We start from the raw sequence: 56365 nt of genomic DNA on the forward strand, positions 1-56365 counted from the left end.
GCGCGCGCATTCGCCTAGCACCTGAGGTGCCTGCACCACGTCGCCTCCGACAGTGCCGGACGTTCACTCGCAACACCCACCCCCCGTCGCACACGCGAGCGCAACGCGCAGACAAAGGGGATCGGTGATCCTCAACCGTGTCGGCCGCTGAAACGCCACCCCACCCCGTTCGCACACGCGAGCGCGTTTGCCACACGCGCGCAGAACAGCGACACCGGACTGCGCGTACCTGACAAACGCGCGCGCGTTCGCGTACACCGGGAAGGCCTACCGACCGATCGAATCGAAGTAGTCGGGCCACACTCCACCACTCATTCGAGTGCGCCCCTAAAAAGTCCAGCTGCACAACAATTCTCGAGCGCGGAATTTAATCAGTGGAGTCCGATGCCTCGGCAGTGCATGATCGTCGTACGGGTACATCGCATCGATCGTGGAGGTGGACAATGGCAGCAAATTTCGAGCTCGCAGGCCGGGACGTCGTCTACACGCGATCCGCGGCTATTGCCGATCACGCTCTCTGAGTAGAGCTTTCGCGCATCGAGGCCGATGAGCCTCGACAACGACGCGTCGACTATTTTGCGCCGCACGGCTGTGCTCCGTGTGAGGCGTCCATTCTTTCTGTAGGAGAACAGATGTACTACGAACATGTCTTGAGTGAACATCGACAACGGGTTGCCCGGGGTGTGGAGAACTACGAACGGCGTCGCGTAGCAGCCGAGCGGGCTGCGGAAAGCGTTGCGGCACAAGAACGAATCGAACCCGTTCAGGAATCGGTCGGGAAAACCACTGGGAACGACGAGGGAACACCCGGAAACGGTGACAGTTCTGAATCCGGTATCGGGTCCGGATTCGTCTCGGCAAATCGCTGACCGGTCATCGTTTGACCAGATGTGAATATCGATCGCCGGCTGCGTCGATGAAGTCGCGCACGAACCAGCACGCAGGGACCACTTGGAGGCCCTGCGTGCTGGTGTCGTCGAGGGCGTATTCGGTGAGCGCGGCGGCCAGCCCTCGGCCGCGGAACCGAGGCAGTGTCACGGTGTGGTGGAAGGTTCGGACGCCGTTCGACTCGAAGTACTCGGAGTACCCGGCCGGCTCTGAGTCGACGTGAATCTCGAATCGGTGGGCGGCGGTGTCATGGGTGATCGTCACCGGCATTGCGGTACCTCCTGGCAGTGTTCGATGTCTACACGGTAACCGGCAGCCGAACGGCGATCGTTCGGTAGTTACTCGAGCACGCATCGACGCAGTAGGCTGAGGGAAACCGAGTCGTGCGAGCGCCACCCGTCGCAACACCTCTCTTCATAAGTACGGGGCGCTCGAGGCTTAAGGCGGCAAACCGTGGAAGACACATCCGACCGGGGAATCAAGGCTTTCATCAGAACCGTCGCGCAGCGCGGTGGACGCGCGGAGCGTCTTACCACCTCGCGTCGCAATCCCGTTCAGGTCTGGTCGATGGACGGTAAGTCCTCGTGCATCGTGCGGGTGCGATCGAAGGTGACGGGCGACTGGAAGGCCCGCAGACAGGACGAGTCGCTCGAGAGCGACGACACGGGGTCGTCGTACTGGGTGTTCGTGGACCTGGCAACCGAGGAACCGCGGTTCTACATGGTGTCCTCCGAGGAGATGGCGTCGGATATTCGTGGAGAAGTGGATCTGTGGGTACAGGATTCGCCGCTGCGGACGCGAACCGGGCATCACGCCATTGCAGTCGACAGGGTGGCTCACGGCAGTGAGCGCTGGGAACTGCTGGGACTGAGCGCCACCCTGGACACGTCCGTCGACGTCGGACCCGAGCAGACGTGGGTTCGCACGCCCAGGGTCAAAGCAACGCGGAAGTCCAAGGTCGTCGTCGAAGAGGAAGTGATCGACAACCGGGTACGGGTGGTGGCCGATTGCGAGGGATACCGGCTCAGCGGGCGATTCGACCCGCACACTCAGCGCCTGGAAATCACGGCCGGGCCGATGGAGGGTCGACGGTTCGACAACCCGTCCGTCGCCGCCAGTGCCGTCGCCACGCATATCAGTGGAGATGTCGAGGAGCGGGACGGCTGGCAGTTCTGGCAGTTGGACACTCCCGATCGCGCCCCTCTCGGTTCCTTTCAGTAAGAACTAGCAGGTGAACGCCATGATTTTGTGAGCTTTCACCAACTTCGCGCAACGTGCGGAAACCGTCGAAGTGTCTGATTAACCTGGCGCTTGTACGACGAGCTCCCTGTTTCAATCGCTGGGTCGAATCGATGCTCGAGAGTTCGTCTGTGCATCGGGTTTCGGGTCTCAGCGAGCTCGACGGTCGACAGTGCGAGGGGTGCTGTCGACCGTGGGGAGAGGTATTCACCATGGAGCAGTCATACCGAGCGGCATCCGCTCATTCGTCCCGCTTCCTTTTTCTCATCGCACAGTTCGTCGACCGGAGAATTCCGGCGGAATTCTTCTCGACGCAGTTTCGAGAACTTCAGAACACGCGGGTGACATACCTGGATGCAGAGGTGTCGTCGGTGATCGGGATGCTGTCGGTCGACGTCGGGGCGTATCTGGGAGACGTCGACCTTCGCGGCGTGGACTACATCGATGCGGAACAGCTGTGGCGTGCAGCCGGCCACGCGTTTCGTGACCTCATGACATTGCAGTCCGAGCAGTTCGAGCGCGAGGCCGGCTGATCGGCCGCCGCAGCCCGTCAGCGAAATCGATCACGGTGTCGCAGAAGGTCTTCCAGCCGGAAGCGTCGGTGGGTGCCTCGCATTTCGATCGGTAGGTCTCCGGCGTCTGCCAAGCGCCGGACGTAGGTGTCGGAGACACCGAGTACCTCTGCCGCTTGCGAGGTCGTCAGCAGTTCTTCGACGGTTCCGATGGCCACAGCCCTGGCGGTGGCCAGCTGGGTGAGCAGTTCGAGCACCGCAGCGCGCGCGGGGTCGTCCAGGTCCACCGACACTCCGCCGAGACGGACATCGACGTCCGTGTCCGTGTTCTCGTGCAGTGCCGTCGTGATTCGTGCGGCGGAGCGCGAACTCAGCGCGCGGGTGACGAATCGGAAGTCCATCCGACCAGGATAGGAGCGTCCGGTTCGCCTAGGCTCGGGACACCCACCATCCGAGGAGTGTTTCAGTGCCGCAGTTGTTGCACCTGGATTCGTCTGCCGACCTGTCCCGTTCGATCAGCCGTCGGGTGACAGCCCACTTCTCGGACGCGTGGCACACCATCGGAACCGATCATTCGGTGATTCGCCGTGATCTGCACGTCAATGCATTGCCACATCTGCCGACCTCGGCACTGCATTGGGCACCGCACCTGCGGACTGCCGACGAGGCCGTGGACGCGGCAGCCGAGGCTCTTCAGGTCGAGCTGATCGAGGAACTGATCTCCGCGGACGTCGTACTGATCGGTGCGCCGATGTACAACTGGTCGATCCCGTCGACGCTGAAGGCGTGGATCGACTACGTGCACGTTCCCGGAATCACGGTGCCGTTCGACGGCGACACAGCACCACTCGTCGGCAAGCCTGCGGTTGTGATCACCAGTCGGGGGAACGAGTACACCCCGGGCTCGGAGGCAGCGTCGATCGACCACACCACGGGGCAGCTGCGGCAGGTTCTCGGTGCCGCACTGGGCATGGACGTGCATTTCGTCCCGATCGACCTGACCCTTGCCGAGCGGGTTGCCGGTCTGGCACCGAAGATTCCGCAGGCTCGGGCCAGCCTCGACGCGGCATTCTCGGCCGTCGACGAGCTCGCGCGGCGTCTGGGCACGATCTCGCCCGTGTGAGAGCCGAGTAGCCTGTCAGGGTGCAACCGAACGGCCCTGGTAGCGGCATCGAACGTGGACCAGGACGCCACCGGTTGGCACGTCCGTCCGGCGACCACGCTGTTGCGCTGCGGATCGGCCGAGTGCTCGTTGCGACGGCGGCGGTGGCGTCCGTTGCAGTCAGTGGCGTCGGATTCGCGGTGTACCGGGAGGCAACCACCGGACTGACCACCTCCGATGCGCTCGACGGTATCGCGAACAACGATCCGGATGTCAACGGTGCCGACACCAACATTCTGCTGATCGGGCTCGACAGTCGTAAGGACATGGACGGCAACGATCTGCCGGCCGCGTTCGTCACCGACACCCTGCATGCCGGTGACAGCGACGTCGGGGGATACAACACCAATACGCTTCTGCTGGTGCATCTTCCGGCCGGCGGTGGACGAGCGACAGCGCTGTCGATACCGCGCGACGACTACGTCGACGTTCCCGGGTACGGCAAGCGCAAGATCAAGGAGGCCTACGGGCTCGCCAAGGCCGATGCCGACACCCAATTGCTCGACGAGGGTGTCACCGACGCGGCCGAGCGTGAGCGTCGAGCACGCGAGGCGGGGCGCCGCTCGACGCTGACGGCCGTTCGCGATCTCCTCGATGTGCCGATCGATCATTTCGCGGAAGTCAATCTTCTGGGGTTCTACGACGTGGCGACGGCAGTCGGCCCGATCCAGGTCTGCCTGAACAACCCGGTGCACGATACGTACTCGGGCGCGGACTTCCCGGCGGGTGCGCAGGAATTGAGCGCGACTCAGGCGTTGTCCTTCGTGCGTCAACGGCACGGACTCGACAACGGTGACCTCGACAGAACCAAGCGGCAGCAGGCGTTCGTGGCCGGGGTGATGGCCAAGCTCAGCGCATCCGGCGTGCTGGCGAACATCAGCGAATTGCGTGCGCTGATCGCGGGTACCAAGAACGACATCGTCATCGACGCAGGCCTCGACCCGATCGGCCTGGCCGGGGGAGCCGGTGCCGTCATGAAGGGTGATATCGACTTCTACACGCTGCCGATCACGGGCTACGACACCGTCGACGGTCAGGACGTCAATCTCGTCGACGTCGACGCCATCAGAGCCGAGGCAGCGCGATTGATCGGTCCTGCGCAGCCGACGCCCGCAGCCCTCGATCCGACGTCGGATCCGGCACCACCACCGCTCGAGGTAGCCGTACCCGAGCCGTCCCAGGATCTACCGGCCGCCCCGGATCAGGGTGTGCACAGCAACGGCGGCATCCCCTGCGTCGACTGAGCCCTGCATCGACTCGGTCAATGGTTCGGCGTGCTCGACAGAACATCCATCAACTGCTTCTCGACGGCGGCGAACTGCGGCGTCGTGACGATCTCGAGCTCCCGGGGTCGAGGCAGCGGTACGTCGACCTGCCGTCGAACGTGGGCGGGTCGTGGCGAGAGGACCACCACCCGATCGGACAGGTAGACCGCCTCGCGGATGTCATGGGTGATCATCAGCACCGTCCACCTGAACTCCGACCAGACCTGCTGCAGCCAGGCCTGCATGTCACTACGGGTCAACGAGTCCAATGCCCCGAAGGGCTCGTCCAACAGCAACACCGACCGTCCCTGCACCACGGTGCGCAGCAGTGCTGCTCGTTGCCGCATGCCACCGGACAGTTCGGACGGGCGAGCGGACTCGTACCCGTCGAGACCGAACACCGGGAACAACTCGCGTGCCCGCGCTCGTGCCTCCTTCTTGGCGACGCCTTGTACTTCGAGGCCGAGCGAGGTGTTGTCGAGCACCGATCGCCACGGGAACAGCAGGTCCTTCTGCGGCATGTAGGCACACGGCGGGACGCGGACCGAGCCCGAATCGGGTGTATCGAGGCCGGCGAGCATGTTGAACACCGTGCTCTTGCCCGACCCGCTCGGACCGATGATCGACACGAATTCACCGGGCCGGACTCCGAACGACACGTCGTCGAGTACCGGTTTTCCGCCGAACGATTTTCTCAGAGCCGAGATGTCGATGCTGTGCTCGACGTCAGACATTGTGGGCTCGAGTTCAGACATTGTGGCCCGCCGACCCCTGACGTGCCCACGGGGCGACGACGCGTTCGACCACGAACGTCGAGACGAACAGGAGCACGCTGATCACCGCGGTGACGGCAACGGCTGCAAGTACCAAATCGGTACGGAACGAATTCTTCTGCTGACTCATGTAGATACCGAGTCCTGCGGTGGCTCCTGCGTATTCGGCAAAGATCGCACCGACGACGGCGTAGGTGATGCCGATGCGAAGCGAGGTGAAGAATCGAGGAAGTGCCGACGGCAGCCGTACGTAGCGGAACTGCTGCCAGCGGCCGGCCCCCATGGTGGCCAGGAGGGCTCGCGCGTCGCGATCTGCGGCGGCGAACCCCTCGATGAGCCCGATGGCCATGGGAAAGAACGTCGCCAGTGCGATCACGAGAATCTTCGGTAACAGTCCGAACCCGAACCAGATGATGAGCAGCGGTGCGATGGCGATGATCGGCAGTGTCTGCGAGACGACAAACAAGGGTACGAACGCACGGCGCAGCCACGGGGAGAAGTCCACGGCGATGGCGAGCAGCCAGGCCAGCACGAGCGAGACCGCGAACCCGACGAGTGTCACCTGCAGTGTCGCTGCGGCGTTCTCGGCAATCGCCTCGCGTTGGGCCCAGCCCTGCGTGAGAACGCGGCCGGGGGAGGGCAGTACCTGTGGCCTGATGCCGCTGACCTCGACATAGATCTGCCACACCGCGATCGACAGGACGACGACGGTCACCGCGGGCCATGCCCACCGCAACGAAGCTCGGACACCGCTGAGCGAGAACGTATCTCGCTCGGCGGTCACCGGCTCATCGATCGCCGAGGTAGTCATCGGTGAAATAGGTGGACCAGTCCGGTTCGGCGCTCAGCGGTGCACCGCTCTGATCGGTGAGTACCCCGCTGTCGTAGAGAAACTTCGAGTACGCGGTCCACGTGTCGATGCTCTGTCGTCCGACTTCGCCCGCGGAATCCTTCATGTACTTCTCTGCGAGCATCTTCTGACTCTCGAACACCAACGATTCGTCGGTGAACGTACCGGGATTGGCGTCGATCAGATCCTGAGCCGCCCTGTCCGGATCGTCCGCTGCGAGTTGGTAGCCACGCTGCAGCGCCTGCACGAACTTCTTCGCCTCGTCCGGATGCGCAGCCAGCCACGGCTCGTTCCCGTTGATGGTGATGGCGTAGGCGTCGGGGAACCCGTAATCGGTGTAATCGAAGTACTTCATCGGCGTTCCGCTGTGCTCTGCCTCGATGCCCTCCCATGCGAGGTAGGACACGGTGAAGTCCGCAGTGCCGGAGTACACCGCCTCGTAGGCCGATGTGCCGAGTACGACGGTCTCGTATTCGCCTGTGCCACCGTCGTTTTCGATGACCTGCCGGAGCCCGGCCTGCTCGCCGGATTCACCGAAACCGGCGTAGACCTTGCCGTCGAGTGCGCGTGGGCTCGCGATGTCGTCCCGATCCGCACGCACTCCGATGCCGGTGGCCCAGTGCTGCAGTGGTGCGAGGACGGACACGGTCCGGGCGCCGGCGGATCTCGCGAAGACCGTCGAACTCTGGGTGCTGATACCGAATTCGGCGTTGCCTGCATCGACGAGCGTGTCTGCGGCCGTGTTGTTGTACGGCAGTACTTCCACATCTAGCCCGGCGTCGGCGAAGTAGCCCTCCTGAAGGGCGACGTAGAGGCCGGTGTGATTGGTGTTGGGAGTCCAGTCGAGGGCGAAACGGATGGTGTCGGAATCCGTCGACTGCGAGCAGCCGGCCATCACCGTGGTTGCGAGGACTGTCGCCACCATCACCGTGAGCGATCGAGACGTTCTCATGCGTGCACCGCGCTCTCGGTCGATGGCCACGGAGTGGGGTGTAATGCGCTGTCCCAGAACATCAATTCGTACCTCGACGCAACGACGAAGGCGTCGATCATCTGCTCACGCTGCAGTTCCGTCGCAGAGTCGGCCGCGTCGTCGACGAAGCCCTTGGCGGCATCGACGATGGCATGGAATTCGGGTGCGTCGTAGTTGGCCACCCACTGTGCGTAGGGATGACCGGGATCGCGTGCCAGCACGGCTTTCGCCGCTCCGGCGAGCGAGCGGCCGACGTCGGCGTAGATCCAGAAGCACGGCAGAACAGCTGCCGCCGCAACGGGATACGGCTCGGTCGCGGCGACGGCCGTCAGATAGGAGGTGTAGCCGAGGCATGCCGGTGAAGGCGTCGGCGTCTCGGCGGAGGGCGGGAGAACGTCTCCGGTGAGCATGGCCTCGTGCGAGGCGGCCTCGTCCATCGCACTCGCTGCAGCGCCGGCCCAGAAGGCTCCGGCCACCGGTGTCGGCGCGTGCGCTGCCAGCAGGGACAGCGACTTCACGTAGCCACCGAGATACAGCGAATCCTGTTCCAGATATCGACGGAACGCGTCGAGTGGAAGGGTTCCCGCACCGAGTAGGCAGAGAAATTCGAGATCGTCGATCGCGCGTCTGATGTGCGCGGATGCGTCCCAGAGTCGAGTGGTGAAGCGGACCGGGTCCGCAGATACAACAGGCGTCATCGCCTTGACATCCCTTCGTCAGTATTACCTGCATCAGGTTCGGCGGGTTTGATCTCAGCATCCGCATCGGCGGACACACCCCGTGTCAGAACGTCAGTGACAGTAACACCGGTCACGATGTGCCGGTGTTACTGCCCCTTCACCTCGGCCTGGGTCTAGCCCAGCATGTCCTCGAGCTCCATGCCCTTGGTCTCACGGATGTTGGACTTGACGAAGAGGAACGACAGCGCAGCGAAGAGCGCGAAGCCGGCGTAGATGACCCACAATCCGACGGACGACGTCAGTGGTGGGAAGGCAAGCGTGACAGCGAAGTTGGCGATCCAATTCGCAGCCGTACCGATACCGAGAGCCATGGCACGCATCCGGTTGGGGAACATCTCGCCGAGCATGACCCACATGATCGGTCCCCAGGTCGATGCGAAGAAGATGACGAACAGGTTCGCCCCGACCAACGCGATCGCACCCCACGGCGACGGCAGACTGACCTCGTCGCCGCTGCCGGTCGCCTGCGAGAAGGCGACGGACGCCATGACGAGTCCGACGAACATTCCGATGGACCCCGCCATCAGCAGCTTGCGCCTGCCGATGCGATCGACGAACAGAATCGCCACGAACGTCATGGCCACGTTGATGACCGCGGTGATGACCGAGGTGGTGAACGACTGGTCCTCGGTGAACCCGACCGACCGCCACAGCGTCGTCGAGTAGTAGAAGATCGCATTGATGCCGACCAGCTGCTGCAGGACGGCCATCGTGATGCCCACCCAGACGATCGGCTGCAGACCGAACTTGGGGCCACGGATGTCGGCGAACGACGATCGGGCCTCCTTGCGCAGCGTCAGCCTGATCTCGTGCACTCGCTCGTCGGGATGCAGCTCGCCGGTGATGTTCGCCAGAACCGCGGCGGCTTCCTCGTCCAGATGCTGACCCACCAGGTAGCGGGGTGACTCCGGGATCAGGGTAGCCAGGATTCCGTAGACCAGAGCGGGGACCACACCGACGAGGAACATCCAGCGCCACGCTTCGACACCGAACCACAGGTCGTTGGAGGCTCCGTCGGCCGCACCTGCGAGAAGGGCGTCGGACAGCAGGGCAGCGAAGATACCGATGGTGATCGCCAATTGCTGCAGCGAGGCCAGCGCGCCACGCCATTTGGCGGGCGCGATTTCGGCGATGTAGGCCGGTGCGATGACCGACGCGATACCGATGCCGAGACCGCCGAGCACACGCCAGAGCATGAGATCGGGAACGCTGAACGCGAGCCCGGAGCCGACCGAGGAAATGACGAACAGAGCCGAGCCGAGCAGCATCACCTTCTTGCGGCCCCAGCGATCGGCGAGGCTACCGGCGAACCAGGCACCGATCGCGCAGCCGATCAGGGCGATCGCAACCACGAAGCCGGTGGTGAACGAGCCGAGAGAGAAGTGGTCTTCGATCGAATCGACAGCTCCGTTGATGACCGAACTGTCGAAGCCGAACAGGAAGCCGCCTACAGCGGCGGCGACGCTGACGCCGATGACCTTCGCTGTGTGACGGTCCGAGGTCTGATTCATGTGTGATGCACCTTCTGGCCGCGCGCGGGCGCCGGCCGCTGGGGAGACCGTACGGCAGGGATTGTCGTACCGTCCTGGGACATTACGCCTGGTCTTTCGCCGCGCGAACGACGCCGTCAGCGAAGGTCGAAATCGTCGTCCGAGACGGTGAATCCGTGGCCGACCTGATCGGTGCAGGTGACTCCGGTCTGCTCGTCGACGCTGCATCGAAGCCCGTTGGTGGATCCGCTACCCGCGACGGTGAGTTCTTCGCCGTACGGGAGTGCCGCCGCGGGTCCGTCGAATCGGTGGAACTTGGGATCGCCCAGGCTCTCGAACTTCGCCGGGGAGCCGGCGATGATCTGCACGGAATTGGGTTTCACCCGGTCGGAGGATGCACTGTCGGTCACCTCGGGGGCCGAGTCGGGCAGCGAGCCGTGGCAACCGGCGATCGACGTCTCTTGTACGGCTATACCGCACTCGAACTTGCCGCTGGGGCTCGTGAAGTAGTACCAGCCCGGAGCCTTGCCCGCGTATTGCGTCGGGTTCGCTTGCTGGGCACCCGCATTCGGCGTGGTCTTCGTGGTGCTGGACGGTGTCGTGGAGGACGGTGTCGTGGAGGACGGCGTGGCAGGCACACTGCTCGACGGCAGGCCACGGTCGGTGGTCGGAACCGCGGTGATCGGCTGGGGGCGGTCGGTGATGACCGTCGCCATGGGTCCGTCACCTCCGCCGCTCGAACCGCAGGCGGACAACAGACACACTCCGACGACCGCCGCCAGGGCGGATCCAATTCTCTTCATGACTCGTTCCTCGGTTCGATGGGAGCGCTGCCGGGGGTTTCGAGCGGGCCGGCGTCGGGGATGGAGTTGGTACGTTGAGCAACGACCCGAAGGGAGGTGCGATGGACGACACCACGTCCGACTCCACCGTGCGTGTGAGCACGCCGTACGGCGACGTTCTCGGCTACCCGGTTGCGGCCGACGCATCGCCGACAGTCGCCTGGAGGGGTATTCCGTACGCGACGCCGCCGGTGGGTGAGTTGCGGTTTCGAGCACCGCGTCCCCTGCAGCCGTGGAACGGCGTGCTCGACGGTCTGCACTTCGGTGCGATGGCACCGCAGGGCCGCGACAGCCCGGTCCCAATCGATCCGTCGTTGTCGATCTCCGAGGATTGCCTGTCGCTCAACGTGTGGGCACCACGGCCGGACGGCGAACTGCGTCCGGTGCTGGTGTGGATCCACGGCGGCGCGTATTCGCTCGGTTCGTCCGCGCAACAGGTGTACGACGGGCGACATCTGAGCGAGAACGGCGACGTGGTCGTGGTCTCGATCAACTTTCGTCTCGGCGCATTCGGCTTTCTCGATCTGTCGTCCTTCTCCACCGACGAACACGTCTTCGAGACCAATCTCGGCTTGCGCGACCAGATTGCGGCGCTGCACTGGGTCCGGGAGTGCATCTCCGCCTTCGGTGGGGACCCCGACGAGATCACCGTCTTCGGCGAGTCCTCCGGGGGCGCGTCGGTCACCACTCTGATGACCTCGCCCAAGGCCGAGGGGCTCTTCCATCGAGCGATCGTGCAAAGTGCCCCGGCCACGTCCGTGTACGGTCCCGAACGCGGCGCTGCGGTGGCCGCCCGGTTCCTCGAGCTCGTGGGGGTCGACCGCGAGGACGTCGGCGAGTTGCTCGAGATGCACTTCAGCAGACTGGTCACCGCGGGGGACACCCTCTGCTACGAGATTCCGACCACAGTGCCTGGGACACTGGGGCTTTCGCCCGTCGTCGACGGAGACATCGTGCCCCGCTATCCGGTCGCGGCCTTCCAGAAAGGTCTGTCGCACAGAATTCCGTTGATCATCGGCACCAATCACGACGAGCCCTCGATCTTCCGGTTCATGAAGTCCCCGTTGATGCCGATCACATCCGACACCGTCTCGGAGATGTTCCGGGCCATCGCGCACGATCACGCGGACATGCCCGCCTCGCGCATCGCAGAAATCATGGCCGCCTACCCGGACAGGAACAAACCTGCTGGGGCTCAGGCCATCTCGCGTGACGCAGGCTTCGTCATGCCGAGTCTGTGGATCGCCGACGGGCACAGTAGGCATTCGCCGACCTGGATGTACCGTTTCGATCACGCGACGCCGATGCTCAAGGCCGCGCGAGTAGGGGCCGGCCACGCGACCGAACTGCCGTACGTGTTCGGCAATTTCGGAACTCTCAACCGAGATCCCACCTTCTGGCTGGGGGGTCGGAAACCGGCGATGGCGGTGTCGGCCCGGATGCAGCGGCGGTGGCTGGCCTTCGCGCGGTACGGAGTACCGGCCGCGCTGGATGCGTCCAAGCACTGGGCCCCGTACACCGAGAAGAATCGATGGACTCTGGTGATCGATACGTCCGACACGCTCGTCGACGATCCCGACGGAGACATGCGCGCTGCCTGGGGCGACCGGGTGGTGGGATTCAGCTGACCCGTCGCCGGCCCGCCGCCGGGTCGTTCCGCAGGCTTCACTCCTGCTCGGGACGTCACAGGCATGCATCGAACGTAACAGCAAGAACACCGGCCGCTGGAGTCACAGCGGTAACAATTGAATGTCAGGCAGGAGTGGAGCCTGCGGAATGACCCGGTTGGGTAGGCCAGTCGGTGGGTGCGGTTATGTTCGATGAGTGCTGATGTCCAGGATTGTCGAAACCTCTCGGGCCGTGGCCGCGACCCGTTCGCGCAAGGTCAAGATCGAGGAGCTCGGTGCTGTGCTGTCCGAGGCACAGGCGGGTGACATCGAACCGGCGGTGTCGTGGTTGTCGGGCGAATTGCCGCAGGGACGGATCGGGGTCGGCTGGCGCACACTCGCAGATCTGGATGTCCCGTCCGCATCGGTGTCGACGCTGACCGTTGCCGAGGTGGACGAGAAGTTGTCCGAGGTGGCGGCGACGTCGGGCGCTGGTTCGGCTGCGCGACGTTCGGCCCTGCTGCTTGACTTGTTCTCGCGGACCACGGCCGACGAGCGTGCGTTCGTCATCAGGTTGGTCACGGGCGAGCTGAGGCAAGGTGCGCTCGAGGGCATCATGGTCGACGCTGTCGCGGCTGCCACAGCTCTGCCGCAGGCGTCGGTGCGGCGGGCGTTCATGCTGTCCGGTCGATTGTCTGCCACTGCCGTCGCCGCCATGACCGGTGGTGTCGAGGCATTGAACGCCTTTCGACTCGAAGTCGGTCGGCCGGTTCGCCCGATGCTGGCGTCGCCGGCGGAGTCTCTTCGGGGTGCCTGGGAGCAGCTGGCGGGGGACGTGACGGTCGAGTACAAGCTGGACGGTGCCCGAATTCAGGTGCATCGCTCGGGATCCGACGTGAGCATCTACACGCGCACCCTGCGCGATATCACCGCCGGTGTGCCCGAGCTGGTGGAACTGGTCCGTGCACTTCCCTGCGAGTCGGTGGTCCTCGATGGCGAAACACTCGCACTGGACGACAGCGGCAGACCGCGTCCGTTCCAGGAGACGATGAGCCGGTTCGGTGCCGAGAGCGCGCACGAGTTGCTGCTGCAGCCCTATTTCTTCGACTGTCTGCATCTCGACGGCGTCGATCTGCTCGACGCTCCACTCGAAGAGCGTCTCGCAGCGCTCGACAAGGTGGCACCGGGCCATCGGATTCCGAGTGCCGTACGGCCCGACGCCGACGGGGCGGCTGCCCACTTCGATGCTGCGCTCGATGCCGGGCACGAGGGAGTCATGCTCAAGGCCCTGAGCGCCCCGTATGCGGCAGGCCGGCGCGGAAAGAGTTGGCAGAAGGTCAAACCCGAACACACTCTCGATCTCGTTGTTCTCGGCGCGGAGTGGGGATACGGCCGACGGACGGGCTTTCTGTCCAACCTGCATCTGGGGGCCCGCGATCCCGACGGCGGTGAACCGATCATGGTCGGCAAGACGTTCAAAGGCCTGACCGATGTGCTGCTGCAGTGGCAGACGGAGGAATTCCCGAAGCACGAACGCGAGCGAGATCAGCACACCGTGTACCTGCGGCCCGAGTTGATAGTCGAAATCGAACTCGACGGAGTGCAGGTCAGCTCGCGCTATCCGGGCGGGGTGGCGCTGCGTTTCGCCCGAGTGTTGCGATACCGACCGGACAAGAACCTTGCCACCGCGGACACCATCGATGCCGTCCGCGCGTTGTTGCCCAACTCGAACTCGTGAGTTCGCCGAGAACTGTGCACGATTAATACATACGAAACCGGACGAACGATCCCGTAACACGGCGCAAAATACCTTGAGGGTGCAAGCCAGCGAGAGATGGAGTGCCGATGATGTCCACAGTTCGAGCTGCGTTGGTCCAGAGCACGTGGACCGGTGACAAAGAATCGATGATCGAGGCACACGAGGGGTTCGCTCGGTCAGCCGCCGAGCAGGGCGCGAAAGTTGTCTGCTTTCAGGAGCTTTTCTACGGTCCGTACTTCTGCCAGCTTCAGGATGCGAAATTCTACGAGTACGCCGAATCCGTACCGGGCCCGACGGTCGACCGGTTCGCGGCGTTGGCGAAAGAGCTCGGGATCGTCATGATCCTGCCCGTCTACGAGCAGGAGCAGCCCGGGTTGCTCTACAACACCGCTGCTGTGGTCGACGCCGACGGCACGTATCTCGGTAAATACCGCAAGCATCACATTCCCCACGTCAACGGATTCTGGGAGAAGTTCTATTTCCGTCCCGGCAACCTGGGGTGGCCGGTGTTCGATACCGCCGTCGGCCGCATCGGCGTCTACATCTGTTACGACCGGCATTTTCCCGAAGGCTGGCGTGCTCTCGGACTTGCCGGTGCCGAGATCGTCTTCAATCCCTCGGCAACCTCACGGGGTCTGTCGAATTATCTGTGGAAACTCGAGCAGCCGGCCTCGGCCGTCGCGAACGAGTACTACGTCGGTGCGATCAACCGCGTCGGAATCGAATCCGAGTACGGCGACGACGATTTCTACGGCACCAGCTATTTCGTCGATCCCGAGGGCAAATTCGTCGGCGAGGTGGCGTCGGATTCGGAGTCCGAGATCGTCGTTCGGGACCTGGACATGGACCTGATCAAAGTGGTTCGCGACCGATGGGCGTTCTACCGCGACCGTAGACCCGACGCCTACGGCCCACTGGTGCAACCCTGATGGCCACCACCTTCGTGCACGGCGGCACTGTCGTATCCACCACCGGCGCACAGGAACTGGATGTGCTCATCGACGGTGAGACCATCGTCGCAGTGCTGGCACCCGGCTCGGTGTCCTTTGCCGCAGATCTGAGGACATCGGCGGACGTCGTCATCGATGCCACCGGGAAGTACGTGATTCCGGGCGGCGTGGACGGACACACGCACATGGAGATGCCGTTCGGTGGCACGTTCGCCTCCGATACCTTCGAAACCGGAACGCGCGCAGCGGCCTGGGGTGGTACGACCACCATCGTGGACTTCGCGATCCAGACTCCCGGCCAGCGCGTACAGGACACTCTGGCGCAGTGGCACGAGAAAGCGGCGGGGAAGTGCGCCGTCGACTACGGGTTTCATCAGATCATCGGCGACGTCACCGACGATTCCCTGAAAGCGATGAGCGAGTTGGTCTCCGAGGGTGTCACCAGCTTCAAGCTCTTCATGGCATACCCGGGCGTGTTCTACTCCGACGACGGCAAGATATTGCGCGCCATGCAGTCTGCGGCCGAAACGGGTGCACTGCTGATGATGCACGCGGAGAACGGCATTGCCATCGACGTCCTCGTGGCGCAGTCGATCGCCCGCGGAGACACGGCGCCGTACTTCCACGGCACGTCGCGGCCGTGGCAGCTGGAGGAAGAGGCGACGCACCGAGCCATCATGCTGGCCGACGTCACCGGCGCGCCGCTGTACGTCGTGCACGTATCGGCGAAGCAGGCTCTCGAACAGATTGCGCAGGCTCGGGGCAACGGGCAGAACGTATTTGCCGAGACGTGTCCGCAGTATCTCTATCTCTCGCTGGAAGAACAACTCGGTGCGCCGGGTTTCGAGGGGGCCAAGTGGGTCTGCTCGACGCCTCTGCGGTCGCGGGCCGAGGGGCACCAGGACGAACTGTGGCGCTACCTGCGCACCGGTGACGTGGCAACCGTCAGTACCGACCACTGCCCGTTCTGCATGAAGGACCAGAAGGAGATGGGTGTCGGCGATTTCTCCAAGATTCCCAACGGAATCGGGTCGGTGGAGCATCGGATCGATTTGATGTTCCAGGGTGTGAAGAGCGGGAAGATCACCCTCGAGAAGTGGGTGGACGTCTGTTGCACCACCCCGGCCCGGATGTTCGGCATGTACCCGAAAAAGGGCGTCATCAGCCCCGGAGCCGATGCCGACATCGTGATCTACGATCCGAACGGGCACACCAGCATCGGTGTCGAGAAGACCCATCACATGAACATGGACTACTCCGCGTACGAGGGTTTCGAGATCGAGGGCCACGTGGACACCGTGATCTCTCGCGGGCGAATCATCGTCGACAGTGGATCCTATTCCGGCACTGCGGGACACGGCCGCTTCGTTCGCCGCGACCTGTCACAGAATCTGATCTGAGCCATGGACATCGGGGTGGTGCTGCAGTGCAATCCGCCGGCGTCGCGGGTGATCGATCTGGCCAGACAGGCCGAGACACATGGGTTTTCACACGTATGGACGTTCGATTCGCATCTGCTGTGGCAGGAACCGTACGTCATCTACAGTCAGATTCTGGCCGCGACCAGGCGTGTGACCGTGGGTCCGATGGTCACCAATCCGGCTACCCGCGATTGGACCGTAACGGCGTCGACGTTCGCGACACTCAACGACATGTTCGGCAATCGAACCGTCTGCGGCATCGGTCGGGGTGATTCCGCGGTGCGCGCTCTCGGAGGGAAGCCGACAACGCTTGCCTCGCTTCGAGACTCGATCGAGGTGATCCGAAATCTGGCCAACGGGCGCAGCGCCCGGGTGGGTGAGACGACGGTGCAGTTCCCGTGGGCGGAGCATTCGACGCTGGAGGTGTGGGTCGCGGCGTACGGACCGAAAGCCCTCGAGCTCACCGGGCAGGTAGCGGACGGATTCATTCTGCAATTGGCAGATCCGGATATTGCTGCGTGGACGATCGGCCGAGTGCGTGCTGCGGCCGAGCAGGCGGGCCGAGATCCGGATTCGATCTCGATCTGCGTGGCAGCTCCCGCCTACGTCACCGACGGTACCGAGGCCGGGCTCGAACATGCCCGCGATCAATGTCGTTGGTTCGGTGGGATGGTCGGCAATCACGTCGCCGATATCGTCGCACGCTACGGCGGTGACGGCGGCGGTGTTCCGCAGGCACTCACCGACTACATCGCGGCGCGCAAAGGGTACGACTACAACGAGCACGGTCGAGCCGGAAACTCGCACGCAGAATTCGTTCCGGACGAGGTGATCGACAGGTTCTGCCTACTGGGCACCCCGGCCGATCACATCGCCAAGCTGAAAGAGCTGGAGACACTCGGCGTCGACCAGTTCTCGGTCTACCTCCAGCACGATGCCAAAGCGGCGACGCTGGAAGCGTACGGAGAGAGCATCATTCCGCAGATTCGCACATCTGTGACGGCTACGTCGTGACGGGTGTTCTCGATCAGGCGGCGGTGGTGACACCGAGTCCTGCCCGCTCGGCGCGAGGGCTTCGTCGTCCGGCCATGGCAGTAGCGGCGGTCGTGCTGTTGCTGGTGTTGTGGGAGCTGGTGAAATTGCTGGTCCCCGAAAACGGCGTCAGTGTCGGTGGCGTGCGGGTGTTGCCGCGCACCGACGACGGCGCTCTGCCGCATGTGTGGTCGGTATTGGCGGCGCTGACCGAGCCGGAAGTGAACGTCGCCGGGGCGCGCAGTGTCGGCGCTGCGATCGTGTCCAGCGGACTGTTCACGTTCGGGCTCGCGGTACTCGGGTTCGCGCTGGGTGCCGTCGTCGGACTGGTGCTGGCTGTCGCGATGCAACGATTCGTGTGGGTGGAGCGGTCCGTCTTGCCCTACGTGATCGTCTCGCAGACGGTGCCGCTGATTGCGCTGGCACCGCTCGTCGCCGGCTGGGGCGGGAAGATCGCCATCGGCGGGTATGCCTGGCAGCCGTGGATGAGCATCACCGTCATCGCGTCGTATCTCGCGTTCTTCCCGGTGGCGGTAGGGATGTTGCGCGGGCTACGTGCACCCGACCGGGCGTCCCTGGATCTGATGCACAGTTACGCAGCCGGATGGTGGACCACTCTTCTGCGGCTACGGCTCCCGGCCTCGGTGCCGCACCTGATACCGTCTCTGCGGCTGGCTGCTGCTGCCGCTGTGATCGGTGCAGTCGTTGCCGAGATCTCGACCGGAACCACCGGCGGTATCGGCAGGCAGATCATCGTGTTTTCGCAACAGGCGACGGGCGATGCGTCTCGTCTGTACGCAGCTGTCCTGGGTGCAGCGGTGCTCGGACTCGTGGTCACCGGATTGGTGGCCCTGCTCGATATCGCGCTCGGTCGATACGCAGGCCGTACTCCTGCACGAAGGGCGGATTCATGACCGTGTATGCCGTCCACGTCGAGAGCGTCGGTAAGACGTTCGACGGGGGAGTGACGGCGCTGGAGAATGTGTCGCTGTCCATCGCTCCCGGCGAATTCGTCTCCCTGATCGGACCTTCCGGCTGCGGCAAGTCGACGCTGCTTCGCGTCATCGCAGATCTCGAGCAACCCACCTCCGGTGCGGTGTCGGTGTTCGGTCTGACGGCGCGGCAAGCTCGCGTCGAACAGAAGTACGGCATCGCATTTCAACAGGCAGGACTGCTCGAGTGGAGAACGGTGCAGTCGAACGTTGCACTGCCGCTCGAGCTGCACAAGGTGTCCAAACGAGAACGGGCCGAACGGGTACGTGAACTGCTCGACCTCGTGGGACTCACCGATTTCGCCGACAGCTTTCCCAGCCAGTTGTCCGGGGGCATGCAGCAACGCGTCGCGATCGCTCGTGCACTGGCCCGAACACCGGGACTGTTGCTGATGGACGAACCGTTCGGCGCACTCGACGAGATGACACGCGAGAAGATGCAGAACGACTTGTTGCGCATAGCCGAGGAGTCGAGCGCAGCAGTGGTGTTCGTGACCCACTCCATTCCCGAAGCGGTGTATCTGTCCGATCGAGTGGTCGTGATGTCTCCCCGGCCGGGGAGGATCGTGGACACACTCAGGATCGACACCTTCGGCTCCGACGGGGACCCGCGTCAATCGACGGAATTCTTCGCCGCCATCACCTCGGTTCGGGATGCGCTGCACGGGCGCATGATCCGCGGTGCGGATCTCCGATGAAACTCTGGCTTCCGCCGGTGGTGTTCGGCGTTGTCGTGCTCGGATTGTGGCAGCTGCTGACCGTCGCCGCCGGGGTACCGTCGTTCCTGCTGCCGTCACCCAGTGCGATTGCCGAACAGTTCGCGCGCAACGCCGCGAACATCGGATCGGCAAGTGTGGCAACCGGAACCAATGCTCTGATCGGACTGGTCGCAGGATCTGTTCTCGGTCTTCTCGCAGCGGTGGTGGCCGTTCGCCTGCGGATCGTCGATGAGCTCCTGACCCCGTTGGCGGCGGGTGCGGCAGCGGTTCCCATCGTGGCCCTCGCTCCGGTGTTCAACTCGATGTTCTCCTCGACGACCGATCTACCGCGCCGCCTCGTGGTGACCATCGTCGTGTTCTTTCCGGTATTCGTCAGTGCCGCAAAAGGACTGCGTCAGGTATCGCCGGTACACCACGACTTGATGACGTCGTACGCGGTCGGCGGCTGGCAGTTCACGCGGATCGTTCGTCTCCCGTCCGCGGTGCCACACATCTTCACCGGGTTGCGGGTTGCTGCTCCGAATGCTGTCATTGCTGCCATCATCTGCGAGTACTTCGGTGGATTGCAGAACGGTTTGGGGTCGCGGATCACGTCCGCCGCGGCGAATACGGCCTATCCCCGGGCGTGGGCCTACGTAATGGGTGCCATTGCAGTCGGGTTGCTGTTCTTTCTGGTTGTCCTGTTGCTGGAGAAGCTCGTGTCCCGGCGTCGTACCTAGGAGAAGTCGAACGTGAAGATCACTCGAATCCCCCGACCCCTTGTCGTCGTCGCCATGGCGCTGGCTGTGGTTGCCTCGGCCTGCAGCACCACCACGACCGACACCGATACCGGTGCCGACGGAAGCACCACGATCAAGCTGCAATTGCAGTGGTTCAAGCAGGGTCAGTTCGCGGGCTACCTCGCGGCCGTCGATCAGGGTTTCTACGCCGAGCAGGGCCTGAACGTCGAGATCCTCGACGGCGGAACGGATATCGTTCCGCAGACCGTGCTGGCGCAGGGGCAGGCCGATTACGCCGTCGCGTGGGTGCCGAAAGCGCTCGCGTCGCGCGAGGCAGGGGCCGGCATCACCGACGTGGCGCAGATCTATCAGAAGTCGGGCACCTTGCAGGTCTCGTTCCAGGATCAGAACATCGCGTCACCCGCCGACCTTCGCGGCAAGACCGTCGGAAACTGGGGCTACGGCAACGAATTCGAGTTGTTCGCAGGCATGACCAAGGCGGGCGTGAGTCCGTCCGACGTGACGCTGGTGCAGCAGCAGTTCGACATGAACGGTCTGTTGTCCGGCGATATCGCTGCGGCACAAGCGATGTCGTACAACGAGTACGCGCAGCTGCTCGAAACCGTGAACCCCGCAACGGGTGCGCTCTACACCGCAGATGATTTCACGTCGCTGAACTGGAACGACGACGGTGTCGCGATGCTGCAGGACGCAATCTGGGCCAATACCGACAAGCTTTCCGACGAGGCGTACCAGGATCAGACCGTCAAATTCCTGGCGGCATCAATGAAGGGCTGGATCTTCTGCCGAGACAACGTCGAGAAGTGCCGCGACATCACCGTCGCTGCGGGGTCCACACTCGGCGCGAGCCATCAGCTCTGGCAGGTCAACGAAGTCAACAAATTGATCTGGCCGTCGGGTAACGGCATCGGGATGATCGACGAGGCCGCCTGGCAGCAAACCGTGGACATCGCGAAGACCACGAAGAACGCCGAGGGTTCGACGGTGCTCACCGCCGATCCCGACGCGGAGGCGTACACCAACGAGTACGTCACGGAGGCGCTTGATTTGTTGAAGGCCGACGGTGTGGACGTCACCGGAGAGTCGTACGCTCCGATGGAGGTCACACTGGAGGAAGGCGGCAAGTAGATGGATCACGTGTTCTACTCCTGGTCGGCGCAGGCCGAACTGAACCCGATCACCGTCGAGGGTGCCGAGGGGTCGTGGTTCTGGGACGACAAGGGCAATCGGTACCTGGACTTCTCGTCCCAGTTGGTCAACGTCAATCTCGGGCATCAACACCCCGACGTGGTGGCCGCCATCGTCGAACAAGCCCAGGTTCTGACGACCATCTCTCCGACCGTGGCCAACAACAAGCGCAGTGAACTCGCTGCTCTGATCGCCGAACGCGCTCCGGGTGATCTGAACCGGGTGTTCTTCACGACGGGCGGTGCCGAAGCCGTCGAGCATGCGGTGAGGCTGGCGCGCCAGCACACCGGACGCACGAAGATGCTTGCCGCATACCGCTCGTACCACGGCGGAACCGGAGTCGCTATCGGTCTCACCGGCGAGCCGCGGCGATGGGGTACCGAGCCGACCAACGTCGACGTCGTACGCTTCTTCGGGCCGTACCCGTACCGGTCGCCCTGGGGCACAACGACTCCCGAGGACGAGACAGCGGCAGCGCTGGCACACCTCGAACAGGTCATCGTGCTCGAAGGCGCGCAGAACATCGCCGGACTGATCCTGGAATCGGTCATCGGTACCAACGGTGTGCTGATCCCGCCGCCCGGATATCTGGCCGGCGTTCGGGCACTGTGCGACAAGTACGGGATCGTCTACATCGCCGACGAAGTGATGGTCGGGTTCGGGCGAATCGGCGAATGGTTCGCGTGCCAGGCCTGGGATGTGACACCGGATCTGATCACCTTCGCCAAGGGCGTCAACTCCGGATACGTGCCCCTCGGCGGGGTCGTGATCTCGGAGAAGATCGCCTCGCAGTTCGACCACAAGCCGTATCCGGGCGGCTTGACCTACTCCGGTCACGTCCTCGGGTGTGCCGCGGGTGTGGCATCCATCGGAGTGTTCGAGCGCGACAAGATCCTTCCGCACGTGCGTCACGTCGGCGAGGACGTACTCGGTGCGGGCCTGTCCAAGCTGGCCGAATCTCATCCCAGCGTGGGCGAGGTGCGCGGCAAGGGATTCTTCTGGGCCGTCGAGCTGGTCAAGGACGGCACGACGCGGGAGCCGCTGGTGCCCTTCGCCGCGTCGGGCAAGGATGCGGCGGCGATGGGCACCGTCACCGCCGCGGCGAAGTCACGGGGTCTGTGGCCCTTCGTCGCAGGCAACCGTCTGCAGATCGCACCGCCACTGACGACGACCGAGGACGAGATTCGTCAGGGACTGGAAATCCTCGACGAGGTATTGACGGTGGCGGACGGGTTCACCGTCTGACTCGGGGTCGTGCGCGGAAACTCGACCCCTGCTACGAGGCAGGAGTGGAGCCTGCGGAACGACCCGAAAACACTGCGTGCACGTGCGGCGTCAGCCGCTCTGATCAGAGCACAGCACCGGGGTTGAGGATTCCGGCCGGATCGAGAGCGGTCTTGATTCGCCGGGTCAGTTCCATGACGTCTTCGCCGACTTGATCGGGCAGCCAGGCCTTCTTGAGGCGCCCTACGCCGTGTTCGCCGGTGATGGTGCCGCCCAACGAAATTGCCAGATCCATGATGGCTCCGAATGCGACGTTGGCGCGACGGGTCATGTCGGCGTCCTCGGGATCGAACACGATCAGCGGGTGGGTGTTGCCGTCTCCCGCGTGCGCGATGACGGCAACCAACACGTCGTATTTCTTCGACAGTTCGGCGATCCCGTCGACGAGAGCCGGGAGGGCAGGGAGCGGAACACCGACATCCTCGAGCAGCAGGCTGCCGAGTCGTTCGACCGCCGGAATGGCGAATCGCCGTGCGGCAGCGAAAGCCTCACCCTCGTCGGGGTCGTCGGTGGTGAAGACATCCGAGGCACCGGCCTCGGTGCACGCTGCGGCCATGATCTCGATCTCTCGCCCTCGATCGGCACCGGGGGAGTCGGACCGAGCGATGAGCATCGCAGCTGCCTCGCGGTCGAGTCCCATGTTCATGGCATCTTCGACGGCACCGATGGACGCACGGTCCATGAACTCGAGCATCGACGGCCGCAGGGTACGGGTGATGGCCAGAATGGCAGTCGTCGCATCGTGCACGGAGGCGAACGAGGCAACCACGGTGCTGGCCGGAGGTTGGGCCGGGATCAATCGAAGAGTGATCTCGGTGATGATGCCCAGGGTGCCCTCGGATCCCACGAAGAGCTTCGCAAGGGACAGTCCGGCAACGTCTTTCAGGCGTGGTCCGCCGAGTCGGACGGCAGTACCGTCGGCGAGGACGACCTCGAGTCCGAGAACGTAGTCGGTGGTGACGCCGTACTTCACGCAGCACAGCCCGCCGGCATTGGTGGCCGCATTGCCGCCGATGGAGCACATCTCGAACGACGACGGATCCGGTGGGTACCACAGGCCGTGTTCGGCGACTGCTTTCTTGACTTCGGCGTTGAGCAGTCCGGGTTGTACGACGGCTATGCGGGTCACCGGATCGACGGTGATCTCGCGCATCAGCTCGGTGGTGAGCACTATCCCGCCGTCGACGGCCGTGGCACCACCGGACAGACCCGAGCCGGCCCCGCGCGGGACGACCGCCACCGCGTGTTCGGTGGCCCACCGCATGACGGCTCTGACGTCGTCGGTGGACTGCGCGCGGACCACGGCCAATGGGGTACCCGCGTCGGGGTCCTTGGCCCAGTCGCGTCGGTATCCCTCGGTGATGTCGGGGTCGGTGACCACGGCACCGGCGGGAAGCAGCCCTTCGAGCTCGCTCAGGTGGGCATCTGCATCGGTAGTCAGCGACATCCGGTTCTCCTCACGTCGTACATGTGACCGTCGCCACTCGAGTCTGTCACGACTCGCAGTGGGGCGTGAACGAGGACGCCGCTGGGATTGTCCGAGTCGCATCAGTAACACCAGCCCCAGGCGTTACCAGATCGATGCGTCGTCGACACGCAATGTTGTAGTTCGCAGCGCTAGCGTCCAGCGCAGCGCATCTCGCACCCCATGCGGTGCGGGTCGACAAGGAGGCTGCACGATGATCGATCCCGGAAGTGACTCCTGGAACTATGTGGCGGCGATGTTCTCGTACGAATTCCTCGGGGGCGGAGTCGAATACGACACCATCGAGCGCATTCACCGCGGCGAGGTCGACGAGTGGGTGCACGCGTTGCTGAAATCCGGGATGTTCGAGAGCGCGACCGTCGTGGCCATCGCCGACTCGTGGCGTGCAGCACCCCGCCGACTGTTCGACATGCTCGTCCTCGACGCCGACGAAATGACTGCTCGCCGTTGCTCTCTCGCGTGGTCGTCTCTCGACCGGCTCGCGCCGCTCGCTCGCCTGGGCTGATCGCGGGTCACACGGATCACGGATCACGCACCCAGAATTGTCGTCCCGGAGTCGTCGACCACGATTGCCTGGCTGTCGGTCAGTCCGTGAGTTTCGATTCCCTCGCGTCGCAGACGGCGCAGCGTCGCCCATCCCGAATCCTGCTCGTCCAGTACGGAATCGAGATGCGGGACGACGGAGAAGTCGACGAGACCGAGCCCGCTCCACACCGGATCGATGCCTGCGATCGGCCGTACCTCGTTGGGGTCGTCGGCATCCTCGACTCCGGCCAGTGACGGCGCAGCGACGCACGCTCCCGCGCTGTACCCGCCGTAGGCGATGGTGTCGGCCCGAACGCGCCCGCGGATGACCTCGTCCGCACCGGAACGAGCCATCTGAGCGCGCAACACGAACGTGTTGCCACCGCGGACCCAGACTGCGTCGAACGCTGCCAGGGCGCGCTCGAATGCGGCCGGTCTCCCGGCGAAATCGCGCAGATCCAACTCCGACGGCCGGTATCCCAACGCGCGCAGGGGTCCGAACTCGCTGCGGAGCGAGGATTCGCGGGCGGTGGCGGGCCAGGCATCGGCCGCATTGGCGATGACCGCGAGATCGGCGGGCGGGCCGGTGAGGCGGGCGAACTCGTCGGAATGGCCGCCGAATCGATACGAAGACAAGAACAACCTCACGAGGTCTGCTCCCCGGCGACCCTGGCCATTCCGGATCGAATTGCCTCGGCCACCCGTTCGGGTTCACGCAGGCGACGGGTGACGAACCCCGCCGCGAACTTCAGTCGGTCGCGGTCCCAGCGCGGCACCACGTGTAGATGCAGGTGAAAGACGGTCTGGAATGCGGCGACGCCGTCGTTGATCACCAGGTTTGCACCGTCGGCGCGGAGGTCGGACTCGCGCACTGCGCGCGCCAGCGTGTGCCCGACGCGGAAAACCTCGGCAGCTGTCTCCGGTCCGGTGGAGGTCAGGTCTGCGGAATGCTCGCGCGGAACCACCAGAACGTGGCCCCTGCTGATCGGTCGAATATCGAGAAAGGCGACGGTGTGCTCGTTCTCGAACACGCGGTGGGCAGGTGCGTCGCCGGCGACGATGGCACAGAAGATGCAAGATTCCACGATTGTCACTGTAAGGTCCGATCATCACGGATAGACCTGTATGGCGTGCATCACAATTGCTCGCCCTGTAGTCGCGAAATGTCGAAACGGACTCGATTCAGAACGAATCGGACTGTGTTCTGGGTTACCCGCGCTCCATTACCTGTGGCTACTATCAGGAACCTCGTGCCTTGTCGCATGGGTTCGTCCACTCGTCGCAGATTTCGAGCCATTGGCCGATCGGTGGGCACCATTCAACGCAGGAAGACGGAGATTTGGATACATCGCAGAGCACTGAAAAGGGTTCGGGATCCACGACGGTCGTCGGTGTGGTCCGCGAATCGGGGGAAGGTGAGCGACGTGTCGCTCTGGTCCCGAAGATCGTTGCCGCGCTCACGGGCAAGGGTGTCGAGGTCGTCGTGGAATCGGGTGCCGGACTCGGCGCTCTGATCCCGGACGAGCTCTATGTCGCAGCCGGGGCCACGATCGGCGATCCCTGGGGCTCGGAGGTCGTGGTCAAGGTCGCGCCGCCCACCGACGCAGAGATCTCGAGGCTGAAGTCGGGCTCGACGCTCATCGGTTTCCTCGCCCCACGCAATGCCGAGAACAGCATCGGCGCGCTGAAGGCCGCCGGAGTACAGGCGTTCGCGGTCGAAGCCATTCCGCGTATCTCCCGCGCTCAGGTAATGGACGCCTTGTCTTCTCAGGCGAACGTCGCCGGGTACAAGGCCGTTCTGTTGGCCGCGTCGGAGTCCACGAGGTTCTTCCCGATGCTGACCACCGCCGCCGGAACGGTCAAGCCGGCGACTGTGCTCGTTCTCGGTGTCGGTGTGGCCGGCCTGCAAGCCCTTGCCACCGCGAAGCGTCTCGGTGGTCGACCCACCGGCTACGACGTGCGACCGGAGGTAGCCGACCAGGTCCGTTCCGTCGGCGCGCAGTGGCTCGATCTGGGGATCGATGCTGCCGGCGAAGGCGGCTACGCGCGTGAGCTGACCGAGGACGAACGCGTCCAGCAGCAGCGTGCCCTGGAAGAGGCGATCAAGGGATTCGACGTCGTGATCACCACGGCGTTGGTGCCCGGCCGTCCCGCACCGCGTCTGGTGACGGCCGCGGCAGTCGAGGGCATGAAGCCCGGCAGCGTCGTGGTCGACCTGGCCGGCGAGACCGGCGGAAACTGCGAACTCACCGAGCCCGGCCAGACCGTCGTCAAGCACGACGTCACCATCTGCTCGCCGTTGAACCTGCCTGCCACGATGCCCGAGCACGCCAGCGAGCTGTACTCGAAGAACATCTCGGCTTTGCTCGAGCTCATGCTGGTCGACGGCGCACTCGCTCCGGATTTCTCCGACGAAGTGCTCGCCGGTGCCTGCGTGACACGTGAGAAGGAGAACTGATGTACACCCCGCTTCTCGCGAACATCGCGATCCTGGTGTTGTCCGGGTTCGTCGGTTTCGCGGTGATCTCCAAGGTGCCGAACACCTTGCACACCCCGCTGATGTCGGGAACCAACGCCATCCACGGCATCGTCGTGTTGGGCGCGTTGGTCGTCCTCGGAAAGGTGCACGACCCGTCCATCGGACTGCAGGTCATCCTGTTCGTCGCGCTGGTGTTCGGAACCGTCAACGTCATCGGTGGCTTCGTGGTCACCGACCGCATGCTCGGCATGTTCAAGTCCAAGCCGGTGCCCGCCAAGACCTCGAAGGGTGCTGACTCCTGATGGACAATCTCGTCAACATTCTCTACATCGTCGCCTTCGGCATGTTCATCTACGGTCTGATGGGTCTGACCGGACCGAAGACCGCCGTGCGGGGCAACCAGATCGCCGCCGTCGGCATGTTCATCGCCGTGGTGGCCACGCTGATATCCATTCGTGACACCGGTAACTGGATCCTGATCATCGTCGGACTCGTCGTCGGCGTCGCGCTGGGAATCCCGCCTGCGCGACGGGTGAAGATGACGGCGATGCCGCAGCTGGTGGCTCTGTTCAACGGCGTCGGCGGTGGCACGGTCGCACTGATCGCGTGGGCCGAGTTCCTCGACACGTCCGGATTCTCGAACTTCAACCACGGAGAGTCGCCGACGGTGCATATCGTCATCGGCTCACTCTTCGCGGCGATCATCGGTTCCATCTCGTTCTGGGGCTCGCTCATCGCCTTCTTGAAGCTGCAGGAAACTCTGCCCGGCTCGCCCATCACCATCGGTAAGTTGCAGCAGCCGCTCAACGCTCTGCTGCTGATCGGCGCTGTGGCCGCTGCAGTGGTCATCGGCATCAACGCCACTCCGGGCGGCGGCGTGTCGCAGTGGTGGATCGTCGCGGTTCTCGTACTGGCAGGCATCCTCGGTCTCACGGTGGTACTGCCCATCGGCGGCGCGGACATGCCGGTCGTCATTTCGCTGCTCAATGCTCTGACCGGTCTGTCTGCTGCGGCTGCGGGTCTGGCGCTCAACAACACCGCGATGATCGTGGCGGGCATGATCGTCGGCGCGTCCGGCACGATCTTGACCAACCTGATGGCCAAGGCCATGAACAGGTCCATTCCGGCGATCGTCGCAGGTGGATTCGGCGGCGGCGACGCGGCTGCAGGCCCGGCCGGTGCAGGCGGGGGAACCGCCAAGGCGACCTCGGCGGCAGACGCAGCGATCCAGATGGCCTACGCCAACCAGGTCATCGTCGTGCCCGGCTACGGCCTTGCCGTCGCTCAGGCACAGCATGCCGTCAAGGACATGGCCAAGTTGCTGGAGTCCAAGGGTGTCGAGGTCAAGTACGCCATTCACCCCGTCGCCGGTCGCATGCCGGGACATATGAACGTGCTGCTCGCCGAGGCCGACGTCGCGTACGACGCGATGAAGGAAATGGACGACATCAACGACGAGTTCTCACGCACCGACGTCACGTTGGTCATCGGAGCGAACGACGTGACCAACCCGGCGGCGCGCAACGATCCGTCGAGCCCGATTCACGGGATGCCGATTCTCAACGTCGATCAGTCGAAGTCGGTCATCGTCCTCAAGCGGTCGATGTCGTCCGGCTTCGCCGGAATCGAGAACCCACTGTTCTTCGCGGAAGGCACGTCGATGCTGTTCGGCGACGCAAAGAAGTCGGTGTCCGAGGTGACCGAGGAGCTCAAGGCCCTCTAGTCGGTCGCCTTCTCGGCCCGGATGGGACGCTTCCGTGTCAACGGAAGCGTCCCATTCTGCGTTGGGCTACGAGGGCAGCGGTATCGAACGGGTTTCGAGCCTCGCGGGCAGCGGCTGCCGGTGAGAAGAGCATCACCACCGAGCACGCCGGCCACCACACGCCCGTGATCAGCAGTGCGCTGACAATCCCGACGGGGGAGACGGACCCGACGACCAGTTGTGCCGCTCCGACAGCGAGGGCGGCGACGGTTCCGAGCCCGAGGATCATCGGCCGCCACGTGGCCGATGCCACCATCGACGCGGCCCCCACGAGCGCTGTGACAGCGACGAGCTGCCCGCTCGGAAGGTCGGTGGCCGTTGTCGACGACGCCGCGAGGTGACGCACCAGGGCTGTGGTCACTTCCGCGCCGACGACGCAGGCAATCACCACCCCGATGCCGTAAGGCAGTTTTCGGACCAGGGCGACAACGGTGAGGGCGGCGAGGACGGTCAGCACGGCGGTGACGTCGATCGTGCTCAGTGCTCGCGAGGCCAGGGCGGCAGCCGGGCTCGTGGAGACGGGCCACACCGGTGCCATGTTCGGCACCCACATCAGTAGTACCGACAAGAGCGCCGCACAGAGGCCCGACACCGTCAGCCGGGTGCGGATCGCCCGTCGGTGCGCTCGCTCGCTCCTGTCCGCCGAACGGCTCTCGTTGCCGGCTCCACGGGGTGACCGGATCGGTCCGCTGTCGAGACTCGGTGATCGCATGGACGCCAGACTGCCGCAGTCGGCTGAGCGTGAGGTGTGAACATCGTGGGAGCCGGCTGAGCATCTGCGGTAACGGTCGGATCACGACGAATAAGCGTCGATTCCTTGTTGTAGCCGCAACCCAGTGAAGGGAATCTGTCAAATTCCTCGGGTTCGCTAACTGACGAAAAACCGAGCCGAAAGTAGAATTCGACCCTGCAACCAACCGATCGGTCGGAGTGTGTGGTGCAGTGCGGTGTAGAGGAGGCTACTCGACTGCGGCTCCGAGTAGTTGCTCTCGAGTGTCGCACCGCGCCTACCTGGACTTTTGTGCGGAGTTTGTCTCCTGTCACAGTATTTTGAAATGCGAACTATGAATTCGTTGCAAGTCGTTGATCGGATGGGCCGATCTGTGTGACTATGGTCACATAGTCCAGTTCACCCTGGGCGAGACCGTCGAAAAGGGCGTAGTTTCAGCCGCATCGGAAAACCGTATTCCCCCGTTACGGCCAAGTTGGTAACGATCTGAACACGGTCTTGTCGGCTCATTGCAACTCGTGAACGGGCACTCGACACCAACGGAAGTCGAAAACTCGAAGGAGAAGAACATGACCGCAATGTCGCAGGGGCAGCTCGATATGGTCCGCGCGTTCTTTTGCAACGAGTTCCAAGCGGACTCGCTGGACCGCACGGTGATGCCGGAGCCCACGGCCGACGCCGTGGCCGAATGGATCGACGCGCTGTCCACCAGTGGACTGTTCGCGCCCGCCGAGGTGCACAACATCTCGTCCGTCTGGTGCGCGGAGCCCGAGTCGATGACCGCACTGCTCGTCGGCGAGATCGACGAAATCGCCGTCAGGCGGCACGAGGCCTCGGTTCCGGCCGCTGCCGTCGCAACGCCGGCGCTGATCTCCGCGTTCGGTCGCGCCAGCTGACCGTCCGTGCTCGTGCCACCGGCATCCGGTGGTGCCACTTCGTTACGATCACCCGAACCGGTGATGTCCGTCGGCAACGGTGCCGCACAACGAAGTGAGGGTTTTGTATGGGCGTGGTGGGCTTGGACGAAGATGCAGTGTCGGCGTGGATCGCGGAGCTGGGGATAGGCGCAACATCGCCGCTCTCGTTTCAGCGCATCGGTAACGGCCAGTCCAACCTCACGTATGCGGTTCGCGACGCGGGCGGCAGTGCGTGGGTCCTTCGTCGGCCGCCGCTGGGCACGTTGTTGGCGTCGGCTCACGACGTCGTGCGAGAACACCGGATCCTCTCCGGTCTGCAGAATTCGCCGGTCCCCGTGCCGAAAATGATTGCTATCACGCAGGATCCAGCCGTTTCCGACGTCCCGTTGGTTCTGATGAGTTTTGTCGACGGGGTCGTCGTCGACTCCGTGTCGGCTGCCGAACAGTTGGACCCCGATCAGCGTCGACGTGTCGGATTCGGTCTGACCGCGGCGTTGTCCGACATTCACCGTGTCGATCTCGAGTCGTCGGGTCTTGCCGACCTCGCCGGCCGCAAGCCCTACGCTGCGCGTCAAATCGCGCGGTGGACCACGCAGTGGGATTCCTCCCGAACCCGGGAGGTTCCTGGGATCGATTCGCTCGCAGCACGATTGACGGCCAAGATCCCCGAGCAGCACGAGGTGACGCTGGTTCACGGCGACTTCCATCTGAGCAACGTCATCACCGCTCGAAACGACGGCCACGTAATTGCCGTTGTCGATTGGGAGTTGTGCACGCTCGGAGACCCGTTGGCGGATCTGGGTGGTCTGCTCGCCTACTGGCCTCAGGCGGACGACGGGGTTGCCGGTCCTTTCATGGCATCGACACTGCCCGGTTTCCCTACCCGGGCGGAGCTGGTCGAGTCCTACGCGCACAACACGGGCCGCGATGTGGCCGATGCCGGATTCTGGGAAGTGCTGGCGCTGTGGAAGTTGTCGATCATTGCCGAAGGTGTGATGCGTCGGATGGAAGCCGATTCACGCAACCGCGCCGTGGGCGGCGCGCCGACCACCACGCTGATCGACGACATCGTCACCCGAGCGCTGCAGCGCGCCGACGAAATCGGGCTCTAGATTCAGGCGTCTACTGACGTTCCGATCACCAAAGTGCGTGCCGCGGTTTCGATTTCGGAGGGAATGGGGACGGGACGGCGGGAGTTCGCGTCGACGTAGACGTGAACGAACCGTCCCCGAGCGGCCAATGTCAGTGCGTCGTCCTCGGCTTCGCGAAACAGTGCCAGCGAGTAGACGATACTGCGAGTGCCCAGCTTTTCCACCGCCAGACCGACCTGAAGGCGATCCGGGAAACTGAGCTCGGAGAGGTAGCGGCACGAGGTTTCTGCCACGACGCCGATCGCGGGGAGAGTCCTGATGTCCACACCCGTCGTTTCCATCAGCCACCCGTTGACGGCGGTGTCGAAATACGCGTAATACGTGACGTTGTTGACGTGACCGTAGTGGTCGTTGTCGTCCCATCGGGTCGACACCGGCCACAGCGCCGGGAAATCCGACGCATTCGACAATTCCACGCTGTCCTTCGGCGACTCCGTCATGGCACGACGCTAACCCGTCGCCACGTCGGCAACAAACGCGACCGGATTCGAGGCATCGGGGAGCTGGGTCCGGGCGAATGCTTCCTCGGCATCGCCGTCGTGACGTAGTCTTTGGTTGGACCGGACCAGTCCGTACCGCTGGTTCTGCGAGTGATCGAAAGGCCGGCGCAGTGGTGATGCCCGTACACCTGAGGGACAGTCAGATCCCGAAGCACGAACAGCTGCGCGCAATCCTGTTGCACCGCTGCACCAAGGAGCTTGCGCCGGGGGATCTGATGCCGAGCGAGCGTCGGTTGATGGAGGACTACGGCGTCAGTCGCATCACGGTGCGCGAGGCGATAGGGCAGCTCGTCAACGACGGGCATCTGGTTCGGGTACGTGGGAAAGGGACGTTCGTTGCTTCTCGTACCGTGCAGTCGCGGTTGCACCTGGCGTCGTTCTCCGAGGAGATGCGTGCCCAGGGGCTGACGCCGACGACGGTGGTCCTGTTCGCGCGACTCGAAAAGCCCTCGGCAGCAACGATTCGTGCTCTGGGCCTGGTCGACGGTGATCGGACGTACCACATCAAACGGCTACGGCTGGCCGATGCCGAGCCGGTCAGTGTCGACGACGGGTGGTACCGGGCCGAACTCCTTCCGGGGCTGATCGACCACGATCTGAGTCAGTCGGTGTACGAGGCCGTGCGCAACCACTACGGCCTGACCATCGATCGAGCCGAGCAGACCGTCAAAGCGACAGCCGCCGACAGTGACACCTCCACGCTGCTGGGGACCAAACGCGGCGCACCGGTGCTGTACTTCGACCGAGTGTCGTTCAGCGGCGACGAACCGATCGAGCACACGGAGAGTTGGTACCGGTGCGACCGGTACCAACTCTCGATGGAGGTGCAGGGGGAGCGGCGCACCACGCAGCGCCGCTAGGCTCAGGGCAACACGAACAGCGAGTCACCCTGTGCCACCGAGGTTCCGACGGCCGCGCTCGTGACGGCATCGGGCTCGGAGTCCATCAGGACCACGGGAATCACGTCGGAGTATCCGGCCTCCGCGATCGCCGCAGGGTCGTAGGTGATCACGAGATCGCCGGACTGGACCCGATCGCCCTCTGCTGCAACGAGTTCGAAACCCTCGCCCTTCATCTTCACGGTGTCGATGCCGATGTGCACCAGCACTCCCGCCTTGTCGTCGGTGAACACGACGAACGCGTGTGGGTGGAGTTTGAGGATCTTGCCGGCTATCGGAGACCGCACCTCGACGGGCCCGCTACCGGCCGCCGGGCGCACGGCGACCCCGGAGCCCACCATCTGTGAAGAGAAGACCGGGTCGGGGACGTCGGCGAGCGAGATGACCTGACCGGCAACAGGACTGGAGATCGTCGAGGTCCCGCTCACAGAATGTCGCCGATGTCCTCGGCGAGGGTGTCGGCCTCCGGGCCGACGATGACCTGCACGGCTGTCCCCTTGTGGAACACTCCGTGCGCACCGGCTGCCTTGAGCGCAGCCTCGTCCACCAGCGACCCGTCCTTGACCTCGGTACGGAGCCGGGTGATGCACGCTTCGATCTCTACGATGTTGTCGGCACCGCCGAGGCCCTTCACGATCGCGTCCGCCTTGGCCATGTTCTGTTCCCGCTTCCTTCTCGTGTGCAGTGGTGTCGGCGAGGTCACATCTCCGGGTTGACATGAGGTCGTCACCTGGCCAAACTACAACTGGTAATGACCGGACAGTACCCCTGATGTCATCCGGTCACAACAGTAGAACTCCCTTGCCGGACCAGCCTCGAAGAGAAGGTCGCCATGACCCTGAAGAAGACGGACTCGGCCGAAGCCGAACCGAAGAAGGAATCCAGATCTCTCGCCGGGTTGCAGCGATTCGGGCGCAGTCTCATGCTGCCCATCGCGGTTCTTCCCGCAGCGGGAATTCTGTTGCGGCTGGGCCAGGACGACCTCCTCGGCAGATTCAGTGCTCTGGGCACCGCGGCGGCCGTCATCTCAGCTGCAGGGCAGGCGGTGTTCACCTGGTTGCCCCTGATCTTCGCCGTGGGCATCGCCATCGGCTGGGCCAAGAAGTCGGACGGCTCGACCGCCCTCGCCGCCGTCGTCGGCTACATGGTGATGAACGGTGTCTTCACCGCGATGTCACCGGTGGTACTGGAAGGCAAAGTCGACGCGAACGGCGATCCGGCCGTGATCGACTACGGCGTGTTGGCCGGCATCGTCATCGGCTTGCTCTCCGCCATTCTGTGGCAGCGGTTCTACCGCCAGAAACTGCCGGATTACCTCGGCTTCTTCAGCGGACGACGTCTGGTTCCCATCCTGACCGCTGTCACCGGCCTCGTCGTCGCCGTCGTCATGTCGTTCGTCTATCCGCTCTTCTACAGCGCACTGAACTGGGTCGGAAACACCGTTGCCGATCACAGTGTGGTGGGTAGCGGAATCTACGGTTTCGCCAATCGCATGCTGATTCCGACGGGACTGCACCACATTCTCAATTCGGTCGTCTGGTTCCTCGTCGGTGATTATCAGGACGCGAGTGGTCAATTGGTGCGTGGCGATCTCAACCGATTCTTCGCGGGAGATCCGTCCGCGGGAGTCTTCATGACCGGCTTCTTCCCCATCATGATGTTCGCTCTGCCTGCCGCTGCATTCGCGATCTATCGCAACGCCAAGCCGTCGCAGAAGAAGATCGTCGGCGGAATCATGTTGTCCACCGGTCTGACTGCGTTCGTCACCGGCATCACCGAACCGCTCGAGTACTCGTTCATGTTCGTCGCCTGGCCGCTCTACATCATCCACGCTGTGCTGACCGGAACCTCCATGGCACTGACCAATGCCCTGGGAATCCATGACGGCTTCTTCTTCTCGGCCGGCGGTATCGACTATCTGTTGAACTACGGAATCGCCACCAAGGCATGGCTTCTCATTCCTATCGGCCTGGTGTATGCGGTGATCTACTACTTCCTGTTCAGCTTCGTCATCAAGAAGTGGAACCTGCGCACCCCCGGCCGCGAGGACGACGCGGTTCTCGAACCCGACCGGGCATGAGCGAGTCGATCACGACGACGCTCCGAGGGCGGGTCGTCACACCCGACGCGGTCATCGACGATGCGGTCGTGGCGTTGGCCGGCGATCGAATCTCCTGGGTGGGTCCGGTGTCGGCGTGGCCGGACGAGGCCCCGCCGCAATCGAACTCGACCATCATGCCGGGGCTGATCGACGTGCACTGCCACGGCGGCGGCGGGGCGTCGTTCCCGGATTCTGCCCAGGCCGATCTGATGACCGCGGTACGGCACCACCGCGGCCGCGGCACCACCACGATGCTCGCATCGCTGGTGTCGGCGTCCCCGCGGCGACTGGTCGAGCAGACGTCGATGCTTGCCGATCTGTACGAGTCGGGGGACATCGCCGGGGTTCACCTCGAAGGGCCGTTCCTGTCGGTTGCCCGCTGCGGAGCGCAGGACCCCGCGTCACTCCGTGGCGGCGACACCGGTCTGCTGGCAGACATCATCGACGCCGGGCGAGGAGCGGTACGGTCGATGACACTCGCGCCCGAGATCGACGGCTTCACGGCCGTCGCAAAAATGTTGCGAGAGAACGGTATCGTGCCCAGCATCGGGCACACCGACGCCGACGCGCTCACCACTCGAAGCGCAATCGACGCCCTCGGCGAGGGTGCCATCGGTGCCACCCACCTGTTCAACGGGATGCCCACCTGGCACCATCGGTCGCCGGGACCGGTCAGCGAGTGCTTGGCCGCCGCGGCGCGAGGGTCGATGGTGCTCGAATTGATCGGCGATGGAGTGCATCTCGCCGACGAGACCGTGCGAGCGGTGTTCGATCTCGTCGGCGGTGGGAACATCGCTTTGGTGTCCGACGCGATGGCCGCGGCGGGAATGGCCGACGGCCGCTACCGGCTCGGGCCGCTGGATGTCACCGTACTCCGTTCGGTCGCCCGCCTGTCGCGGGAGAACGATCCCGAGGCGGCCCCGATCGCGGGCGGCACGTCGAGTGTGCTCGACCTGGTACGCCGCGCAGTGCTCGACGCCGGTGTGTCGTTGCTCGACGCAGTGCGTGCCGGGGCAACCACCCCGGCAGCACTGATCGGGATCGGAGCCGAAACCGGTTCTCTCGTAGCCGGATCGAGAGCGGACGTGTTGGTCGTCGACGCATCCCTCGAGCCGGTGCAGGTCATTCGAGGCGGACGCGCGATCGAGGAGGAAAGTTAGATGGAGATCGTCGTACTCCCCACAGCCGCCGACGTGGACCGAACCGCGGCCGACATCGTCGAGCGCGTCGTGCGAACCGACTCGGTCCCGGGATCGGGCCCCGTCCTCGGGTTGGCGACCGGGTCGAGTCCCGTCGGCACGTATCGCGAGCTGGCCCGCCGACATCGCGAGGAAGGGCTGTTCTTCGCTGGGTGTCGGGCGTTTCTGCTCGACGAGTACATAGGGCTTCCCAGAACTGCTGAGCAGTCGTATTTCTCGTTCATTCGCGAGAATTTCGTGGATCTCGTCGATCTGAACGATTCCGCGGTGTTCTCGCCGGACGGTGAAGCCGTCGACATCGCTGCCGAAGCGCGACGATACGACGCCGCGATCGCGGAGGCCGGTGGTATCGATGTGCAGATTCTCGGCATCGGCACCGACGGGCACATCGGCTTCAACGAGCCCGGATCGTCACTACGGTCGAGAACCCGGGTCAAGACGCTCACCGAACAGACTCGGGTCGACAATGCGCGTTTCTTCCCCTCGTCGGAGGACGTGCCGCACCACGTGCTCACTCAAGGCCTCGGCACCATCGACGAGGCGCGTCATCTCGTGCTCATCGCTACCGGAGAGTCCAAGAAAGACGCGGTGGCCGCGGCCGTCGAGGGGCCGTTGTCGGCACGCTGTCCTGCGTCCGCGATTCAGTGGCATCCACACGTGACGGTACTGGTGGACGAGGCAGCTGCCGCGTCCCTCGCTCTCGCGGACTACTACCGCCACGCCTACGCGAACAAGCCCGCGTGGCAACGCCTCTGAGTCAGCGACGGGAGAATTCCGACGCCCGCGAGATCTGATCGTCGGACGGGCGAACTCCGGTGTAGAGAACGAACTGTTCTGCTGCCTGCAAGGCAATGACCTGAGCGCCGGTGATCACCGATTTGTTCGCCGAACGCGCCGCGGTGATCAGCGGCGTCTCCGACGGCATCGCGACCACGTCGAACACTGCCTGCGCCGCGTGGATCTGCGACTCGGTGAAGGGAGTCGAGTCGGCAGCCGGTCCGCCCGCCATTCCCACCGGGGTGACGTTCACCAGCAAGTCGGCTGCGACGGACTCGGCCGACCAGTCGTATCCGTACGCCTCGGCGAGAGCCGGACCGGTCGACGTGTTGCGGGCAACCACGGTGCCGCGGGTGAAACCCGAATCTCGCAGTGCGGCAACCACTGCCTTGGCCATACCGCCGCTGCCGGTCACGGCCACCGAATAATCGGTCGAGAACTCGCTGGACGCGAGCAGATCGGCCACAGCCTGGTAATCGGTGTTGTAGGCGTGCAGCACGCCCGCCTCGTTGACGATGGTGTTGACCGATGCGATCGCGCTTGCAGATTCGTGCATGACGTCGACCAGCTCGATCACGTCCTCCTTGAACGGCATGGAGACCGCGCATCCCCTGATACCGAGTGCACGGACTCCACCGACCGCGGCCGCGAGATCGGTGGTGGTGAACGCCTTGTAGACGAAATTCAATCCCAGTTCGTCGTACAGGTAGTTGTGGAAGCGGGTTCCGATATTGCTCGGCCTTCCCGACAGAGACATGCAGAGCTGGGTGTCACGGTCGAGAAAGCTGCGCGACGACGTCGTTGCCATTGGCCAGACTTTACCGCCCGCGTTCGCATCGCTGGATCAGCAGCTGGGGGCCACCGCAGCAAGGGCGCGGCGGTCGGCCTCGGTGATCGGCAGCTCGTACTGGGCCGCCACCGACAGGTATTTACCCGCGTAGAAACAGTGGTACGCCGCGTTCGGCGGCATCCACTGCGACGGCGTCTTGTCGCTCTTGCTCTGGTTGTCCGGCCCGTTGACCGCCAGCAGATTGAACGCGATGTCGTTCGCGAAACGAATGCGCTTGTCCGCTGCCCAGCCGTCGGCACCCATGTCCCAGGCGGCAGACAACGGATAGACGTGATCGATCTGAATCTTGCCGGCGTCGGACTTGGTGAACTGCAACCGTTCACCGGAGTAGGGGTCGTCCAAGGAGCCCGAGAGCACCACGCAGTCTCGGGTGCCGGCCTTGAACTCGACTTCGGTCATCGACAGTGCCAGCACGTTGTCGCGGGTTCCACACCCGTCGTGCCCGCCCGGTCCGTCGTAGTCGTCCGTCCACGCCGGTCCGAACACGCACCCTTCACCGCTCTTGCATCCGCGCTCGTACCCACGGGGATCGGGTCGTGCGGCGACGACGGCCACCCGATCCAACAGCGTTTCGATCTGGGCGCGGGTGGGGCTGCCCGGAGCCGGGGGTGGGGGAGCCAATCCTGGTATGTCGGACCGGTCACAGGATTCGAACGTCGCCATGACGATCGCGGCGATCACCAACGCCGCCGCTACCCACAGCTTCTTCACACACGCCCCATCGTGAAACTTCGATCTTGCCGACTCTCGTACCTCGCGACAGCAGTGTGCCGGACGGTACCGACACCGCCCGACACGGTCGGGTGTCAGCGGACCTCGATGACGACCTTGCCGAGTGCGTGCCCGTTCTCCACGAGCGCAAGAGCCTCGCCTGCGCGGTCGAGTGGAAACGTGTGATCGATGCGTGGGCGAAGGACGCCCGTCACGACCAGATCGGCCAATCGGGTGAACGCTGCAGTGGTGCGCTCGCGCACTGCTCCAGACCCACCCCACTGGGCGGCGAGCACCGGGTCGGCCACGCTGACGATCGGAGCGCCGGTCTTCACAGCGGCCGTGCGAAGAGTGTCGCCGCCGACCAGATCGACGATTCCGTGCACCGGCCGCGATATCGAATCGACGTACTCGGGTCCGGACTCGACGAACTCCGCACCGAGGCTCTCGATCCACTCCCGCTTGCCCGAGCTCGCCACCCCGAGAACGTCGATACCGTCGGCACGCGCCAGCTGCAGAACCGACGAACCCACACCGCCGCCTGCGCCGAGAACGAGAACCGTGTCGCCTGCAGTCAGCGCCAACCCACGCAGTGCGTCGAAGGCGGTCCCGGCCGCCACCGGCAGTGTCGCCGCGACCGACCAGGACACGGGCTCGGGCTTGTGTGCCGTACCGGCCGCGTTGAGCAGCGTGTACTGCGCATAGCCGCCGTGACCCGACGCCGTCGCCCCGAAGACCTCGTCACCGACCGAGAACCCGTCCACTCCCGAGCCGACGCCCACAACAGTGCCCGACACCTCCCGCCCCAGCACCGCAGGCAAAGTGATCTGCACGGTGTCCTTGCGATTACCCGCCCGCACCTTCCAGTCCGCGGGATTCACCCCCGCGGCATGTACCGCCACGAGAAGCTGTCCCGATCCCGGTTCCGTCACGGGAAGGTCCAGAAATGTCTCGGTGTCGGGGCCGCCGTATTCGTCGAAGCCGTACGCGATCATGGGACCACTGTGCCTCATCGATGAGACATCGGTGCCTCATCGAAGACACATCGGCGCCGGGTATGTCGGTGCGTGCTGGTTGGATGGACCGATGCTGCACGGTCTCTGGTCTCCCGGTGCCGGATTGCTGCTCTGGGACGACGAGATCAGCACCGGAGACGAACCCGACCTACCGGCGACACACTCGCACGTGCTCACCCGCACGTTCCGGCATCGCGCCCGAGTGACGTTTCCCGACTCCACTCGACGCGCCACCCCTCGGGATCCGGTCGAACTGCCGGCGATCGCGCTGGCTCCGCACGATGCGGCCGACCTGTTGCTCCGCACCCCGTCGACCCACCCGCTGATCTCCGGCGACCTCCGGTTCCTGGGTCACGTCGCCCAGGGCATCGAACGGTGGGTCCGGGCCGGACGAGTGGTACCGGCACTGAAATTGATGGACGGCAAGTGGTGGCCGCGTTGGCGGCTGGTCGGCGGCGAGCGTCAACGCGCATGGCTCAGCGAGCTCGCTGTTGCGATGCCGTCGGTGCAGCGAGCGAACGAACGGCCGAAGAAGCTTCTGGACGACATGGTCGAGGAGCTCACCGACCCGATCGTCAGATCGGTGCTCGGCAAGCCCGACTCCGAGCACCCGTTGCTGTCGGCCCTCGTGCGTGACGATCCGTATCTCGATGGGACGCAGAAGATCTCGACGCTGTTCGACAATTGGCGCGCCAGCCTCACCGTCGACGAACCGGCGTTGGTGCTGCGCCTGCTCGAACCGGACGACGACCGGGACGACGAGACCGGTGATGCCGACGGTGCCCCGGACGATGCCGTCGAGTCGTTCTGGACACTTCAGGTGTGCCTGCGCGCGGACGGGGAGGCGCCGCGTCCGGTCCCGATGAGCCGCAAGGTCGACGCGACCTTGCTGTCGACGGCAGTGCGCAAACTCGGCGAGGCCGTCGCTGCCTACCCGAGGCTGCGTGATCTGCCCACCCAGGAGGGCACCCTCGACCTGTTGTTGCCGACGTCGGTGGTCATCGATCTCGTCGAACACGGTGCCACTGCATTGCAGGCCACCGGCACGACGGTCCTGCTGCCGAGGGCCTGGACCAGGTTGGATCCGTCGATGCGATTGCGGGTCGAGTCACCCGCGGTGACCAAAGCTGCGGCCGATCGTGCCGTCGGTATGGACGAGCTGGTGTCGTACGACTGGCAACTGCAGCTGGGCGACATGGTGCTCACCGAGGCGGAGATGAACCGGCTTGCCGTCTCGAAGGGCGACCTCGTCCGGCTGCGCGGGCAATGGGTGCTCGCCGACGGGGGACAGCTGGCGCGGGCCGCGAAGTACGTCGCCGAGCATCACGGTGACGGGACTGCGCTCAGCACGCTGATGCGTGAGATGACGTTGGCCGATCCGCCTCCGGCTCCGGTCCAGGACATCCGCGCTACCGGCTGGGCAGCAACGTTGCTCGAACCCGGGGCGGTTCCGGAAACCATCCCGGTGCCCGACGGTGTCCGAGCGACTCTGCGGCCCTACCAGCAACGTGGTCTCGACTGGCTCGCGTTCATGAGCCGACTCGGTCTCGGTGCCGTGCTCGCCGACGACATGGGCCTGGGCAAGACACTGCAGGTGCTCACGCTGCTCGCTCACGAGAACAGTGCGACTCCGACGCTGTTGGTGGCCCCGATGTCGGTGGTCGGTAACTGGCAACGTGAGGCCGCGAAATTCACTCCTGCACTGCGTGTTCTGGTGCACCACGGTCCGACGCGGTTACGCGACGAGGAGCTCGATCGAGCGATCGCGGAGCACGACCTGATCGTCACCACGTACGCATTGATGGCCAAGGACCGCGCGCAGTTGGCCGCACAGACGTGGCGCCGTGTGGTTCTCGACGAGGCGCAGCACATCAAGAATGCAGGCACCGTGCAGGCGAAGGCGGCACTGGCCATTCCGGCCGATCACAAACTGGCGCTCACCGGGACGCCGGTGGAGAACCGGCTGGACGAGCTGAGGTCCATTCTGGATTTCGCGAACCCGGGCATGATGGGGCGGCCGTCGGACTTCAGGAAGCGGTTCTCGGTGCCGATCGAGCGGGAGAACGACGAGAACGCGGTCTCGCGGCTGCGTGCCATCACGTCTCCGTTCATTCTGCGTCGCGTCAAGACCGATCCCACGGTCATCTCTGATCTGCCGGAGAAGAACGAAATGACCGTGCGCGCCAACCTCACTGCCGAGCAGGCGGCGTTGTACAAGGCGGTCGTCGACGAGATGATGGCGCAGATCGCCGACGCGAAGGGCATGAAGCGCAAGGGTGCGGTGCTCTCGGCCCTCACTCGCCTCAAGCAGGTGTGCAATCACCCCGCGCATTTCCTGTCCGACGGTTCGGCGGTACTAAAGCGAGGTCAGCACCGTTCCGGAAAGATCGGATTGGTCGAGGACATGCTCGATTCCGTTCTCGGTGACGACGAGAAGGCGTTGTTGTTCACGCAGTTTCGAGAGTTCGGTGAGCTCGTGGCACCGTATTTCGCCGAGCGTTTCGGAGTTCAGGTGCCGTTCCTGCACGGCGGCGTGAGCAAGGGCAAGCGCGATGAGATGGTCGAGAAGTTCCAGAGCGACGACGGTCCGCCGATCATGATGCTCTCGCTCAAGGCCGGTGGTACCGGGCTCAACCTCACTGCCGCCAATCATGTTGTGCACCTCGATCGTTGGTGGAATCCGGCGGTGGAGAACCAGGCGACCGACCGCGCTTTCCGTATCGGCCAGCGCAAGAATGTGATGGTGCGCAAGTTGCTGTGTGTGGGCACCGTGGAGGAACGCATCGATTCGATGCTGGTGTCCAAACAGGATCTGGCGGATCTGGCGGTGGGCACCGGTGAGAGCTGGGTGACCGAGATGGACACTGCGGAACTGCAGGAACTGTTTCGTCTCAGCGAAGACGCGGTGGGGGAGTGATGGCCGACTTCTCGCAGTACGGTAAGCGTCGAAAAGCCAAGGGCGGCATCGAGTCTCGTAACAAGCGGGGTGCCTTCGGACAGACGTGGTGGGGCAGGCACTTCGTGGCCGCGATGGAAGATCTGGCCGATCCGGGCCGGATCGCACGGGGCCGGACCTATGCCCGCCAGGGTCAGGTGCTCACTCTCGGCGTCGAACGCGGGCAGATCTACGGTGAGGTGCAGGGCAGTCAGCTCGAGCCGTTCTCGGCGTCGGTCAGCGTGGAGCCGCTCACCGAAGGCGAGGTGGCCGCGCTCGTCGGCCGAGTGCGATCGAACCCCGGCATGCTGGCGGAACTCGCGTCCAACGCGATTCCTCAGGCGCTGGCGTCGGTGCTGCTTCCTCACGACAAGGGGCAACTGGATTTCGACTGTTCGTGCCCCGACGACGGGTGGCCGTGCAAACACGCGGCAGCGCTGATGTACATCGCCGCCGAGCACATCGACGCGTCCGCGGGGACGATCCTGGCACTGCGCGGTGTCGACTTGGATCAGTTGATCGAGGGGGTCGGCGACAGCGACGAGGAGTTCGACCCGGACGACTGGTTCGGCGATCGTGCGGCGTTCCCCGAACTCCCCAAGGTGTCGTTCGCTCCGGCGACGGACGATCTCGATCCGCTGATCCTGCGCAGAATCTTTCGCGCCGACGGTTCGACGGAGGCGGAAGTCAGCCGGGCCTGCGCTGATCTGCGCGCGTTCTACGACCGGATGTGACCGCTCCTGGACTTACATGGACATCCGACTATAGGATGAGCGTACTTAATTCCACGCTCGAGGACGGACACCCATGGCTCGCGAACTCACGCACTTCATCGGCGGCAAGCATGTCGCCGGCACCTCCGGACAGTTCGGGGATGTGTTCGATCCCAATACCGGTGAGGTGCAGGCCCGGGTGCCCCTGGCCGACGTATCCGAGGTCGAGGCCGCCATCGCCGACGCCGAGCAGGCGCAGCGTGAGTGGGCGAAGTGGAACCCGCAGCGGCGCGCTCGGGTGCTGATGAAGTTCCTCGCGCTCGTCACCCGCGACACCGAAGAACTCGCGCGGCTGCTCTCGTCGGAGCACGGCAAGACCATCGCCGACGCCAAGGGCGACATCCAGCGTGGCGTCGAGGTCGTCGAGTTCGCCGTCGGTGTTCCGCACCTGCTCAAGGGTGAGTACACCGAGGGTGCGGGTGGCGGTATCGACGTCTATTCGATGCGTCAGCCGCTCGGTGTCGTTGCCGGCATCACCCCGTTCAACTTCCCGGCCATGATTCCGCTGTGGAAGGCCGGCCCGGCCATCGCCTGCGGTAACGCCTTCATTCTCAAGCCGTCAGAGCGAGACCCGTCCGTACCCCTCAAGCTCGCGGAGCTGTTCCTCGAGGCAGGTCTGCCGCCGGGCGTGTTCAACGTCGTCAACGGCGGCAAGGATGCCGTCGACGTGCTGCTCACCGATGATCGCGTCAAGGCGATCGGCTTCGTCGGATCGACCCCCATCGCGCAGTACATCTACGAGACGGCGGCGCAGCACGGCAAGCGCGCACAGTGCTTCGGTGGGGCGAAGAACCACGCATTGGTGATGCCCGATGCCGATCTCGACGAGGTCGCCGACGCTCTGCTCGGAGCCGCATACGGTTCGGCCGGCGAGCGATGCATGGCGATTTCCGTCGCGGTTCCCGTCGGTGAGGAGACCGCCGACGCGTTGGTCGCCAAACTGACCGAGCGAGTGGCGAAACTGAAGATCGGCCGCAGCGACGACGAGACCGCGGACTTCGGCCCGCTCGTCGGTAGCGATGCGTTGAAGCGCGTCAACGATTACACCCAGATCGGTGTGGACGAGGGTGCCGAGTTGGTCGTCGATGGACGCGGATTCAGTCTCGAGGGCCACGAGGGCGGATTCTTCGCCGGCGCAACGCTGTTCGACAAGGTGACCACCGACATGCGCATCTACAAGGAAGAGATCTTCGGACCGGTCCTGATCGTCGTGCGCGCGAAGGACTACGAGGACGCACTGCGTCTGCCGTCCGAACACGAGTACGGCAACGGCGTGTCGATCTTCACCCGCGACGGCGACACCGCTCGCGACTTCTGCTCCCGCGTCCAGGTGGGCATGGTGGGAGTCAACGTGCCGATTCCGGTGCCGATCGCGTACCACACGTTCGGTGGTTGGAAGCGTTCGGGATTCGGCGATCTCAACCAGCACGGACCGGATTCCATCCGCTTCTACACCAAGACCAAGACCGTCACCCAGCGTTGGCCGTCGGGCACCAAGGAAGCAGCTGCGCAGAATCACTTCGTCATTCCGAACATGGACTGATCGACGATGTTCACGTTGAACGAGGACGAGCGTGCCATCAACGACACTGCTCGTGATTTCGCGGACGAGTTCCTCGCACCGAACGCCGTCGAATGGGATCAGCAGAAGCACTTTCCGGTGGACGTGCTGCGCAAGGCTGCTGCTCTCGGGATGGGCGGCATCTACATTCGTGAAGACGTGGGCGGATCGGGCCTGACCCGCGTCGACGCGGTGCGTATTTTCGAGCAACTCGCAACCGGTGACCCGTCCATCGCGGCCTACATCTCGATCCACAACATGGTCGCCTGGATGATCGACACCTACGGCGACGACGAGCAACGGCAGCGCTGGCTTCCAGGGCTGTGCTCGATGGACCAGCTCGGTAGCTACTGCCTCACCGAACCCGGCGCTGGATCCGATGCGGCAAAGCTCGGTACCAAGGCCGTCCGCGACGGTGACGAGTACGTGCTGGACGGCGTCAAGCAGTTCATCTCCGGCGCAGGCACTTCCGAGGTGTACGTCGTCATGGCCCGCACCGGAGCGCCGGGTCCGCGCGGCATCTCGGCGTTCATCGTTCCGAAGGACACGGCGGGACTGTCGTTCGGAGCGAACGAGAAGAAGATGGGGTGGAACGCTCAACCCACCCGCCAGGTGATCTTCGAAGGTGCCCGCGTTCCGGCTGCCAACCTGCTCGGCGGCGAGGGCGACGGATTTCGGATCGCGATGAACGGGCTCAACGGCGGACGCATCAACATCGCCGCGTGCTCGATCGGCGGCGCACAGTCCGCTCTCGACAAGGCCGTGTCCTACCTCGCCGACCGCAACGCATTCGGTGCCAGGTTGCTCGACTCGCAGGCCCTGCAGTTTCGGCTGGCGGATTTCAAGACCGAGCTCGAAGCTGCGCGAACTCTGCTGTGGCGAGCAGCGGACGGGTTGCAGAACAATGCCGCCGACAAGGTCGAGATGTGCGCGATGGCCAAACGTTTCGGTACCGATACCGGCTTCGAGGTCGCCAACGGGGCGCTGCAGTTGCTCGGCGGATACGGTTATCTCGCCGAGTACGGTGTCGAGAAAATCGTTCGCGACCTTCGGGTCCACCAGATTCTGGAAGGTACCAACGAGATCATGCGCGTGGTCGTAGCTCGCTCCATCGTGGGTGCAGCATGAGCGATGTCCTACTGGAGGTTTCGGGCGGGATCGGTCGCATCACTCTGAACCGCCCCAAAGCCATCAACGCACTCTCGCATGCGATGGTGCAGCAGATAGCTCCGGCGTTGACGCAGTGGGCAACCGACGACAGCGTTGACGTCGTCCTGTTGACCGGAGCCGGCGAGCGAGGATTGTGCGCGGGCGGCGACATAGTCTCGATCTACCACGACGCCAAGGACGGCGGTAGCGGGAGCAAGGACTTCTGGCGCGAGGAGTACGTGCTCAACGCCGCGATCGCCCGCTTTCCCAAGCCCTTCGTCGCGATCATGGACGGCATCGTCATGGGCGGTGGCGTCGGGCTCTCGGCCCACGCGAACACCCGCATCGTGACCGAACGTTCGAAGATCGCGATGCCCGAGGTCGGCATCGGATTCATCCCCGATGTCGGTGGCACCTACCTTCTTTCGCGTGCGCCCGGCGAAACCGGTACCCACTTCGCGCTCACCACGGCGCGGATGAATGCGGCCGACGCCATCGCGGTCGGATTCGCCGATCACTACATTCCGTCGGACAGGCTCGAGGAGTTCTACACCGCCCTCGAGACGGTCAGCGTCGGGGAGGCCGTCGACACGTTCAGCGAGTCGGCTCCGGAATCCACCGGCGCGGCTCAGCAGGAATGGATAGACGAGTGCTACGCCGGTGACGACATTCAGGGCATCGTCGACGCTCTGGCTGCATCGCCGGTGCCGGAGGCGCAGCAGGCGGCAAAGGACATCGCGTCCAAATCGCCGGTGTCTCTTGCGGTGACGCTGCGGTCGCTGCGACGGGCGGCGACGCTGCCCTCCCTCGAGGCCGTGCTCGACGAGGAGTACCGCGTGTCGGTCGCGTCGCTGAGCAGTCACGATCTGGTCGAGGGAATTCGGGCGCAGGTCGTCGACAAGGATCGCAATCCCCAGTGGCAGCCGGCCACGTCGGCGGATGTCGCTGCCGAGGACGTCGACCGATACTTCGCGCCCCTGGGCGACGCCGAACTCGGTCTGTCGAAAGCACTTACAGAAGGTGAGCAGTCATGAGCGAGAAGACGATCGGATTCATCGGCCTCGGGCACATGGGTGGACCGATGGCCGCCAACCTGGCTGCGGCCGGGTACACGGTGCAGGGCTTCGATCTTGTTCCCGCGGCGCTGGAGCAGGCCACGAAGGACGGCGTCACTGTGGTGGAGTCCGCGGTTGCGGCCGTCGCCGGAGCCGACATCGTGATCACGATGTTGCCGAACGGGAAACTGGTGCTCGGGCTGTACGGGGACCTGCTTCCGGCCGCGGCACCGGGGACGTTATTCATCGATTCGTCGACCATCGACGTCGCCGACGCGCATGCCGCGCACCGGTTGGTGCACGAGGCCGGACACCGTAGCCTCGACGCTCCGGTCTCGGGCGGTGTCGGGGGAGCGGCCGCAGGCACGCTCACGTTCATGGTCGGTGGTTCGGAGGACGATTTCGCCTCCGCCGCTGCCGTTCTCGATGTCATGGGCCGCAAGGTCGTGCACTGCGGACCGGCAGGCAACGGCCAGGCCGCCAAGATCTGCAACAACATGATTCTCGGTGTATCGATGATTGCCATCAGCGAGGCCTTCGTGTTGGGCGAGAAGCTCGGTCTGAGCAATCAGGCGCTCTTCGACGTGGCATCGACCGCGTCCGGCCAATGCTGGGCGTTGACGACCAATTGCCCGGTGCCCGGTCCGGTTCCGACGAGCCCGGCGAACAACGAGTACAAGCCCGGATTCGCGGCGGCCCTCATGGACAAGGATCTGGGTCTGGCTGCGAATGCACTGCGCGACAACGGGGTCGAGGGAGTACTCGGACTTCGCGCAGCCGAGCTCTACGCTCGGTTCAAGGAAACGTCCGGTGGCGGAACCGACGTGGACTTCTCCGGCATCATCAACGACATCCGCGAACGCTCGAACGGAGCTGCTCAGTGACCGACTACGAAACCATCCTGCTCGAACGCCGGGGACGCGTCGGCACCATCACGCTGAACCGTCCGAAAGCATTGAACGCGCTGAACTCTCAGTTGATGCGTGAGGTCGTGTCGGTGGTCGAGGAACTCGATGCAGATTCCGAGATCGGTGCCATTCTGATCACCGGATCCGAACGGGCTTTCGCAGCCGGGGCCGACATCAAGGAAATGCAGCCCAAGTCGTACATGGACGTGTACCTCGACGACTTCTTCGCGGCGTGGGATCGACTGGCCGCGGCGCGGACGCCCCTCATCGCGGCGGTCTCCGGTTATGCACTCGGTGGCGGGTGTGAACTCGCGATGCTGTGCGACGTTCTGATCGCCTCGGACACCGCGGTATTCGGACAACCCGAGATCAAGCTCGGCGTCATTCCGGGAATCGGTGGCTCGCAGCGCCTGACGCGTGCGGTAGGCAAGGCCAAGGCCATGGAGATGTGCCTGACCGGCCGGAACATGAAGGTCGAGGAAGCCGAGCGAGCAGGATTGGTCTCGCGCATCGTGCCGGTCGCGGATCTCCTCGACGACGCCATCGCAACCGCGACCACGATCGCCGAGATGTCGCTACCGGTTGCCATGATGGCGAAGGAAGCAGTGAACCGATCGTTCGAGTCGAGCCTTCGTGAGGGAGTTCTGTTCGAGCGCCGCGTGTTTCATTCGACGTTCGCCACGGAGGATCAGAAGGAAGGCATGTCGGCTTTCATCGAGAAGCGCACGCCCAACTTCCAGCACCGGTAGTGCTGGCCGCACTTTCGGGTCGTTCCGCGGGCTCCACGCGTGCTTTCGGGTCGTTCCGCAGGCTCGACTCCCGGGGCCGTCCTACCTGTCGGGGGACAGGAGGGCGGCCCCGCGGGCCGAGACCAGCTCGGGCATGGTCGGCACCAGGGTCGTCAGGCCGGTCCGTAGTTCGAGAGACCGCGCTATCGAGGTGATGTTCGCGCCGCCGCCGACCACGACGATGGACTGCGGTCTGGCACCGGACAATTCGATGGTCTGCTCCACCAGCATGCCTGCGTAACGGACGGGTCCCGCGATCAGATCGTCGAAGTCGCGCCGTGTCAGCACATGCCGTGCAGTGCCGGCTGGGTCCGTGGTGCTGACGACGGAATCGACACTCAGTTGCTCCTTGATGGACCGGCTGGCGTCGATTCCGACGCGAACGCCGTTGGACGAGAGCAGCCGGCGCACCGAGTGATCGAGATCGTCGCCGCAGAACGTGGCAGTGCGCCGCGTCATGAGGGTGCGAGTAGACGCGAGATCGATGACGGTGACCGTGGTCCCGGTACTACCGATGTCGCACAGCACGGTGACGCCGTGATTGGGGACCAGCCCGATGAATCGTAGAAACCTCACTTGCGCAGCGGTTTCCGGAACGAGTGAGGCCGTGCGTGCGGTACCTCGGGTGGCGACCGTGCCGGGATCGGTGGCCACCCGGTAGGCAATCGCAGAGAACTGGACCGGGAGCGACATCGTCGCGGCGATGGCATGGATGGCGTCGACGCCGGTGGCGATCGTGGTGGCCAGCGACTGCCCGGGAGCGCGGCGCACGGTCCGCGACACGATGGGTGTGCGGTGGGGGCTGTCCAGATACGTCAGAATTGCGCGTGCACCGTGCGCACCCGCTCCGACCTGTTCCCGGAGCAATTGGACCACGAACGGTACGGCTGTGCCATTGTCTTGTGACGAGTCACCATCGAACTCAGAACGATGTGGTGATGTCATCACTGTCGAAATCGCCTGCATCCGAACGCAGTTCCGCAAGGATGCGCACCAACGCCATCAGCTTGTCGCGCGCGAGCCCGGGCTTGGCGAACACCAGCGTGTTCAGGCGCTCGGTGGCTTCGACCGCCAACGTGCGCCCCTGCTCGGTGATTTCGACCAGGGTTGTCCGTCGATCGCTGGGATGGGGAATCCGGCGCACGTAGCCGACCGATTCGAGGCGGTCCACCGCGTTGGTCACACTGGTGGGGTGCACTTGCAGTCGGGCACTGGCCTTCGCCATCGGTAGCGCGCCGTTCTTGGTGAACGTCAACAACGTCAGCAACTCGTAGCGCGAAAACGTCAGTCCCGTCGGCTTGAGCGCTTCCTCGACCCGGGCCAGCATGATCTGCTGCGCGCGCATCAGCGAGGTGACCGCGGCCATACCGTCGGCGGCATCGGACCACCCGTGCTTGGTCCACTGACGGTGGGCCTCTGCAATGGGGTCGAGGGGAAGCGGCGACGGTGCTGGCATACACACCATCCTCCCACGGTGCCCGGTTCGAGCGTCTACCGAATGACGGTGCGAAGTACCGCGAGTGGTACCCGATCGGTGATCGCTGCTCGAGTCCGCGAAATCTGCTCGCGGGCATCGGCTGTGCGCGCGCTGTCGGTCTCGTCGACGGTCAGGGCGGCGTCCAACAGGCTCAATTGCGCCAGCACGGCGTCGACATCGTCGGTGGAGCGCGCCGCGCGGCCGACCCTCTCGGCGAGACGAATTCCGGCCTGGACCACCATAGGACTGCCGGTCCCGTAGATGCGCACCGCATCGAGCGCATGGTCGATCAAGATCGAGACGGGCACCCGCCGCACGATCAGTCGCACCTCTCCGTCGGTTCCACGCCGTCCGCGTGACGGTGCCGGCCGTTGGACCAGTGCAACGAGTCCGACGGAGAGATCGTCGATGGCGTTACGCGCCGTGTAGGGATCGTTGACCCCGGTGGACAGCGCCCGGACCGCCATTTCCGTCATCTGCTCGACGGCGAACGCGATGTCGTGGCGCGGCGTCCTACTGGTACCGATGTCGACAGAAGAGCGGACTCGGTCGATCGATGCGTCGGAGATGTCGGCCGAGCGATCGGCGAGAATGTCGACGAGCGGCTCGCCGGAGACGATGTGCTCGCCCGGGACCCGATGAATCTCGATCAGCGTGCCGTTGTCGCTCGCGATGCCCAGCAGTGCGTCCTCGTCGATGTCGATGATCACCCCGGATGTCTCGGCCAGGACCGTCACGTAGACAGGTGGTTTCGAGATGCCGTCGATCGAAGCGGCGTCGTCGGGACGATCGGTCGGGTAGAGGGAGTCGACGGATTCCGACAACTCGTCGCGGACTCTCGCGGACAGGGTGGCCACCTGAATCGACTGCGCGATGTGGTGGATGAAGTAGACGAGCACGCCCACGTCGACGACGGCGAGCGCGACTGCCACGTTGACGGCGATGTCCGGGACGAACACCGAACCATCGGATTCGATCGAACGAATCGACCGCAGCACCATCAGCGAGTACAGGAACGTCGCCCCGAAGATCCCCAGAACCATCTGATTCCCGCGGTCCGCCATGAAGTTTCGCACCAGACGGGGGCCGTACGAGGAGCTGGCCGTGGCGAGGACGGAGATGGTGATGGAGAACGACGTGGCAGCCACCCCCAGCATCGAGCCACCGATCGCCCCGAGGATGTCCCGGCTGCCACTCGCCCCGACGTGATAGAGCAACGAACCCGTCAGGTCCACGCGGGTGTCGAGTAGGTAGCGATCGAGGCTGACGAGCGCCTGCGCCAGTAGGAGTGCGAGAACTCCGAGGACGGCGGGAATGAACCAGAACGACTCCCGCAACCGCGCTATGTGTTCCTTCATGAGCGACAGTCTTCCCGCCCAGGAACGAATCGACACCCGCATTTGGAATCGCGGCGCTCGCTTCGTTCGAACGAGGCTTGCCGGCACAGGCCGGCCTCGATTCGTCTCAAGCGAGCAGAGCAGGCTTTCGTGCCACGGTGACGGCCCAGTCCGCGTCGGCGCGCCAGGGCCGCAGGTCCCAGGTGGAGAACCGATGTTCGACGGAAAATCCGACGGCAGTGAGATCCTCGTGGAGTTCGTCGGCTGTGTATGCCCGGTCGGTGGCGAAGCCGGTGACGAACACTCCGCCGTCGTTCAGATGTGCCCAGATGCGTTCGAGCGCAGCGCGTTCGGTGCCGGGCTTCAGAAAAACCAACACGTTGCCGGCCGCGACGACCGCGTCGAACGTGCGATTCAACTCGAGCGTGGTCAGATCCGCGAGATGCACGTCGAGTTCGGGATGACTACGCGCCTTCTCGACCAGAATCGGATCGAGATCCACGGCGGTGACGTGGTGGCCACGTCGCGCCAGTTCGGCACCGAGTCTGCCCGTACCGCAGCCGGCGTCGAGGATGGTCGACGCGGGGGAGACCACCGCGTCGACCATGCGGGCTTCACCGTGCAGATCCACGCCGCGTTCGGCCAGACGATCGAATCGCTCGATGTACCGGGCGGAGTCGTCGGCGGAGTTCTCGGCTTGCCAGCGCGTGGTCATACCGCCAGGGTAGGTCAGCTCGGTTCGTCGAGGGCCGACCGGGCTTCGGCCACGCGTGCCCGGGCCGCCTCGAGCGCCTCCGCCGTCGACTCTGCCTGTTCGACGCGTGCTCTCTCCGCGGCCCGCGCAGCCTTCGCTGTGGCTCTCGCGGCGTCAAGCTCGCCTTCGAGTCTCTCGACTTCTGCTGTGGCACAACGTCGTTCGGACGCAGCGCGTTCTGTGTCCTGGTCGGCAGCGTCGGCCGCATCGCGTGCGGCATCGAATGCGGTTTCGGCAGAGTCGAGTTCGGCGACCAGGCGATCGTGTTCGGCCTGGCGCAGCCGCTCGGCTTCGTTCTCGGCATCGGATTCCGCTGCGGACTCGGGCGCGTCATCGGCAATGTCCGGTTCGCCGTCGTCCTCGGTCTCGGTCTCGGTCTCGGTCTCAGGAGGATCCGGAACGAGCGAGAGCAGCGCGGGGCCGAAGCCGCTGTATGTCTCGGCCACCACCGTTCGGCCCGCACGAACCCGGTCGCGGATCTCCGGATCGGCCATTGCAGCATTGAGGGTGTTGGAAACCTCGCGCGCCGCGTTGTCGCCGACGGTCACGCCACGTTCGAGACCCAATGCAACGGCTCGATCGGTGAGCGCGCGTATCGAAGCGCTTCGAGCGGTGGACAACTCACGCAGTCGATGTCCGTCGCCGCGTTGCTGAGCCCGTTCGAGTTCGGCACCGAGGTCGAACAACTCGGCGACCGCGGATTCGTCCTGACGAGCGAGTGTGTTCACCAACCAGGCCACGACAGTGGGTTTACGGAGTCCGCCGATACGAGTGGCACCGGACTTGTCTCCGGCCTTCTTGAACCGGGTCACATACGCCGATCGGTGCGACACGAAGTCGGCGGGTGCCAGTGAATACAGCTCGTCGATGACGGTGTCGATATCGGGGAGATCCTCGGACATGTGAACAGTCCGTCTCGTTCGAGCAGTCACCTCGGGGAAGTGACATGCGTGAAAGATGTGTGCCCCCGGCAGGATTCGAACCTGCGGCCTTTCGCTCCGGAGGCGAACGCTCTATCCCCTGAGCTACGGGGGCGCACCGGCTTCAGCCGGCGTGCCTGTTGGGCTGTACGAAAGACTAGCGCATGTGCGACGCGAGTCGAAATCACCCCTCGGGCAGCGGCTGCGCACCCTTCGCCGCGAGCATCTGCTTCATCAGAGTCGACTCACTCGTCTGCGTTGCGACCATGGACTTCGCCAGGTTGATCACCGCAGGAGACTGCGCGTGCGTCTGGGCGTATTCCATCATCGCCAGGCCGCCCTCGTGGTGACGCAGCATCAGCTGCAAGAACATGACGTCGACGTCGGTTCCGGTCGCTTGGCGTAGTGCGGCGAGCTCCGTGGAGCTGGCCATGCCGGGCATGGCCCTGGTGGGATCGGAGGATCCCGGTTCCATCGACATGCCGCCCATCGAATGGCCGTGAGAGTCGTCGGCCGTCATCCAGGTCATGTATCCGTCGGTCGAGATCGGCGCGCGGTCCCACAATGCGAGCCAGCCCTGCATCTGGCCCACCTGATTCTGTTGCGACGTGAGCATGTCGAACGCCAGGCTCTTGACGGCCTGATCGGGCGCGTTGGTCAACGCGACCGCGGCCATTTCGATGGCCTGGTTGTGGTGCACCGTCATGTCCTGGGCAAATCCGACGTCGACCGAATCTGCTGCGGGGGCGTTGTCACCGTTGCGGAACGGATTCTGCGCCAGGAAGCCCAGCGCGAATCCGATCGCCAGTACGGCGATCACGGCCAAGGCGACCAGCGCAGTGCGCTGGCTCCGCTTGGTCTCGGGGACGCCGTTGACCGAGTCGACTGTCGATTCGGTCATCAGCTCGCGGGCACCTGGAGATCGCTGGGCAGCTGTGCTCCGCCGGGCAGGCCGCTCGGCATTCCGCCTGCGCCGCTGGTCTCGCTGGCGTCGGGAGTGATGCCTGCGCCGTCCATCGGAACGGCGTCCGCACCCGGGGCCGAAGCGTCGAACAGCGGCGGGTTGTCGGGATCGAACGCGTTGTCACCGACTCCGGGCACGGATGCGCAGCTGGCACCGACCTCCGGGTAGGCGAATCGATTGAGGCGCAGAGCCGAGATGAACTGACCGATGCGCTCGTCGTCGACGCTGTCGAGCTTGAGCTGGTGACCCCAGGACTGCAGCGAGACGGGAGTGTCGAGGCCCGGGTACGGCGACATCATCATCTGCGTTTCCCCGTCGACGCGGTCGGCCAGGGACTGAATCTGGTCTTCGTTGAGGTCGTCGGGGTTGTACGTCACCCAGACCGCTCCGTGTTCGAGGGAGTGCACAGCGTTCTCGGTGCGGATGGCGTCGGGGTAGACGATGCCGGTGCAAGTGGCCCACACCGCATCGTGCGGTCCACCGAACGGCGGCGTCTGGTCGTAGGCGACGCGTTGCGCGCGCCCGACGTGCAGGGCTGCCGGGTATTCCTTGATGGTGACGCCGTCGATTCCCGTCGACGGATCCTGATTGCTCTCGCTGGGCGCGAATTTCTGCGCCTCGGCGCGGTCCTGGTACTTGGGGTAGAGGTTGACCCCGAGGCCCACGACGAGTCCGACGACCACAACGACACCGGCAACCGTCAGCCAGGGAATCTGTCTGCCCTTGGCGGCGGGGACGCCGCCCTGCTTCTTGCGAGCTGACTTCTTGTTGGCTGCACTGATGGCTTTGTCTGCCTTCGCAGCCGACTTGTTCTGACTGCCTTTGTCGGGACCCGTTGGCATCGCTGTGGTTGCTCTCTCAGTCGAGGAAAAGTGGGTGGTCGGTAGCGCTGGTGGTACGTATCTGCTGGTGACGGCCGTGCTCGACGGTCGTCCGCGCAGAGCGCCTTTACTGTACGTTCTCTGTCTGAGAGCGTGCTCAGAGCCCGTGTGGACCGCATCGGCCAGGTGGCCCCGCGCTCGGACGGGCAGTGGATGCGAGTATGCCGCACACCAGCCAATAGGATGGCTACCTGTGACTCCCGCCGATCTTGCCGAATTGCTTCACGCGACCGCCGCCAAGGTGCTTGCCGACCGCGGCCTGGACGCATCCGTTCTCCCTGCGAAGCTCACGGTCGAGCGTCCCCGCAATCCCGAGCACGGTGACTACGCCACCAACGTGGCGCTGCAGGTGGCGAAGAAGGCCGGAGCCAATCCCCGTGATTTCGCCGGCTGGCTCGCCGAGGCACTCGCGGCCGACGCCGCGATCGCCAGTGCCGACGTCGCGGGCACCGGCTTTCTGAACATCAGGCTGGCTGCCGCAGCGCAGGGCGAGATCGTTGCCCGCGTGCTGGCCGCCGGTGCCGAGTTCGGCAACGGATCCTCGATGGCAGGCAAGAAGGTCAACCTCGAGTTCGTCTCGGCCAACCCCACCGGACCGGTGCACCTCGGTGGAACCCGATGGGCTGCCGTCGGCGATGCCCTCGGACGCATCCTGACCGCGCACGGAGCCGAGGTCACTCGCGAGTACTACTTCAACGATCACGGCGCTCAGATCGATCGCTTCAGCCGGTCGCTCATCGCCGCGGCCAAGGGAGAGCCGGCACCGGAGAACGGCTATGCGGGCGAGTACATCGCCGAGATCGCACAGCAGGTGCTGGCGAAGGAGCCCGAAGCGCTGGCGCTGGCACCCGAGGCGCAGGACGAGATCTTCCGGTCGATCGGTACCCAGCTGATGTTCGACCGCATCAAGGCCAACCTGCACGAATTCGGTGTCGATTTCGACGTCTACTTCCACGAGAACTCACTCTTCGAGTCCGGTGCCGTCGAAAAATCGGTCGACTACCTCAAGGGCTCGGGGAGCCTGTACGAGGAAGACGGTGCATGGTGGCTTCGGTCCACCGAGTACGGCGACGACAAGGATCGCGTCGTCATCAAGAGCGACGGTAATGCTGCCTACATTGCAGGCGACATCGCGTACTTCCAGAACAAGCGTCAGCGCGGTTTCGACCTGTGCATCTACATGCTCGGGGCAGACCACCACGGTTACATCGGTCGACTCAAGGCCGCCGCCGCTGCATTCGGCGACGACCCCGAGACCGTCGAGGTACTGATCGGGCAGATGGTCAACCTCGTTCGCGACGGCGTCGCGGTGAAGATGAGCAAGCGGGCAGGCA

The 56365-nt window shown here is 64.4% G+C and carries 57 protein-coding genes, 1 tRNA gene and 1 riboswitch (1 of these 59 only partly in view); of the genes, 32 read left to right on the forward strand and 26 right to left on the reverse strand.

Annotated elements, in window-relative coordinates; all coding sequences use genetic code 11:
• Nucleotides 1–873 precede the first annotated feature (873 nt).
• A complete protein-coding gene (locus J1M81_RS07160) occupies nt 874–1158 on the reverse strand; it encodes a GNAT family N-acetyltransferase (protein WP_027497965.1) in 285 nt (94 codons plus the stop codon).
• 183 nt (nt 1159–1341) lie between these two features.
• Here J1M81_RS07160 and J1M81_RS07165 point away from each other — a divergent pair, with 183 nt between their 5' ends.
• Together J1M81_RS07165 and J1M81_RS07170 are read left to right on the forward strand one after the other, a co-directional pair.
• The gene (locus J1M81_RS07165; RefSeq protein WP_032365542.1) at nt 1342–2109 is read left to right on the forward strand and encodes a hypothetical protein; all 768 of its coding nucleotides are present in this window, start codon (nt 1342–1344) and stop codon (nt 2107–2109) included.
• Between the two features lie 230 nt (nt 2110–2339).
• The gene (locus J1M81_RS07170) at nt 2340–2660 is read left to right on the forward strand and encodes a colicin immunity domain-containing protein (RefSeq protein ID WP_027497963.1); all 321 of its coding nucleotides are present in this window, start codon (nt 2340–2342) and stop codon (nt 2658–2660) included.
• Nucleotides 2661–2677: 17 nt separating this feature from the next.
• On the opposite strand, the gene J1M81_RS07175 is transcribed toward J1M81_RS07170, so the two are convergent.
• Nucleotides 2678–3040, reverse strand: coding sequence for a helix-turn-helix domain-containing protein (locus tag J1M81_RS07175; protein WP_032389982.1), 363 nt, complete (start codon nt 3038–3040; stop codon nt 2678–2680).
• 65 nt (nt 3041–3105) lie between these two features.
• On the opposite strand from J1M81_RS07175, the gene J1M81_RS07180 reads away from it, so the two are divergent.
• Nucleotides 3106–3762 (forward strand): FMN-dependent NADH-azoreductase, encoded by a 657-nt coding sequence (locus J1M81_RS07180; protein WP_206497824.1) that lies wholly within the window; start codon nt 3106–3108, stop codon nt 3760–3762.
• Nucleotides 3763–3836: 74 nt separating this feature from the next.
• On the forward strand, nt 3837–5045 hold the full coding sequence (locus J1M81_RS07185) for an LCP family protein (RefSeq protein ID WP_241257718.1): 1209 nt from the start codon (nt 3837–3839) through the stop codon (nt 5043–5045).
• Between the two features lie 17 nt (nt 5046–5062).
• Here the strand turns inward: J1M81_RS07185 and J1M81_RS07190 are convergent, their stop codons facing one another.
• The 6 genes from J1M81_RS07190 to J1M81_RS07215 form a co-directional block, all read right to left on the reverse strand.
• Complete coding sequence (locus J1M81_RS07190) at nt 5063–5800, reverse strand: ABC transporter ATP-binding protein (protein ID WP_032374005.1); 738 nt, start codon at nt 5798–5800, stop codon at nt 5063–5065.
• A 13-nt stretch (nt 5801–5813) separates the two neighbouring features.
• Nucleotides 5814–6650: an ABC transporter permease gene (locus J1M81_RS07195; RefSeq protein WP_027497959.1), complete on the reverse strand. Its 837-nt coding sequence runs from the start codon at nt 6648–6650 to the stop codon at nt 5814–5816.
• Nucleotides 6628–7614, reverse strand: coding sequence for an ABC transporter substrate-binding protein (locus tag J1M81_RS07200; RefSeq protein WP_051365412.1), 987 nt, complete (start codon nt 7612–7614; stop codon nt 6628–6630). The genes J1M81_RS07195 and J1M81_RS07200 overlap by 23 nt, the downstream gene beginning before the upstream one ends.
• Nucleotides 7615–7637: 23 nt before the next feature.
• A complete protein-coding gene (locus J1M81_RS07205; protein WP_032374004.1) occupies nt 7638–8360 on the reverse strand; it encodes a TenA family protein in 723 nt (240 codons plus the stop codon).
• Nucleotides 8354–8453, reverse strand: a riboswitch (TPP riboswitch). (Overlaps the previous gene by 7 nt.)
• Before the next feature lie 62 nt (nt 8454–8515).
• A complete protein-coding gene (locus J1M81_RS07210; RefSeq protein ID WP_027497956.1) occupies nt 8516–9913 on the reverse strand; it encodes a sugar porter family MFS transporter in 1398 nt (465 codons plus the stop codon).
• Nucleotides 9914–10029: 116 nt separating this feature from the next.
• Nucleotides 10030–10695: a hypothetical protein gene (locus tag J1M81_RS07215; RefSeq protein ID WP_032401254.1), complete on the reverse strand. Its 666-nt coding sequence runs from the start codon at nt 10693–10695 to the stop codon at nt 10030–10032.
• A gap of 101 nt (nt 10696–10796) precedes the next feature.
• Between J1M81_RS07215 and J1M81_RS07220 the strand changes: the two genes are divergently transcribed.
• The 10 genes from J1M81_RS07220 to J1M81_RS07265 all read left to right on the forward strand — a co-directional run bounded on the left by J1M81_RS07220 (nt 10797) and on the right by J1M81_RS07265 (nt 22387).
• Nucleotides 10797–12362: a carboxylesterase/lipase family protein gene (locus J1M81_RS07220; protein ID WP_032374014.1), complete on the forward strand. Its 1566-nt coding sequence runs from the start codon at nt 10797–10799 to the stop codon at nt 12360–12362.
• Between the two features lie 196 nt (nt 12363–12558).
• Complete coding sequence (locus J1M81_RS07225) at nt 12559–14079, forward strand: ATP-dependent DNA ligase (protein WP_032374003.1); 1521 nt, start codon at nt 12559–12561, stop codon at nt 14077–14079.
• A gap of 110 nt (nt 14080–14189) precedes the next feature.
• Nucleotides 14190–15029: a nitrilase-related carbon-nitrogen hydrolase gene (locus J1M81_RS07230; RefSeq protein ID WP_197077429.1), complete on the forward strand. Its 840-nt coding sequence runs from the start codon at nt 14190–14192 to the stop codon at nt 15027–15029.
• Complete coding sequence (gene hydA / locus J1M81_RS07235; RefSeq protein WP_206497825.1) at nt 15029–16450, forward strand: dihydropyrimidinase; 1422 nt, start codon at nt 15029–15031, stop codon at nt 16448–16450. The genes J1M81_RS07230 and hydA overlap by 1 nt, the downstream gene beginning before the upstream one ends.
• A 3-nt stretch (nt 16451–16453) precedes the next feature.
• On the forward strand, nt 16454–17485 hold the full coding sequence (locus J1M81_RS07240) for a TIGR03842 family LLM class F420-dependent oxidoreductase (protein WP_206497826.1): 1032 nt from the start codon (nt 16454–16456) through the stop codon (nt 17483–17485).
• The gene (locus tag J1M81_RS07245) at nt 17482–18417 is read left to right on the forward strand and encodes an ABC transporter permease (protein ID WP_032401257.1); all 936 of its coding nucleotides are present in this window, start codon (nt 17482–17484) and stop codon (nt 18415–18417) included. Before J1M81_RS07240 ends, J1M81_RS07245 begins: the two co-directional genes overlap by 4 nt.
• Nucleotides 18414–19193, forward strand: coding sequence for an ABC transporter ATP-binding protein (locus J1M81_RS07250; RefSeq protein WP_032401258.1), 780 nt, complete (start codon nt 18414–18416; stop codon nt 19191–19193). The genes J1M81_RS07245 and J1M81_RS07250 overlap by 4 nt, the downstream gene beginning before the upstream one ends.
• Nucleotides 19190–19933, forward strand: coding sequence for an ABC transporter permease (locus J1M81_RS07255; protein WP_032385076.1), 744 nt, complete (start codon nt 19190–19192; stop codon nt 19931–19933). Before J1M81_RS07250 ends, J1M81_RS07255 begins: the two co-directional genes overlap by 4 nt.
• Nucleotides 19934–19945: 12 nt before the next feature.
• A complete protein-coding gene (locus J1M81_RS07260; RefSeq protein WP_155288768.1) occupies nt 19946–21082 on the forward strand; it encodes an ABC transporter substrate-binding protein in 1137 nt (378 codons plus the stop codon).
• Nucleotides 21083–22387, forward strand: coding sequence for an aspartate aminotransferase family protein (locus J1M81_RS07265; protein WP_032373996.1), 1305 nt, complete (start codon nt 21083–21085; stop codon nt 22385–22387). It abuts the gene before it with no gap.
• A gap of 103 nt (nt 22388–22490) precedes the next feature.
• Here the strand turns inward: J1M81_RS07265 and J1M81_RS07270 are convergent, their stop codons facing one another.
• Nucleotides 22491–23873: an FAD-binding oxidoreductase gene (locus J1M81_RS07270; protein ID WP_206497827.1), complete on the reverse strand. Its 1383-nt coding sequence runs from the start codon at nt 23871–23873 to the stop codon at nt 22491–22493.
• 232 nt (nt 23874–24105) lie between these two features.
• Here J1M81_RS07270 and J1M81_RS07275 point away from each other — a divergent pair, with 232 nt between their 5' ends.
• Nucleotides 24106–24417: a hypothetical protein gene (locus J1M81_RS07275; RefSeq protein ID WP_032373995.1), complete on the forward strand. Its 312-nt coding sequence runs from the start codon at nt 24106–24108 to the stop codon at nt 24415–24417.
• A gap of 23 nt (nt 24418–24440) precedes the next feature.
• Here the strand turns inward: J1M81_RS07275 and J1M81_RS07280 are convergent, their stop codons facing one another.
• Together J1M81_RS07280 and J1M81_RS07285 are read right to left on the reverse strand one after the other, a co-directional pair.
• Nucleotides 24441–25085 (reverse strand): Type 1 glutamine amidotransferase-like domain-containing protein, encoded by a 645-nt coding sequence (locus J1M81_RS07280; RefSeq protein ID WP_032373994.1) that lies wholly within the window; start codon nt 25083–25085, stop codon nt 24441–24443.
• Nucleotides 25082–25522 (reverse strand): HIT family protein, encoded by a 441-nt coding sequence (locus tag J1M81_RS07285; RefSeq protein ID WP_167327484.1) that lies wholly within the window; start codon nt 25520–25522, stop codon nt 25082–25084. The genes J1M81_RS07280 and J1M81_RS07285 overlap by 4 nt, the downstream gene beginning before the upstream one ends.
• A 254-nt stretch (nt 25523–25776) precedes the next feature.
• On the opposite strand from J1M81_RS07285, the gene J1M81_RS07290 reads away from it, so the two are divergent.
• Genes J1M81_RS07290 through J1M81_RS07300 form a run of 3 tightly spaced genes read left to right on the forward strand, consistent with a single transcriptional unit; the run spans nt 25777 to nt 28639 of the window.
• Nucleotides 25777–26895, forward strand: a complete 1119-nt coding sequence (locus J1M81_RS07290) for a Re/Si-specific NAD(P)(+) transhydrogenase subunit alpha (RefSeq protein ID WP_032365557.1) — start codon at nt 25777–25779, stop codon at nt 26893–26895.
• Nucleotides 26895–27218: an NAD(P) transhydrogenase subunit alpha gene (locus J1M81_RS07295; protein WP_027497943.1), complete on the forward strand. Its 324-nt coding sequence runs from the start codon at nt 26895–26897 to the stop codon at nt 27216–27218. Before J1M81_RS07290 ends, J1M81_RS07295 begins: the two co-directional genes overlap by 1 nt.
• On the forward strand, nt 27218–28639 hold the full coding sequence (locus J1M81_RS07300) for an NAD(P)(+) transhydrogenase (Re/Si-specific) subunit beta (RefSeq protein ID WP_027497942.1): 1422 nt from the start codon (nt 27218–27220) through the stop codon (nt 28637–28639). The genes J1M81_RS07295 and J1M81_RS07300 overlap by 1 nt, the downstream gene beginning before the upstream one ends.
• 37 nt (nt 28640–28676) lie before the next feature.
• Here the strand turns inward: J1M81_RS07300 and J1M81_RS07305 are convergent, their stop codons facing one another.
• Nucleotides 28677–29390, reverse strand: a complete 714-nt coding sequence (locus J1M81_RS07305; RefSeq protein ID WP_206497828.1) for a hypothetical protein — start codon at nt 29388–29390, stop codon at nt 28677–28679.
• 587 nt (nt 29391–29977) lie between these two features.
• Between J1M81_RS07305 and J1M81_RS07310 the strand changes: the two genes are divergently transcribed.
• Both J1M81_RS07310 and J1M81_RS07315 read left to right on the forward strand, forming a co-directional pair.
• The gene (locus J1M81_RS07310) at nt 29978–30304 is read left to right on the forward strand and encodes a hypothetical protein (RefSeq protein WP_206497829.1); all 327 of its coding nucleotides are present in this window, start codon (nt 29978–29980) and stop codon (nt 30302–30304) included.
• A gap of 107 nt (nt 30305–30411) precedes the next feature.
• On the forward strand, nt 30412–31437 hold the full coding sequence (locus J1M81_RS07315; protein ID WP_206497830.1) for a phosphotransferase family protein: 1026 nt from the start codon (nt 30412–30414) through the stop codon (nt 31435–31437).
• 2 nt (nt 31438–31439) lie between these two features.
• On the opposite strand, the gene J1M81_RS07320 is transcribed toward J1M81_RS07315, so the two are convergent.
• Complete coding sequence (locus J1M81_RS07320) at nt 31440–31916, reverse strand: thioesterase family protein (RefSeq protein WP_027497940.1); 477 nt, start codon at nt 31914–31916, stop codon at nt 31440–31442.
• Between the two features lie 173 nt (nt 31917–32089).
• Here J1M81_RS07320 and J1M81_RS07325 point away from each other — a divergent pair, with 173 nt between their 5' ends.
• Nucleotides 32090–32836, forward strand: coding sequence for a GntR family transcriptional regulator (locus tag J1M81_RS07325; protein WP_308051241.1), 747 nt, complete (start codon nt 32090–32092; stop codon nt 32834–32836).
• A gap of 2 nt (nt 32837–32838) precedes the next feature.
• Here the strand turns inward: J1M81_RS07325 and J1M81_RS07330 are convergent, their stop codons facing one another.
• A complete protein-coding gene (locus J1M81_RS07330; protein ID WP_119650556.1) occupies nt 32839–33303 on the reverse strand; it encodes a PTS glucose transporter subunit IIA in 465 nt (154 codons plus the stop codon).
• Nucleotides 33300–33530 carry a glucose PTS transporter subunit EIIB gene (locus tag J1M81_RS07335; RefSeq protein WP_027497937.1) on the reverse strand — a complete coding sequence of 77 codons (231 nt, stop codon included), beginning with the start codon at nt 33528–33530 and terminating at the stop codon, nt 33300–33302. Before J1M81_RS07335 ends, J1M81_RS07330 begins: the two co-directional genes overlap by 4 nt.
• Nucleotides 33531–33707: 177 nt before the next feature.
• On the opposite strand from J1M81_RS07335, the gene J1M81_RS07340 reads away from it, so the two are divergent.
• From J1M81_RS07340 to nagB, 3 genes are read left to right on the forward strand one after another with little or no spacing between them, the layout of a single operon-like run.
• Entirely contained in the window at nt 33708–34955 is a 1248-nt protein-coding gene (locus J1M81_RS07340) for a PTS transporter subunit EIIC (protein WP_032365561.1), read from the forward strand.
• Nucleotides 34952–36136, forward strand: coding sequence for an N-acetylglucosamine-6-phosphate deacetylase (locus J1M81_RS07345; RefSeq protein ID WP_206497831.1), 1185 nt, complete (start codon nt 34952–34954; stop codon nt 36134–36136). Before J1M81_RS07340 ends, J1M81_RS07345 begins: the two co-directional genes overlap by 4 nt.
• On the forward strand, nt 36137–36931 hold the full coding sequence (gene nagB, locus J1M81_RS07350; RefSeq protein ID WP_206497832.1) for a glucosamine-6-phosphate deaminase: 795 nt from the start codon (nt 36137–36139) through the stop codon (nt 36929–36931). It abuts the gene before it with no gap.
• A 1-nt stretch (nt 36932) separates the two neighbouring features.
• Here the strand turns inward: nagB and J1M81_RS07355 are convergent, their stop codons facing one another.
• The 3 genes from J1M81_RS07355 to J1M81_RS07365 form a co-directional block, all read right to left on the reverse strand.
• Nucleotides 36933–37760 carry a shikimate 5-dehydrogenase gene (locus tag J1M81_RS07355; RefSeq protein WP_206497833.1) on the reverse strand — a complete coding sequence of 276 codons (828 nt, stop codon included), beginning with the start codon at nt 37758–37760 and terminating at the stop codon, nt 36933–36935.
• Nucleotides 37761–37796: 36 nt separating this feature from the next.
• Nucleotides 37797–38513, reverse strand: coding sequence for an HNH endonuclease family protein (locus tag J1M81_RS07360; protein ID WP_374223895.1), 717 nt, complete (start codon nt 38511–38513; stop codon nt 37797–37799).
• A gap of 95 nt (nt 38514–38608) precedes the next feature.
• Nucleotides 38609–39508 carry an NADP-dependent oxidoreductase gene (locus tag J1M81_RS07365; protein WP_206497834.1) on the reverse strand — a complete coding sequence of 300 codons (900 nt, stop codon included), beginning with the start codon at nt 39506–39508 and terminating at the stop codon, nt 38609–38611.
• A gap of 91 nt (nt 39509–39599) precedes the next feature.
• Here J1M81_RS07365 and J1M81_RS07370 point away from each other — a divergent pair, with 91 nt between their 5' ends.
• The 7 genes from J1M81_RS07370 to J1M81_RS07400 all read left to right on the forward strand — a co-directional run bounded on the left by J1M81_RS07370 (nt 39600) and on the right by J1M81_RS07400 (nt 48659).
• Nucleotides 39600–42446 carry a DEAD/DEAH box helicase gene (locus J1M81_RS07370; RefSeq protein ID WP_032401285.1) on the forward strand — a complete coding sequence of 949 codons (2847 nt, stop codon included), beginning with the start codon at nt 39600–39602 and terminating at the stop codon, nt 42444–42446.
• A complete protein-coding gene (locus J1M81_RS07375) occupies nt 42446–43198 on the forward strand; it encodes an SWIM zinc finger family protein (RefSeq protein WP_032401270.1) in 753 nt (250 codons plus the stop codon). Before J1M81_RS07370 ends, J1M81_RS07375 begins: the two co-directional genes overlap by 1 nt.
• A gap of 73 nt (nt 43199–43271) precedes the next feature.
• Nucleotides 43272–44780, forward strand: coding sequence for a CoA-acylating methylmalonate-semialdehyde dehydrogenase (locus tag J1M81_RS07380; RefSeq protein ID WP_032406296.1), 1509 nt, complete (start codon nt 43272–43274; stop codon nt 44778–44780).
• Nucleotides 44781–44786: 6 nt separating this feature from the next.
• A complete protein-coding gene (locus J1M81_RS07385) occupies nt 44787–45926 on the forward strand; it encodes an isobutyryl-CoA dehydrogenase (protein ID WP_032383699.1) in 1140 nt (379 codons plus the stop codon).
• Nucleotides 45923–46981, forward strand: a complete 1059-nt coding sequence (locus J1M81_RS07390; protein WP_206497835.1) for an enoyl-CoA hydratase/isomerase family protein — start codon at nt 45923–45925, stop codon at nt 46979–46981. The genes J1M81_RS07385 and J1M81_RS07390 overlap by 4 nt, the downstream gene beginning before the upstream one ends.
• Nucleotides 46978–47886 carry a 3-hydroxyisobutyrate dehydrogenase gene (gene mmsB, locus J1M81_RS07395; RefSeq protein WP_027497925.1) on the forward strand — a complete coding sequence of 303 codons (909 nt, stop codon included), beginning with the start codon at nt 46978–46980 and terminating at the stop codon, nt 47884–47886. Before J1M81_RS07390 ends, mmsB begins: the two co-directional genes overlap by 4 nt.
• On the forward strand, nt 47883–48659 hold the full coding sequence (locus tag J1M81_RS07400) for an enoyl-CoA hydratase (protein ID WP_032373980.1): 777 nt from the start codon (nt 47883–47885) through the stop codon (nt 48657–48659). Before mmsB ends, J1M81_RS07400 begins: the two co-directional genes overlap by 4 nt.
• Nucleotides 48660–48740: 81 nt before the next feature.
• Here J1M81_RS07400 and J1M81_RS07405 read toward each other — a convergent pair whose 3' ends face one another.
• From J1M81_RS07405 to J1M81_RS07440, 8 genes are all read right to left on the reverse strand, one after another.
• Nucleotides 48741–49574, reverse strand: a complete 834-nt coding sequence (locus J1M81_RS07405; protein WP_308051234.1) for a hypothetical protein — start codon at nt 49572–49574, stop codon at nt 48741–48743.
• Nucleotides 49575–49620: 46 nt separating this feature from the next.
• Nucleotides 49621–50154 (reverse strand): MarR family winged helix-turn-helix transcriptional regulator, encoded by a 534-nt coding sequence (locus tag J1M81_RS07410; protein ID WP_032365573.1) that lies wholly within the window; start codon nt 50152–50154, stop codon nt 49621–49623.
• Between the two features lie 35 nt (nt 50155–50189).
• Nucleotides 50190–51533, reverse strand: coding sequence for a DUF2254 domain-containing protein (locus tag J1M81_RS07415; protein ID WP_206497836.1), 1344 nt, complete (start codon nt 51531–51533; stop codon nt 50190–50192).
• Between the two features lie 106 nt (nt 51534–51639).
• Nucleotides 51640–52227, reverse strand: a complete 588-nt coding sequence (locus J1M81_RS07420) for a class I SAM-dependent methyltransferase (RefSeq protein ID WP_206497837.1) — start codon at nt 52225–52227, stop codon at nt 51640–51642.
• Nucleotides 52228–52241: 14 nt separating this feature from the next.
• Entirely contained in the window at nt 52242–53168 is a 927-nt protein-coding gene (locus J1M81_RS07425) for a hypothetical protein (RefSeq protein WP_032401273.1), read from the reverse strand.
• Nucleotides 53169–53228: 60 nt separating this feature from the next.
• A tRNA-Arg gene (locus J1M81_RS07430) sits at nt 53229–53301 on the reverse strand.
• A gap of 69 nt (nt 53302–53370) precedes the next feature.
• Nucleotides 53371–54087 carry a DUF305 domain-containing protein gene (locus J1M81_RS07435; RefSeq protein WP_032401274.1) on the reverse strand — a complete coding sequence of 239 codons (717 nt, stop codon included), beginning with the start codon at nt 54085–54087 and terminating at the stop codon, nt 53371–53373.
• Nucleotides 54087–54992, reverse strand: coding sequence for a DUF3105 domain-containing protein (locus J1M81_RS07440; protein ID WP_206497838.1), 906 nt, complete (start codon nt 54990–54992; stop codon nt 54087–54089). Before J1M81_RS07440 ends, J1M81_RS07435 begins: the two co-directional genes overlap by 1 nt.
• A 232-nt stretch (nt 54993–55224) precedes the next feature.
• On the opposite strand from J1M81_RS07440, the gene argS reads away from it, so the two are divergent.
• A protein-coding gene (argS, locus tag J1M81_RS07445) for an arginine--tRNA ligase (protein ID WP_206497839.1) crosses the window boundary here: on the forward strand, nt 55225–56365 show its 5' portion. Its footprint extends 512 nt past the window's final position; the window shows 1141 of its 1653 coding nt (coding positions 1–1141); the start codon lies at nt 55225–55227; its stop codon lies off the right edge, out of view.

This window comes from Rhodococcus sp. KRD175, from assembly GCF_017168275.1.
Taxonomy (GTDB): Bacteria; Actinomycetota; Actinomycetes; order Mycobacteriales; family Mycobacteriaceae; genus Rhodococcoides; species Rhodococcoides fascians.

What these genes read in the sequence shown, in the direction of transcription:
- J1M81_RS07425 (WP_032401273.1), bottom strand. Translation starts at nt 53,168, where the DNA reads ATGTCCGAGGATCTCCCCGATATCGACACCGTCATCGACGAGCTGTAT.
- J1M81_RS07345 (WP_206497831.1), top strand. Translation starts at nt 34,952, where the DNA reads ATGAGCGAGTCGATCACGACGACGCTCCGAGGGCGGGTCGTCACACCC.
- J1M81_RS07170 (WP_027497963.1), top strand. Translation starts at nt 2,340, where the DNA reads ATGGAGCAGTCATACCGAGCGGCATCCGCTCATTCGTCCCGCTTCCTT.
- J1M81_RS07320 (WP_027497940.1), bottom strand. Translation starts at nt 31,916, where the DNA reads ATGACGGAGTCGCCGAAGGACAGCGTGGAATTGTCGAATGCGTCGGAT.
- J1M81_RS07440 (WP_206497838.1), bottom strand. Translation starts at nt 54,992, where the DNA reads ATGCCAACGGGTCCCGACAAAGGCAGTCAGAACAAGTCGGCTGCGAAG.
- J1M81_RS07375 (WP_032401270.1), top strand. Translation starts at nt 42,446, where the DNA reads ATGGCCGACTTCTCGCAGTACGGTAAGCGTCGAAAAGCCAAGGGCGGC.
- J1M81_RS07355 (WP_206497833.1), bottom strand. Translation starts at nt 37,760, where the DNA reads ATGGCAACGACGTCGTCGCGCAGCTTTCTCGACCGTGACACCCAGCTC.
- nagB (WP_206497832.1), top strand. Translation starts at nt 36,137, where the DNA reads ATGGAGATCGTCGTACTCCCCACAGCCGCCGACGTGGACCGAACCGCG.
- J1M81_RS07310 (WP_206497829.1), top strand. Translation starts at nt 29,978, where the DNA reads ATGACCGCAATGTCGCAGGGGCAGCTCGATATGGTCCGCGCGTTCTTT.
- J1M81_RS07265 (WP_032373996.1), top strand. Translation starts at nt 21,083, where the DNA reads ATGGATCACGTGTTCTACTCCTGGTCGGCGCAGGCCGAACTGAACCCG.
- J1M81_RS07335 (WP_027497937.1), bottom strand. Translation starts at nt 33,530, where the DNA reads ATGGCCAAGGCGGACGCGATCGTGAAGGGCCTCGGCGGTGCCGACAAC.
- mmsB (WP_027497925.1), top strand. Translation starts at nt 46,978, where the DNA reads ATGAGCGAGAAGACGATCGGATTCATCGGCCTCGGGCACATGGGTGGA.
- J1M81_RS07305 (WP_206497828.1), bottom strand. Translation starts at nt 29,390, where the DNA reads ATGCGATCACCGAGTCTCGACAGCGGACCGATCCGGTCACCCCGTGGA.
- J1M81_RS07410 (WP_032365573.1), bottom strand. Translation starts at nt 50,154, where the DNA reads ATGCCAGCACCGTCGCCGCTTCCCCTCGACCCCATTGCAGAGGCCCAC.
- J1M81_RS07370 (WP_032401285.1), top strand. Translation starts at nt 39,600, where the DNA reads ATGCTGCACGGTCTCTGGTCTCCCGGTGCCGGATTGCTGCTCTGGGAC.
- J1M81_RS07380 (WP_032406296.1), top strand. Translation starts at nt 43,272, where the DNA reads ATGGCTCGCGAACTCACGCACTTCATCGGCGGCAAGCATGTCGCCGGC.
- hydA (WP_206497825.1), top strand. Translation starts at nt 15,029, where the DNA reads ATGGCCACCACCTTCGTGCACGGCGGCACTGTCGTATCCACCACCGGC.
- J1M81_RS07190 (WP_032374005.1), bottom strand. Translation starts at nt 5,800, where the DNA reads ATGTCTGACGTCGAGCACAGCATCGACATCTCGGCTCTGAGAAAATCG.
- J1M81_RS07435 (WP_032401274.1), bottom strand. Translation starts at nt 54,087, where the DNA reads ATGACCGAATCGACAGTCGACTCGGTCAACGGCGTCCCCGAGACCAAG.
- J1M81_RS07250 (WP_032401258.1), top strand. Translation starts at nt 18,414, where the DNA reads ATGACCGTGTATGCCGTCCACGTCGAGAGCGTCGGTAAGACGTTCGAC.
- J1M81_RS07230 (WP_197077429.1), top strand. Translation starts at nt 14,190, where the DNA reads ATGTCCACAGTTCGAGCTGCGTTGGTCCAGAGCACGTGGACCGGTGAC.
- J1M81_RS07420 (WP_206497837.1), bottom strand. Translation starts at nt 52,227, where the DNA reads ATGACCACGCGCTGGCAAGCCGAGAACTCCGCCGACGACTCCGCCCGG.
- J1M81_RS07385 (WP_032383699.1), top strand. Translation starts at nt 44,787, where the DNA reads ATGTTCACGTTGAACGAGGACGAGCGTGCCATCAACGACACTGCTCGT.
- J1M81_RS07255 (WP_032385076.1), top strand. Translation starts at nt 19,190, where the DNA reads ATGAAACTCTGGCTTCCGCCGGTGGTGTTCGGCGTTGTCGTGCTCGGA.
- J1M81_RS07300 (WP_027497942.1), top strand. Translation starts at nt 27,218, where the DNA reads ATGGACAATCTCGTCAACATTCTCTACATCGTCGCCTTCGGCATGTTC.
- J1M81_RS07390 (WP_206497835.1), top strand. Translation starts at nt 45,923, where the DNA reads ATGAGCGATGTCCTACTGGAGGTTTCGGGCGGGATCGGTCGCATCACT.
- J1M81_RS07200 (WP_051365412.1), bottom strand. Translation starts at nt 7,614, where the DNA reads ATGGTGGCGACAGTCCTCGCAACCACGGTGATGGCCGGCTGCTCGCAG.
- J1M81_RS07205 (WP_032374004.1), bottom strand. Translation starts at nt 8,360, where the DNA reads ATGACGCCTGTTGTATCTGCGGACCCGGTCCGCTTCACCACTCGACTC.
- J1M81_RS07240 (WP_206497826.1), top strand. Translation starts at nt 16,454, where the DNA reads ATGGACATCGGGGTGGTGCTGCAGTGCAATCCGCCGGCGTCGCGGGTG.
- J1M81_RS07270 (WP_206497827.1), bottom strand. Translation starts at nt 23,873, where the DNA reads ATGTCGCTGACTACCGATGCAGATGCCCACCTGAGCGAGCTCGAAGGG.
- J1M81_RS07275 (WP_032373995.1), top strand. Translation starts at nt 24,106, where the DNA reads ATGATCGATCCCGGAAGTGACTCCTGGAACTATGTGGCGGCGATGTTC.
- J1M81_RS07365 (WP_206497834.1), bottom strand. Translation starts at nt 39,508, where the DNA reads ATGATCGCGTACGGCTTCGACGAATACGGCGGCCCCGACACCGAGACA.
- J1M81_RS07210 (WP_027497956.1), bottom strand. Translation starts at nt 9,913, where the DNA reads ATGAATCAGACCTCGGACCGTCACACAGCGAAGGTCATCGGCGTCAGC.
- J1M81_RS07160 (WP_027497965.1), bottom strand. Translation starts at nt 1,158, where the DNA reads ATGCCGGTGACGATCACCCATGACACCGCCGCCCACCGATTCGAGATT.
- J1M81_RS07175 (WP_032389982.1), bottom strand. Translation starts at nt 3,040, where the DNA reads ATGGACTTCCGATTCGTCACCCGCGCGCTGAGTTCGCGCTCCGCCGCA.
- J1M81_RS07315 (WP_206497830.1), top strand. Translation starts at nt 30,412, where the DNA reads ATGGGCGTGGTGGGCTTGGACGAAGATGCAGTGTCGGCGTGGATCGCG.
- J1M81_RS07295 (WP_027497943.1), top strand. Translation starts at nt 26,895, where the DNA reads ATGTACACCCCGCTTCTCGCGAACATCGCGATCCTGGTGTTGTCCGGG.
- J1M81_RS07195 (WP_027497959.1), bottom strand. Translation starts at nt 6,650, where the DNA reads ATGACTACCTCGGCGATCGATGAGCCGGTGACCGCCGAGCGAGATACG.
- J1M81_RS07215 (WP_032401254.1), bottom strand. Translation starts at nt 10,695, where the DNA reads ATGAAGAGAATTGGATCCGCCCTGGCGGCGGTCGTCGGAGTGTGTCTG.
- J1M81_RS07415 (WP_206497836.1), bottom strand. Translation starts at nt 51,533, where the DNA reads ATGAAGGAACACATAGCGCGGTTGCGGGAGTCGTTCTGGTTCATTCCC.
- J1M81_RS07340 (WP_032365561.1), top strand. Translation starts at nt 33,708, where the DNA reads ATGACCCTGAAGAAGACGGACTCGGCCGAAGCCGAACCGAAGAAGGAA.
- J1M81_RS07220 (WP_032374014.1), top strand. Translation starts at nt 10,797, where the DNA reads ATGGACGACACCACGTCCGACTCCACCGTGCGTGTGAGCACGCCGTAC.